At 54.6% G+C, this 57,671-nt stretch carries 52 protein-coding genes, 1 pseudogene and 1 riboswitch (1 of these 54 running past the window's edge); of the genes and pseudogenes, 10 read left to right on the top strand and 43 right to left on the bottom strand.

Translation table 11 applies throughout. From position 1 onward, the window contains the following. Positions 1-659 carry the final stretch of a hypothetical protein gene (locus tag A372_RS0111755; protein ID WP_019421048.1) on the top strand. It extends 751 nt beyond the left edge of the window, so the window shows 659 of its 1,410 coding nt (coding positions 752-1,410); its start codon lies off the left edge, out of view; its stop codon occupies positions 657-659. A 710-nt stretch (positions 660-1,369) separates the two neighbouring features. Here the strand turns inward: A372_RS0111755 and A372_RS0111750 are convergent. Genes A372_RS0111750 through A372_RS0111735 form a run of 3 tightly spaced genes read right to left on the bottom strand, consistent with a single transcriptional unit; the run spans position 1,370 to position 5,367 of the window. Beyond that, complete coding sequence (locus A372_RS0111750) at positions 1,370-2,422, bottom strand: Gfo/Idh/MocA family protein (RefSeq protein WP_036703995.1); 1,053 nt, start codon at positions 2,420-2,422, stop codon at positions 1,370-1,372. After that, a complete protein-coding gene (locus A372_RS39280; RefSeq protein ID WP_019421046.1) occupies positions 2,419-4,125 on the bottom strand; it encodes a TIM barrel protein in 1,707 nt (568 codons plus the stop codon). The genes A372_RS0111750 and A372_RS39280 overlap by 4 nt, the downstream gene beginning before the upstream one ends. 6 nt (positions 4,126-4,131) lie before the next feature. Further along, positions 4,132-5,367: an N-acetylglucosamine-6-phosphate deacetylase gene (locus A372_RS0111735; protein WP_019421045.1), complete on the bottom strand. Its 1,236-nt coding sequence runs from the start codon at positions 5,365-5,367 to the stop codon at positions 4,132-4,134. A gap of 202 nt (positions 5,368-5,569) precedes the next feature. Here A372_RS0111735 and A372_RS0111730 point away from each other — a divergent pair, with 202 nt between their 5' ends. Then, a complete protein-coding gene (locus tag A372_RS0111730; protein WP_019421044.1) occupies positions 5,570-6,580 on the top strand; it encodes a Gfo/Idh/MocA family protein in 1,011 nt (336 codons plus the stop codon). Between the two features lie 80 nt (positions 6,581-6,660). Then, the gene (locus A372_RS0111725) at positions 6,661-7,500 is read left to right on the top strand and encodes an AraC family transcriptional regulator (RefSeq protein WP_019421043.1); all 840 of its coding nucleotides are present in this window, start codon (positions 6,661-6,663) and stop codon (positions 7,498-7,500) included. Between the two features lie 209 nt (positions 7,501-7,709). On the opposite strand, the gene A372_RS0111720 is transcribed toward A372_RS0111725, so the two are convergent. Then, a complete protein-coding gene (locus A372_RS0111720) occupies positions 7,710-8,408 on the bottom strand; it encodes an ArsR/SmtB family transcription factor (protein ID WP_019421042.1) in 699 nt (232 codons plus the stop codon). A 112-nt stretch (positions 8,409-8,520) separates the two neighbouring features. Between A372_RS0111720 and A372_RS0111715 the strand changes: the two genes are divergently transcribed. Continuing rightward, positions 8,521-9,153 carry a flavin reductase family protein gene (locus A372_RS0111715; protein ID WP_019421041.1) on the top strand — a complete coding sequence of 211 codons (633 nt, stop codon included), beginning with the start codon at positions 8,521-8,523 and terminating at the stop codon, positions 9,151-9,153. A 233-nt stretch (positions 9,154-9,386) separates the two neighbouring features. On the opposite strand, the gene thiC is transcribed toward A372_RS0111715, so the two are convergent. From thiC to A372_RS0111565, 29 genes are all read right to left on the bottom strand, one after another. Further along, complete coding sequence (gene thiC / locus A372_RS0111710; RefSeq protein WP_019421040.1) at positions 9,387-11,186, bottom strand: phosphomethylpyrimidine synthase ThiC; 1,800 nt, start codon at positions 11,184-11,186, stop codon at positions 9,387-9,389. A gap of 381 nt (positions 11,187-11,567) precedes the next feature. Then, positions 11,568-11,681, bottom strand: a riboswitch (TPP riboswitch). A 287-nt stretch (positions 11,682-11,968) separates the two neighbouring features. Further along, complete coding sequence (gene paaX / locus A372_RS0111700; protein WP_019421038.1) at positions 11,969-12,805, bottom strand: phenylacetic acid degradation operon negative regulatory protein PaaX; 837 nt, start codon at positions 12,803-12,805, stop codon at positions 11,969-11,971. Positions 12,806-12,964: 159 nt separating this feature from the next. Continuing rightward, on the bottom strand, positions 12,965-13,396 hold the full coding sequence (locus tag A372_RS0111695; RefSeq protein WP_019421037.1) for a thioesterase family protein: 432 nt from the start codon (positions 13,394-13,396) through the stop codon (positions 12,965-12,967). A gap of 66 nt (positions 13,397-13,462) precedes the next feature. Next, on the bottom strand, positions 13,463-14,662 hold the full coding sequence (locus A372_RS0111690) for a thiolase family protein (RefSeq protein ID WP_019421036.1): 1,200 nt from the start codon (positions 14,660-14,662) through the stop codon (positions 13,463-13,465). Beyond that, positions 14,640-15,410: a 3-hydroxyacyl-CoA dehydrogenase family protein gene (locus A372_RS0111685; RefSeq protein WP_019421035.1), complete on the bottom strand. Its 771-nt coding sequence runs from the start codon at positions 15,408-15,410 to the stop codon at positions 14,640-14,642. The genes A372_RS0111690 and A372_RS0111685 overlap by 23 nt, the downstream gene beginning before the upstream one ends. Then, positions 15,400-16,260 (bottom strand): 3-hydroxyacyl-CoA dehydrogenase NAD-binding domain-containing protein, encoded by an 861-nt coding sequence (locus A372_RS0111680; protein WP_019421034.1) that lies wholly within the window; start codon positions 16,258-16,260, stop codon positions 15,400-15,402. Before A372_RS0111680 ends, A372_RS0111685 begins: the two co-directional genes overlap by 11 nt. Before the next feature lie 3 nt (positions 16,261-16,263). Then, positions 16,264-17,055, bottom strand: coding sequence for an enoyl-CoA hydratase-related protein (locus A372_RS0111675; RefSeq protein WP_019421033.1), 792 nt, complete (start codon positions 17,053-17,055; stop codon positions 16,264-16,266). Between the two features lie 12 nt (positions 17,056-17,067). After that, positions 17,068-17,841 carry an enoyl-CoA hydratase-related protein gene (locus A372_RS0111670; protein WP_019421032.1) on the bottom strand — a complete coding sequence of 258 codons (774 nt, stop codon included), beginning with the start codon at positions 17,839-17,841 and terminating at the stop codon, positions 17,068-17,070. Next, positions 17,838-19,193, bottom strand: coding sequence for a phenylacetate--CoA ligase family protein (locus tag A372_RS0111665; RefSeq protein WP_019421031.1), 1,356 nt, complete (start codon positions 19,191-19,193; stop codon positions 17,838-17,840). Before A372_RS0111665 ends, A372_RS0111670 begins: the two co-directional genes overlap by 4 nt. A 12-nt stretch (positions 19,194-19,205) precedes the next feature. Continuing rightward, positions 19,206-19,991, bottom strand: coding sequence for an enoyl-CoA hydratase-related protein (locus tag A372_RS0111660; protein WP_026011022.1), 786 nt, complete (start codon positions 19,989-19,991; stop codon positions 19,206-19,208). A 45-nt stretch (positions 19,992-20,036) separates the two neighbouring features. Next, positions 20,037-20,435: a PaaI family thioesterase gene (locus A372_RS0111655; protein ID WP_019421029.1), complete on the bottom strand. Its 399-nt coding sequence runs from the start codon at positions 20,433-20,435 to the stop codon at positions 20,037-20,039. After that, positions 20,432-20,734: an EthD family reductase gene (locus A372_RS0111650; RefSeq protein ID WP_019421028.1), complete on the bottom strand. Its 303-nt coding sequence runs from the start codon at positions 20,732-20,734 to the stop codon at positions 20,432-20,434. The genes A372_RS0111655 and A372_RS0111650 overlap by 4 nt, the downstream gene beginning before the upstream one ends. 31 nt (positions 20,735-20,765) lie before the next feature. Beyond that, complete coding sequence (locus tag A372_RS0111645; protein WP_019421027.1) at positions 20,766-22,226, bottom strand: NAD-dependent succinate-semialdehyde dehydrogenase; 1,461 nt, start codon at positions 22,224-22,226, stop codon at positions 20,766-20,768. Between the two features lie 41 nt (positions 22,227-22,267). Beyond that, positions 22,268-22,759, bottom strand: coding sequence for a 1,2-phenylacetyl-CoA epoxidase subunit PaaD (gene paaD, locus A372_RS0111640; RefSeq protein WP_019421026.1), 492 nt, complete (start codon positions 22,757-22,759; stop codon positions 22,268-22,270). A gap of 15 nt (positions 22,760-22,774) precedes the next feature. Continuing rightward, the gene (gene paaC / locus A372_RS0111635; RefSeq protein WP_019421025.1) at positions 22,775-23,608 is read right to left on the bottom strand and encodes a 1,2-phenylacetyl-CoA epoxidase subunit PaaC; all 834 of its coding nucleotides are present in this window, start codon (positions 23,606-23,608) and stop codon (positions 22,775-22,777) included. A 1-nt stretch (position 23,609) separates the two neighbouring features. After that, the gene (paaB, locus tag A372_RS0111630) at positions 23,610-23,951 is read right to left on the bottom strand and encodes a 1,2-phenylacetyl-CoA epoxidase subunit PaaB (RefSeq protein ID WP_019421024.1); all 342 of its coding nucleotides are present in this window, start codon (positions 23,949-23,951) and stop codon (positions 23,610-23,612) included. Beyond that, on the bottom strand, positions 23,948-24,934 hold the full coding sequence (gene paaA / locus A372_RS0111625) for a 1,2-phenylacetyl-CoA epoxidase subunit PaaA (protein WP_019421023.1): 987 nt from the start codon (positions 24,932-24,934) through the stop codon (positions 23,948-23,950). Before paaA ends, paaB begins: the two co-directional genes overlap by 4 nt. Next, positions 24,927-26,369 (bottom strand): dihydrolipoyl dehydrogenase, encoded by a 1,443-nt coding sequence (lpdA, locus tag A372_RS0111620; RefSeq protein ID WP_019421022.1) that lies wholly within the window; start codon positions 26,367-26,369, stop codon positions 24,927-24,929. Before lpdA ends, paaA begins: the two co-directional genes overlap by 8 nt. Further along, positions 26,370-27,701, bottom strand: coding sequence for a dihydrolipoamide acetyltransferase family protein (locus A372_RS0111615; protein WP_019421021.1), 1,332 nt, complete (start codon positions 27,699-27,701; stop codon positions 26,370-26,372). Between the two features lie 25 nt (positions 27,702-27,726). Then, positions 27,727-28,710: an alpha-ketoacid dehydrogenase subunit beta gene (locus tag A372_RS0111610; RefSeq protein ID WP_019421020.1), complete on the bottom strand. Its 984-nt coding sequence runs from the start codon at positions 28,708-28,710 to the stop codon at positions 27,727-27,729. After that, positions 28,707-29,810, bottom strand: a complete 1,104-nt coding sequence (gene pdhA, locus A372_RS0111605; RefSeq protein ID WP_443146836.1) for a pyruvate dehydrogenase (acetyl-transferring) E1 component subunit alpha — start codon at positions 29,808-29,810, stop codon at positions 28,707-28,709. Before pdhA ends, A372_RS0111610 begins: the two co-directional genes overlap by 4 nt. A gap of 75 nt (positions 29,811-29,885) precedes the next feature. Beyond that, the gene (locus tag A372_RS0111600; protein ID WP_026011019.1) at positions 29,886-30,674 is read right to left on the bottom strand and encodes an ABC transporter ATP-binding protein; all 789 of its coding nucleotides are present in this window, start codon (positions 30,672-30,674) and stop codon (positions 29,886-29,888) included. Beyond that, on the bottom strand, positions 30,661-31,608 hold the full coding sequence (locus A372_RS0111595) for an ABC transporter permease (protein WP_019421017.1): 948 nt from the start codon (positions 31,606-31,608) through the stop codon (positions 30,661-30,663). The genes A372_RS0111600 and A372_RS0111595 overlap by 14 nt, the downstream gene beginning before the upstream one ends. Positions 31,609-31,649: 41 nt before the next feature. Then, positions 31,650-32,663 (bottom strand): ABC transporter substrate-binding protein, encoded by a 1,014-nt coding sequence (locus tag A372_RS0111590; RefSeq protein ID WP_019421016.1) that lies wholly within the window; start codon positions 32,661-32,663, stop codon positions 31,650-31,652. A gap of 1,326 nt (positions 32,664-33,989) precedes the next feature. Next, complete coding sequence (locus A372_RS0111585) at positions 33,990-35,039, bottom strand: PTS sugar transporter subunit IIC (protein ID WP_019421015.1); 1,050 nt, start codon at positions 35,037-35,039, stop codon at positions 33,990-33,992. 215 nt (positions 35,040-35,254) lie between these two features. Next, on the bottom strand, positions 35,255-36,532 hold the full coding sequence (locus tag A372_RS0111580) for a Gfo/Idh/MocA family protein (protein ID WP_019421014.1): 1,278 nt from the start codon (positions 36,530-36,532) through the stop codon (positions 35,255-35,257). Positions 36,533-36,568: 36 nt separating this feature from the next. After that, positions 36,569-38,068, bottom strand: coding sequence for an extracellular solute-binding protein (locus A372_RS0111575; RefSeq protein WP_019421013.1), 1,500 nt, complete (start codon positions 38,066-38,068; stop codon positions 36,569-36,571). A 99-nt stretch (positions 38,069-38,167) separates the two neighbouring features. Then, complete coding sequence (locus A372_RS0111570) at positions 38,168-39,049, bottom strand: carbohydrate ABC transporter permease (RefSeq protein WP_019421012.1); 882 nt, start codon at positions 39,047-39,049, stop codon at positions 38,168-38,170. A gap of 24 nt (positions 39,050-39,073) precedes the next feature. Continuing rightward, positions 39,074-40,018, bottom strand: coding sequence for an ABC transporter permease (locus A372_RS0111565; protein WP_051004485.1), 945 nt, complete (start codon positions 40,016-40,018; stop codon positions 39,074-39,076). Positions 40,019-40,516: 498 nt separating this feature from the next. On the opposite strand from A372_RS0111565, the gene A372_RS0111555 reads away from it, so the two are divergent. After that, on the top strand, positions 40,517-42,862 hold the full coding sequence (locus A372_RS0111555) for an AraC family transcriptional regulator (RefSeq protein WP_019421010.1): 2,346 nt from the start codon (positions 40,517-40,519) through the stop codon (positions 42,860-42,862). Positions 42,863-43,057: 195 nt separating this feature from the next. On the opposite strand, the gene A372_RS0111550 is transcribed toward A372_RS0111555, so the two are convergent. After that, positions 43,058-43,807, bottom strand: a complete 750-nt coding sequence (locus tag A372_RS0111550; RefSeq protein WP_019421009.1) for an IclR family transcriptional regulator — start codon at positions 43,805-43,807, stop codon at positions 43,058-43,060. 345 nt (positions 43,808-44,152) lie between these two features. On the opposite strand from A372_RS0111550, the gene A372_RS0111545 reads away from it, so the two are divergent. The 4 genes from A372_RS0111545 (at position 44,153) to A372_RS0111530 (ending at position 49,245) form a co-directional block, all read left to right on the top strand. Continuing rightward, positions 44,153-45,175, top strand: coding sequence for an alpha/beta hydrolase (locus tag A372_RS0111545; RefSeq protein ID WP_019421008.1), 1,023 nt, complete (start codon positions 44,153-44,155; stop codon positions 45,173-45,175). A 256-nt stretch (positions 45,176-45,431) separates the two neighbouring features. After that, positions 45,432-46,895, top strand: a complete 1,464-nt coding sequence (locus A372_RS0111540; RefSeq protein ID WP_019421007.1) for a Fe-Mn family superoxide dismutase — start codon at positions 45,432-45,434, stop codon at positions 46,893-46,895. A 186-nt stretch (positions 46,896-47,081) separates the two neighbouring features. After that, positions 47,082-47,918, top strand: coding sequence for a DNA adenine methylase (locus tag A372_RS0111535; RefSeq protein ID WP_019421006.1), 837 nt, complete (start codon positions 47,082-47,084; stop codon positions 47,916-47,918). A gap of 16 nt (positions 47,919-47,934) precedes the next feature. After that, a complete protein-coding gene (locus A372_RS0111530; RefSeq protein ID WP_019421005.1) occupies positions 47,935-49,245 on the top strand; it encodes a type II restriction enzyme in 1,311 nt (436 codons plus the stop codon). Here the strand turns inward: A372_RS0111530 and A372_RS0111525 are convergent. The 8 genes and pseudogenes from A372_RS0111525 to A372_RS0111495 all read right to left on the bottom strand — a co-directional run bounded on the left by A372_RS0111525 (position 49,242) and on the right by A372_RS0111495 (position 55,476). Beyond that, positions 49,242-50,066, bottom strand: a complete 825-nt coding sequence (locus tag A372_RS0111525; protein ID WP_019421004.1) for a PhzF family phenazine biosynthesis protein — start codon at positions 50,064-50,066, stop codon at positions 49,242-49,244. The genes A372_RS0111530 and A372_RS0111525 overlap by 4 nt on opposite strands. A 130-nt stretch (positions 50,067-50,196) precedes the next feature. Continuing rightward, positions 50,197-51,261 (bottom strand): DUF7309 domain-containing protein, encoded by a 1,065-nt coding sequence (locus A372_RS0111520; RefSeq protein WP_019421003.1) that lies wholly within the window; start codon positions 51,259-51,261, stop codon positions 50,197-50,199. A 93-nt stretch (positions 51,262-51,354) separates the two neighbouring features. Further along, positions 51,355-51,945: a GTP cyclohydrolase I FolE gene (gene folE, locus A372_RS0111515; RefSeq protein WP_019421002.1), complete on the bottom strand. Its 591-nt coding sequence runs from the start codon at positions 51,943-51,945 to the stop codon at positions 51,355-51,357. 51 nt (positions 51,946-51,996) lie between these two features. Continuing rightward, entirely contained in the window at positions 51,997-52,209 is a 213-nt protein-coding gene (locus tag A372_RS0111510) for a YneF family protein (protein ID WP_019421001.1), read from the bottom strand. Positions 52,210-52,360: 151 nt separating this feature from the next. Beyond that, positions 52,361-54,085: a tRNA epoxyqueuosine(34) reductase QueG gene (queG, locus tag A372_RS39055; RefSeq protein ID WP_019421000.1), complete on the bottom strand. Its 1,725-nt coding sequence runs from the start codon at positions 54,083-54,085 to the stop codon at positions 52,361-52,363. Between the two features lie 75 nt (positions 54,086-54,160). Beyond that, a pseudogene (locus A372_RS38550) lies at positions 54,161-54,251 on the bottom strand (ribonuclease HI); the annotation flags it as partial. A gap of 81 nt (positions 54,252-54,332) precedes the next feature. Continuing rightward, positions 54,333-54,902 carry a DUF402 domain-containing protein gene (locus tag A372_RS0111500; protein WP_019420999.1) on the bottom strand — a complete coding sequence of 190 codons (570 nt, stop codon included), beginning with the start codon at positions 54,900-54,902 and terminating at the stop codon, positions 54,333-54,335. 136 nt (positions 54,903-55,038) lie between these two features. Continuing rightward, a complete protein-coding gene (locus A372_RS0111495; RefSeq protein WP_019420998.1) occupies positions 55,039-55,476 on the bottom strand; it encodes a GNAT family N-acetyltransferase in 438 nt (145 codons plus the stop codon). Positions 55,477-55,920: 444 nt separating this feature from the next. On the opposite strand from A372_RS0111495, the gene A372_RS0111490 reads away from it, so the two are divergent. After that, positions 55,921-56,538, top strand: coding sequence for a superoxide dismutase (locus A372_RS0111490; RefSeq protein ID WP_019420997.1), 618 nt, complete (start codon positions 55,921-55,923; stop codon positions 56,536-56,538). A gap of 159 nt (positions 56,539-56,697) precedes the next feature. On the opposite strand, the gene A372_RS0111485 is transcribed toward A372_RS0111490, so the two are convergent. Next, positions 56,698-57,330 (bottom strand): TVP38/TMEM64 family protein, encoded by a 633-nt coding sequence (locus A372_RS0111485; RefSeq protein WP_019420996.1) that lies wholly within the window; start codon positions 57,328-57,330, stop codon positions 56,698-56,700. Positions 57,331-57,671 lie beyond the last annotated feature (341 nt).

Raw genomic sequence — 57,671 nt, 5'->3', positions numbered from 1 at the left:
TTCCCGTCTTATTTCTCCTCGACGTCATGATGCTGTTCCGCTTGAACCTGCAAGGCGGCGAAGCGACCGCTCTCATCGGTGGAACGGCCGCCGTCATTCTTATCCTCGTCGTGCTGCTCACCCACCGCAAGCAGGCGCTGGACATCACAACCTCGTATTTGGTCGACGGCTTCCTCTTCGGATTCAAAGTGTTCGGTCCGGTTATTCCGATTGCCGCCTTTTTCTACTTGGGCGACTCCGCCTTCTTCGAAATCTTCGCCAAAGCGCTGCCAGAGAGTTCGCTCGGCATCGTGAACGACCTCGGTCTGGCGTTAGCCCACAGCGTGCCGCTCCACCCAGCGGTGGGAGCAATAACGTTAACGGTCGTAGGCGCCATCACGGGGCTCGACGGCTCCGGCTTCTCCGGCATTTCGCTGGCCGGCTCCATCGCCGCGCTGTTCGGCACCGCCATTGGCGGCGGTACGGATACGCTGACCGCGTTGGGACAGGTAGCCGGAATATGGGTCGGCGGCGGCACGATCATTCCGTGGGCTCTCATACCAGCCGCCGCCATCTGCGGTGTCAGTCCGTTCGAGCTGGCGCGCCGCAATCTCGTGCCCGTCGTCATCGGCCTTGCTGTTACGACATTGGTCGCGATGATTATTTTGCTTGCTGCATGACGCTTTCACGCCATAACTCTGGGACATCGATACCGTTGCGGCACCATAAGGACATAAAGAGCCGGGGAACATATCCCCGGCTCTGGAAATTTCGTTTCGCATGCATACCACATTGGTGTTTATGCCCACTGTTCCAATCACTCAGGAAACCATGGCGAACGATAAATCTTCTTATCCGTTGCATAGTCCCACTCTCCCATTAATTCAGGAGGCGGGATAATTTTATTGTTTCTCATTTTACCAAGATGCGCCCGTAATTCACAAACTCTAGCCTACAGTCCGGCATGCAAATGCTCGACTCTATCTATCTTTATCTCACACATATGTCCATTCTCCCCTTGACTCAGTGAATGCAACAACAGGGAAAATAACAACGAGCACCTGATTAAGTAATCGCGGTCTCTTCTAGCAAAGAGCTATCGAGGTACTGGAGCTTCTAGTCAAGCGCTAGTGTGAGTTCCCAAAAATGAGCTTTTCAAGCATTCATGAGCTATTCAAGCATTCATCAGTTTTTTTGTACCGTTTGGAACCGACCATCAATTGGAATCATCATCTTAATTAACCAACATCTTCTGATAGAAGGGGAGAATGGCGCTAAAAGGAGAACTGAGTAACTCATTTTTTAACCACCGTACTCTGGGACTTCGAAGCATAGCATACTAATCGGCAGCGCCTGAATATGCCACGCCAAGCGAGCCCTCAGCAGGAGGTTATCCCAGGCGGACTTCTTTGCCGGTGCGGGCCGATTCGTAAATGGCCAGAATGAGCGCCACCGCCTTGCGTGCCTCTTCGCCCGGCACCGTCGGTTCGCGGTCTTCGCGAATCGACTCGATGAGGTCACGGACAAGCAGCGTATGCCCGTCGGCGGACAGACTGCGCGGGTCGCTTCCCGGCGATTGCTTCGCTTCCGCGCCGAGCTGCGGCATATCCTCCTCGCTGCCCGGATAGGTCCAGGCCGCAATGCCGCCGTCGCCGAACGCGATGGTCCCCAAGTCTCCGTGCAGCTCGAAGCGCGTGTCCTGCGCCGGATTGACGCTCGTCGCCCCTTGGATGATGCCGAAGGCGCCGCTCTTGTATTTAACCGCGACGACCGCTGTGTCCTCCACCGGAATGTCGCGCACGAGCGGAGCGGCGTAGGCGAAGACAGACTCGATGTCGCCCATCATCCATTGGACGAGGTCGATGCCGTGAATGCCCTGATTCATCAGCGCCCCGCCGCCGTCGAGCTCCCATGTCGCGCGCCAGCCCGCGCTCTTGTAATACTCGGGGGAGCGGAAATATTTCATATAGGCGTCGCCCAGCACCATCCGCCCAAGCTTGCCTGCGGCAATCGCCTCACGTGCCGCGATGGCGGCCGGCATCATGCGGCGCTGATAAACCGCCCCGAGCTTCACTCCATACTGTCTGCTGGCCGCAATCATGCGGTCGATTTTCTCCAACGTGACATCAATCGGCTTTTCGCAGAGAACATGCTTGCCTGCTTGGGCAGCGGCGATTGCCGCCTCTGCATGCAGGCCGCTCGGCAGACAAATGCTGACGACATCGATATCATCCCGCTTGAGCAGCTCATCCATGTCAGCCGCCGCCAGCGGGATGTCGTATTTCTCAGCCGCGTTCCGAGCTTTGTCGATATCAACGTCACAGACGGCCGCTACCTCGGCCTCATCTCCGTTGTTGCGAATGCCCTCGACATGCGAAGACATAATGACGCCCGCGCCGATAATGCCGAAGCGAAGCTTCCGTTCGTTGGAATAAGTCATCATAACACCTCTTCTTCCATTTGAGTGGTATGGACATTGCCTGCCGAATCTAACTCATCTATAGGGCTGGAGGATGAGGAGGCCTCCGCATCAGCGAACAGGATGCAGCATTCATGCGTGCGCAGCGCCGAGGCCGGGCACGCCGACGCAATCGGGCCGTACAGCGTTTGTTCCAGCGCCGCACGCTTGCGCAGCCCGGGAACGGCCCCGTACATATAGCGCGCTGACAGCAGCGCCGGAATGGTGAGCGTCAGCGCATGCGTCGGCACGTCGGCGAATGTGGCGAAGCAGCCGTCATTCACCTGCTGCCGGCGGCACGCCTCATCGAGCGCGACCGGCTTCACGAGCATCGGATCATGGAAGTCGGCAACCGGCGGATCGTTGAAGGCGAGATGCCCGTTCTCCCCGATGCCGAAGCAGACGATGTCGAGCGGCGCCTCACACAGCAGCTCGGCATAGCGCAGACATTCCGCTTCTATCAATGCGGCGTTCTCTGCTCCGATATAGTGGACTCGGCCCGGCTGCACAATATCGAACAGCCTGTCACGCAGATATCGGCTGAAGCGCTGCGGCGCATCGGGGGCAAGCCCGATATATTCGTCCATATGGAACGCTGTCACCCGGCTCCAATCGATGCCGTCCGCCTCGGTCAAGGTGTGCAGCAGTTCATTCTGTGACGGGGCCGCTGCGAACACGATCCGCACCTCGCGCTGCTCGCTCAAGAGGCGGCGCATCTGGTCTGCGACCATGTCGCCCGCAGCTCTGCCCATCTGCCCCCGCTCTTCGTAGACCTGCACTTGCAGCGTATCCTGCCGCCGCGCAGCCAACGGTGCCTCATGGGTGCGCATGGCAATAGCGATCTGCTCCAGCCCTTGCAGGGACAGCTCCACTCCGTCTGCCGCTGTTCCGCCCTCTGGCACAACGTGCGGCTCCATCGTGAAATCCCCCTCATATCCGTCGCGCCGCAGCGCCTGCAGCTGCTGCACATAGTCGACGTTGCCTTGCCCGATCGGAACACACACGCCTTGCCCGTTAATATGGACGGCATCCTTCAGATGCACGTGGGCAAGCACGTCCCGCACATGCCCGTAGCCGGCAGGGAACGCCTCTCTTCCGCCATAAGCTTCATTGCCCGGGTCCCACAGCACCTTCAGTCCCGCTGAATCGACCGCTCTGGCGTATGCAGCCACCTCGGCGGCGAACCCTCCGTTACAGGCCGGCTCATTCTCGAGCAGGAGCAGCATTCCTGCCTGTGCGGCACGTTCGGCAGCCCGCTTCAAATGCCGGACGATTTCATCAAAGTAATCTTCTGGATTGTCTTCCCGCCAGAACGAGAAGATGCGAATTCGGTTCGTGCCGAGCACCTTCGCTAGCCGGAATGCCTGATCCAATTTAGCAAAATGCGCTTCCACCCCCTCCTCCGCTTGCCCGAATGTATCACCCGCCGCAACCTGGCGGGATGGGCTCAGGGCACACTTAAATACAGGAGAAGCAAGGCAAGAAACCGTCAGCCCTAAGCGGCTAATCTGTGCCGCAAGCTCCTCCAATTGGTCCAGCGGCACTTCCATCACGTTCTTCCCGTCCACCGTGCGCAGCTCGACGCGGGCCAATCCCTTGTTTGCGATCCAGGCCAGCGCTGCATCCATATGCGTCGACACTTCGTCCGTCAATATTCCGAGCCTTGGACGGAGATCAACCAATTTCATCAATTCTCACTCCTCCTTCACAAGTCGTCCTGCCTTCCATACCCGATGAATCCGAATCGCTGCATCCTCATTCCAGCTCCATTCCACCGCATCCGCGGGAGCGCCCCGCTCAAGCCCATGCCGATGCGGGAGCCCCATCGCTATGGCAGGGTACAGGGAGGCGGCTCTCCACGCAGCTGCAGGCGATAATCCGCATGCCCGGATCATATGGGCAATGCCGTGCGGGAGCAGCTGTGCCGACCCCGCCAGCATGCGCGGATCGGCCGCCAGCTGGAGCCGCCCTTCCGGTGTCAGCACGACATCGCCACCGATGTGCGTCCGGTATGGACCCGGGGCCAGGCCGCACAGATAGACCGCGTCGCTGACCAGAACGAACCGCTCTGGCTTCGCGCGCTGGAACACCTTCAGGACGGAAGAGGGCAGATGGAACCCGTCCGCGATGACGCACGTCCATATACGTTCGTCCGCCAGCTGCTCCCATATATAGTTCGGATGGCGCGGCAGCATAAGGTGCGCCCCGTTGCCGAGGTGCGTTGACATGCGGGCACCAGCTTGCGCAGCCTGTCGTATCTGCTCCGGCGATGCCGCCGTATGTCCGATCGACACCGTAACGCCGCTTGCCGCAACAGCTGCGATGAATGCGGGCGCTTCCGCCCACTCAGGCGACAGGGTGACGAGACGGATGCGGCCGCCAGCCGCCTGCTGCCAACGTGCGAACTGCGTCATATCCGGCGGGCAAATATACTTTTTATCATGTGCCCCGCGCGCTCCATCTTCTGGCGATAAATACGGGCCTTCCAAGTGAAGGCCGGCAATACTAAGCGCCGTAAGCTCATCCTCCTCGCACGCTGCCGCAATCGTGGAGATTATCTGCGAGATGCTGTCGTCCGCATTCGTAATGACCGTCGGATAATACGTCGTGACGCCATGCTGCCACAGCTTGCGCGTAGCTTCATGAACCTGCTCGACCGTTAAGGAGGCCTGATTGAAGTCAATGCCGAAGCAGCCGTTGATTTGCAGATCGACGAGCCCCGGAGCAATGAAGCTATGCTGTTGCCGTGATCCAGAACCGCAAGCGCCGTGCCATTCGATCGATGCGTCATCGGCAGTCGGCCCCATCGTCTCGGTTGCCGCTGAAGAGGGGGAACAAACCTCTCGAACCTCTGCAACGCACCCATCATCGCCTGCATCCCAACGTCTGAAGCTGCCGCCAAGCAGACAATATCCTTCGATTACAGTCACACAACCTCCCGCCTCTCTATGCAGATGAAGACTTGCCTCTATTCGAAAATATGCTTTTTCTTCCATGCTTAGTCTGATTATAGAAAGGCTTCCACACTTCTACAACGGATCGAGCGCAATACGCCAATATTGTGCGAAAGTGGACCGTACAATGCCAATATGAGGCAAGCAAAGAGGCACTGAACAAGGTAGGATGGTATTGATGATATTTAGATGGATTGCGAGTTGGACGCCAGAAGGAGGAGAGTTAAAAGAAATGAAAGATATGCTGAGCATCGGTATGGTCGGACTCGATACGTCACACGCTATCGCTTTTACGGAGCTGCTGAATGATAGCGGCCACCCCTATCACATATTGGGCGGGAAAGTAACAGCCGCTTATCCCGGCGGTTCCCCGAATTTGCCTATAAGCGCTTCCCGGGTAGATGGATATGCCACTCAACTGCAGGAGCGCTTCGAAATTCAGCTTGTGGAATCATTGGAGGAGCTGGCCGGACAATGCGATGCCATGTTATTGGAATCGGTAGATGGCAGCGTGCATGAGGAGCAGTTCGCCGCCGTTGCTGCCTGCGGCAAGCCTGTCTTTATCGACAAGCCGCTGGCGTTCACGACAGAGGAAGCGATCCGAATCGTCAAGCTGGCACAGCAATATAATGTTCCGTTGATGAGCTCCTCTGCCCTTCGATACGCCGAAGCGTTGACAGCTGCGCTGCAAGCGGCAGACGCCGCGCAGTCGGCTTCCGTGCCGACTGGTCCGTCGCTTGCCGTCGTACAAGGCATCGATGCATACGGGCCAACCCCGCGCGAAGCGGGCTTTCCGGGCTGGTTCTGGTATGGCATACATACCGTGGAGATGGTATACGCCGCCATGGGAGCAGGTTGCGAACAGGTGGAGGCCATGCCTTCAGCAGAAGGAGAGCTGATTATCGGTCGCTGGAAAGATGGCCGGATCGCCACTATTAGGGGCAACCAACATGGCGGTGCATTTGGAGCGGTCCTTCACAGCGCGGCAGGCTCTGTTCATGCAGAAATCGCCTCTCATCCGAAGCCGTTCTATGCCAGCTTGCTAGAACAGATCGTAAATTTCTTCCATACGAAGCAATCACCGCTGCCTATCGCGGAGACGGTGGAGATCATCGCCTTCCTGGAAGCGGTGAATGAAAGCCTGGCAAGCCGCAAGCCCGTTGCCCTGGGACATGCCGGTCTGTCATAACAGCCGCTCTTTCATTTCCTCCGAGCCGTCATTTCGGTTATGATGGAAGTATTAGGATTGCGCCAGAAGGAGGGCTCGCATTGCCGCTTCCCCCTACTCCGATACTTTCGTTGGACTACCGTACGACGAAGCCGATTCATTCGCTATTTCATACGCATTTTGGATATGAAGTATATATGTTTCACAGCGGACGCTGCGCTTATTTGTTGGGGCAAGAACAGCTGCAGCTCGTTCCCGGCGATATTATTATTATGAACGGAATGGCCAGACATGGCCCTATTCCTGATAAGCGCGAGGCATACGTCCGCACGACGATGCTGTTCGATCCTTGTGAAGCAGAAGCATGGTGCAAGCCGCTGTGCGACTTTGATGTGCTGCAGCCCTTTCGCACTCTGCGGAACAAGCATCTGCGGCTGCAGGATGGGCAACGAGCGGAAGCCGAGGAACTGCTCTTTCGTCTGCACCGCTTCTACGATGAAGAGGGCAGAGTCGCGGAGATTCGGCTCCGTGCTGCATTATTGGATTTATTTTTGTTCCTGTACGAACAGTGCGAGTCCACATTCGGCACCGAGCCGCAGGACTCCTCCAAGCCCATCGTATGGGCCGAGCGGATCGTGGAGTATGTGGAGACCCATCTGCATGCGGACGATCTGTCGCTCGATGACATGGAAGCCCGGCTGCACGCGAGCAAATACCACCTCATTAAGTCATTCAAGCAAGTAACGGGCTTGACCATCTTCGAATACGTGACAAGGCGGCGCATCAGTCAGGCGAAGATGCTCCTGCTGACCTTTCCCGACGAGACCGTGACCCATGTCGGACTTCAAGCCGGATTTAAAGATGCATCCCACTTCTCACGCACATTCAAGTCCCTTGTCGGCATGACTCCGAACGAATATCGCCGCAAGGAGCGAAAATAGAACAAGTACCTCACGTCCGTGTTTCAGCTCATAGCGGAGTGGTGCATCCGCATCCTGAATTTCGAATGCCCGTCACAATGATGTGCAGCGGTTTGCGAATCCTTGCTCGTCTTATCAATCACTTGACGACTATGCTGAATGAGCGTTGCCGCACATTGAAAGAGCTCCGGACGAAAACGAGCATTCGCTACTCAAGGCATACGGCCTGTTCAGAGCGGAATATCGAACAGAGCGGATATACACTCCCTGCCTTCCTCCGTAATACGCACCGCACGGCTTGACGAATCATGCTCCAGCCAATTCAACTGCATCATACGTTCAGCCAATGCCTGCCCCAGCGCCCCTGCCACATGATGCTTCCGTTCAGTCCAATCCAGGCAACAGCGGCAAAAGGAACGTCTTTTTTTCCTCAATTCGCCCAATTCAAGTCCGAAATCATTAAAAAATGACTCCCCCGCCTCTGTGACGGCAAACTCCATTCCGTTTTTGTACAGCAGTCCTCTTTCAGTTAGCGAATCCGCAATCGATACCCCTAATTCGCCTGCTACATGATCGTAGCACATGCGCGCATGACGAAGCTTCTCCATTTGCACAGATTGCCTTAGCGATGTAATCTGAACCGGTCCTGACAGGGAGAGCAGCTGTTCAATAATTTCCGCATCCGCAGATTTCTGAATTCGGTAATAGCGGTGGCGCCCGTGCTTCTCGGCGACGACAACGCCAGACTCCATCATCTTGGCAAGATGAAAGCTGGCAGTCTGAGGCGTGATGCCCGCAGCCAGCGCCATCTCTCCTGCAGGATGGAAGCGGCCGTCCAGCAAATGCGTTAGCATGGCGGAACGGGAAGCATCACTGAGCAGCGATGCGATGACAGATACATTAACAGGCACATTGACAGGCACATTCATTCGTCTTACGACCTCCAACTGAAATGTATTTCATATTTCGATGATAGTTGAAATGTTGGCGAATTACAATGAACTTGAACGAGTGAGTACAACGATGTCGGGAGGATATAACATGAACTACGCAGCACCAGAAAACAACGCGCTTTCCCCATCCATTCAGATTGAGCCGAAGATTTTGTATTTTGGCATGCCCGTCATTTTGGTGACGACACTAAATGAAGATGGGACAACGAATATTAGCCCGCTTTCTTCTTCATGGGCGCTTGGGCACAACCTGGTTCTAGGAATGGGATTCGGAGGAAAATGTATAGAAAATGTGCAGCGCACGCCGCAGCTTGTCATTAATGTGCCCGACGCTTCCTTATGGAGGCAGGTGGAGAAGCTCGCCCCGCTGACAGGCAAACACCCTGTGCCAGATTATAAGGCTCAGTCCGGCTTCCGGTACGAACCGGACAAGTTCGCCGCCGCCGGGTTAACGCCTGTTCCTTCCGCTACTATATCGCCAGCGAGAATCGCAGAGTGCCCTCTCCAAATCGAGTGCGAAGTGCGAAACGTGACGATCCCGGAATATGCTCCATTCTTCGCGATTGTCGAGACGCAGGCGATATCCATACACGCGCACCCCGGCATTATGGCCGGCGGCAACCACGTGGATCCGTCCAAATGGAATCCTCTCATTTATAACTTCCGCCATTACTTCGGGCTAAGCTCTGCGCTCGGCCATACGTATCGGGCTGAAGTATAAGGAATAAGACGGCCTCAACAGCCGTCTTTTACTTACCTTTTTTTATTTTATGTCTATCGCCTGTTCAGCATCTCCGTGGCGCACGATAGTCCCGTCCAGCCGCTGGATTGGCTGGGAATGCGCCCATCGCGGCGCTTCGCCGGCTAACTCTAAGCTTCCGCCAACCGAGATCTCCTGCCCAACATTCGATTCGCTAATTCTAGGCTGCTTCCTCAGCGCCCCCTGCTCCTCCGCTAGCTTGGAACTTCTGCCGAACGCGTCCGATACTCTTCCGCTTTTTCCTTCAAGCCCGCTGCAATGGCCGCCTCATTCTCGAGTCCATGCTCGCGCGCATACTCGCGAATATCCTGCGTAATGCGCATGCTGCAAAATTTCGGTCCGCACATGGAGCAAAAATGAGCCGATTTCGCCCCTTCCGCCGGAAGCGTCTCGTCGTGATATTCCATAGCCCGCTCCGGATCGAGCGACAGATTGAACTGGTCGCGCCAGCGGAACTCGAATCTCGCTTTGGACAGCGCATCATCACGCTTCTGCGCGCGCGGATGCCCCTTGGCCAGATCTGCGGCATGCGCCGCTATCTTATATGTGACGACACCTTCGCGCACATCGTTCTTATTTGGCAGCCCAAGGTGCTCCTTCGGCGTGACATAACAGAGCATCGACGTGCCGAACCAACCGATCATGGCCGCGCCGATAGCCGACGTAATATGATCATATCCCGGTGCAATATCCGTCGTTAGCGGTCCAAGCGTATAGAACGGCGCCTCTTTGCAAATTTCCATTTGAATGTCGACGTTCTCCTTAATCTTGTGCATCGGCACGTGGCCTGGCCCTTCAATCATCACCTGCACATCGTGCTTCCAGGCGATATTCGTCAGCTCGCCCAGCGTGCGCAGCTCGGCGAATTGCGCTTCATCGTTCGCATCGTATATACTGCCCGGCCGCAGGCCATCGCCCAAAGAGAACGACACATCGTACGCCTTCATAATTTCGCATATTTCCTCAAAGTGCGTGTACAAGAAATTCTCCTGATGGTGTGCCAAGCACCAGGCCGCCATAATCGAGCCGCCACGGGAAACGATGCCGGTCATACGCTTGGCCGTCAGCGGAATATAACGCAGCAGCACGCCCGCATGAATCGTGAAGTAATCGACGCCCTGCTCCGCCTGCTCAATGAGCGTATCGCGATATATGTCCCATGACAGCTCCTCCGCTTGACCGCCCACCTTCTCCAACGCCTGATAAATCGGCACTGTTCCTACTGGCACCGGACTGTTGCGAATAATCCATTCCCGCGTCGTATGAATGTTTTTGCCGGTAGACAAATCCATTATCGTGTCGGCTCCCCAACGAATGGCCCACGTCATTTTCTCCACTTCCTCGTCAATGGAAGAAGCGACGGCGGAGTTGCCGATATTGGCGTTAATCTTCACGTGGAACTTACTGCCGATGAGCATCGGCTCGCATTCTGGATGATTGATGTTTGCGGGCAAAATCGCCCGCCCGCGCGCAATCTCATCCCGCACAAGTTCCGGCGACACGCCTTCGCGGATAGCGGCGAACTCCATCTCAGGGGTGATGATGCCGCGCCTTGCGTAATGCATCTGCGTCACGTTGCCGCCGGAGTGCGCCTGCAGCGGCTGACGTCCTGCCTGCGGAAAGATTTCGGCTCCTGCCACGTGAACCGCTTCAGGTGTCCGAAAGCCGTTATCTTCCGGTTGCACATGACGTCCGCTGTACGCATCGACATCGCCTCGTTCAAGCACCCAGGCATTGCGCAGCGGCGGCAAACCGCGGCGAATGTCTACCGAATACGCGGCGTCCGTGTACGGACCGCTCGTATCGTAGACGCGCAGCGGATCATGATGCTCTATACCGGTCGGCGTTTCTGTCGAAGCCAGCGTAATCTCCCGTTCCGGAACGAGCATATCGGGACGCGATCCTTGTGTGTACACTTTCCGGCTATTCGGAAACGGCGCGCATAACACGCGCGGCTCAGCTTGCGCTGAATGGGGATGTAACGTATGAGACATGACATGATTCCTCCTTGGAATGAACTGCTTACACCGTTCAAGCGCTGCCGGGAGTCCTTGCTAGTCATTTTCCAGCGGGCGTTAGTAGGCTGAGAAGCGGCTGGACAACAGCTTTGTCGTGAAGCCACGTCCCCTTGTCTGCACATTGCAGCAGAATTGCATCCTGTCAGGTCATAGTCGAAAGCGTAAAAAGGAACCACGCATGAAGAGATTGCTTATGATGAAGGGATCAGCTCCTATACAAAGGGGCAGGTTGTACGTCATTGATAACATGAATTCCGTCATGCAGACGCAAAACAAGCCGGTCCCGAAAGGAACCGGCTTTCCTGTAGAATGAGTGTTGCGCAGGCAAGCTTTATATTAAAGCAAGCCCAAGCATCTCTGCTGTGCCGATTACTTCCCTACGCTGGTATAATCCAGATCAGGTGCAAAGGGTTTAAAGTCTTAATCGCGACCTTGTCTCAGCCCACGCTCAGGGCTCCCCTAGTAACGCTTATGTAAGTCATAATTGGCAATATTTCACTGCCACACCCTTACAATACAGGATTGCGTAAATTTTGGCAACGTATAATTCACTCCCCTGAGTAAAAGGGACTTTCGTAACAGCCTCTAAAACAGGCTTAATCCGATCGCCTGCCTCACAACGCAAGCTCACTTTAAAGCACGGAAGTAAGACGTTACAAAAGCCCACGAAAAAGTGCACAGCACACCGCGCGCTTAAGCTTACTTCGATACCTGTCTCCTGTAACGGGGAGTTCCTCCACCGAAGCCTACTTGCTGGATCAACCTGGCAGCGCATCGGGAGAGCATTCGTACACTTGTTCAAAGAAACGACTAGAACCCGGATGCAGCAAATCGTAGTAGTCCTGGAACAGTTGATCCGCTTCCTTGCCGAGCCAGACATCCGGCAGCAGCTCCTCAGGAAAATCGGGATCGATAAACAGGAACTTCCGGTACCTGTGGACCAGCTTGGTCTTCTCCACGAAGCAATAACCGTCCTGAACATCCTGCCCCTTCTCCGCCATGCTCAGCAATCTTTCATACCCCGGCATGTACTCGTTGATAAACTCCGCATAAGCGGCATTGATATCCTCGATGTTCCAGCATTTCTGCACCAACTGTCTGGGCGTGCTCCACGCGACATGGTCCGCTAGGAAAATTTCCACATGGTCGGTAATGTGGTGCGATTCCGAGATCTCCCTGACTTTGTCGGCAAGGTCGTTCGGGCTAATCCACGTGCTCGTCGTCAACATGCCGAATCCGAGCCACGCCAGCTCTTTACGCAGCTGATCCCGCACGCCCCGCTGCTTTTCGGGAATGTTGTAGCTGGCAATGCACCACTTGCCGTTCCACTTGTCGGTCTCCTGCTTGTAAATGCGCGCAGCGGCCTCGTCCAGACGTCTCTTTCCGCGAGGAGACATCGAGTAATAGCTGCGGTTCCCTACTTTGCGCGATTCCAGCCACCCCTGGCGAAGCATGCGCGAGATGGCAGCCCGAACCGCCTGTTCGGTCAAGCCGAATTCCCCCATTAAACAAGTCAGGCTCCCGACCCAAATTTCACTGCCGTAATGCCGGACGTACTCCCCGTAAATGGTAAACAGCATGGATTGCGGCCTCACGTTCACCCACTCCTAGTTCGATTCATTCTATAATTGGCAAATGTTGCATCTTGTCAAATTGTATCACATAAGCCTGTGGAGTAAAACGCTTTGTGCCAGCGGTTTTGATAACCGAACGCCTCAAGGCCGCACCTCTGTCGACCGTGACGCACTTGCTCACTAGCTGGTTTGATGTTTCCCCTGCTTCTCCTCCACTTTGCCCCGCAATTCCATGAAGCGCCTCGCCATTACCTTTTTATCAAAAATTGCTTGGGTAAACGACCCTTTCCCCACCAGATTGAATTCCGTCTCCGCTGTCACGTCGCAAATAACGCGCTTCGGCGCAACCTCGGTACAGACGGCGCGGAACGTCACGACTTGCCCCACCAAGGCTGGACCGACGTGCTTGATGTCGAGGGCATACCCTGAGCCTTCTTCCCCCTCTTCCAGAAAAGGCACAATCATCTCGCGCCCCGCCTTCTCCATATAGTAGATCATCATGACCGTGGACATCACGTCATGCACTACTTTTCCATCAAAAGCAGGACGCATGTCCGAAGTCACAGTCATGGCAAACGATACGGCGGTACCCGGGTGCAAACCTGGCTTCATGTCGACTCCTCCTTATAGAGGTTGTTAAAAAGGCTCCTTTTTAACATACACTTATAGACGTACCCGCTATACCCGCTCAATGATCGTGGCGATGCCTTGCCCTACGCCAATGCACATCGCGGCCAGCCCGTAGCGGGCATCTCTGCGTTCCATCTCGTACAGCAGGGTCGTCAGTATCCGGGCACCGCTGCAGCCGAGCGGATGGCCGAGCGCGATCGCCCCTCCGTTAACGTTCACCCGCTCGGGATCGATATTCAATTCGCGGACACTGGCAACGGCCTGTGCGGCAAACGCTTCATTGATTTCGAACAAGTCGATCTCCCCGATCGACAGCCCGGCCATCTTCAGCACCTTGCGTGCAGCCGGGACGGGACCGATTCCCATCACGGCCGGATCGACACCCGCAGCCGCCGAAGCGACCACCCGCGCGCGCGGCCTCAGCCCGAGCGATCGGGCGGCCTCCTGCTCCATAATGAGCAGCGCCGCGGCGCCGTCGTTAAGGCCGGATGAATTACCCGCCGTGACGGTCCCCCCTTGTTTGAAGGCCGGTTTCAGCTTCTGCAGCTGCTCCAGCGACGTCTCTGGGCGCGGGTGCTCATCCTGCTCGAACAACGAGACCTCGCCCTTGCGCCCGACGATTTCCACCGGAACGATTTCATCGGCAAATTTGCCTGCCGCATGGGCTCTGGCGTACTTCCGCTGACTGGCCAGTGCAAATTCGTCCTGCGCCTCCCTGCTGACACCGTACTGCTCCGCGACGTTTTCCGCCGTTTCGCCCAAGCTGATCGGCGGGTAGACGGCTGCCAGCTTGTCGTTGGTCAGCCTCCACCCCAAGGTGGTGTCGTATATATGCTGATTGCCCCGTTGGAAAGCCGCTTCTGGCTTCATCATCACCAACGGGGCGCGCGTCATGCTCTCCGTTCCGCCGGCCACATAAGCGTGGCCGGCTCCCGCCATAATCGCGTAGGCGCTCTGATTGACCGCCTCCATGCCGGAACCGCAGAGGCGGTTCACCGTTACACCGGGCACCTCCACCGGCAGCCCGGCCAACAGCACCGACATCCGGGCGACGTTGCGGCAATCCTCCCCGGCTTGGTTGGCGCAGCCGAAGATAACGCCGCTAATCTGCTCGGGATCTATCGGATTCCGCTCCATCAATCGGCGAATGACCACGGCGCCCAAGTCGTCGGCACGCACGTCTTTCAGCGCTCCCCCGTACCGGCCGATCGGCGTCCGCACAGCATCAATAATTACGGGCGTTCCCATATCGTTCCCCTCCATTATCGTAAGAATAGAAGCCTTGGCCGCTGCGGCGGCCGACCCGGCCCGCCAGCACCAGCTTGCGGAGCAGCGGAGCAGGCCGATAGCGTTCCTCCCCCAGATCGCGGTGCAGCCCGCGAATTACCGCCAGCACGTCATCCAGTCCGATGCGGTCGGCCCATTCGAGCGGACCATACGGATAGCTGGTTCCCAGCTTCATGGCGGTGTCGATATCCCCAGCGGTCGCAGTCCCTTCCATCAAGGCAAAGGCCGCTTCGTTCACGATTAAGGAGAGGATGCGAGGAAATACCAGCCCCACCTCGTCCTGAACGATTTCGACGTTTTTGCCGAGAGAACGGAACAAGACCTCGCTCTGGCGCAGCACATGATCTGCCGTCTGCAGAGCGGGCGCCACCTCGATGAGGTCCCGTTCGGCCAGCGGAGCAAGCGTGCCGAAGCCGCATACTCGCTCTGGCCGCTGGGTCCATGCGGCAATCTCGGTAGCCGTTATGGCAAGCGAGGTGGCAAAAATCGGAACCTCTGGGGCCAGCAGCCGTTCGAATTGCCGGATGTTGGCCTGTTTCTCCTCCAAATCATAATTGGTCGCTTCCACAGCACACCAAAACTGCTTTGGGGAGCCGCTGTCCTCTGCTTCCGCCAAGGAGACGGCCAAATAGCCGCTTTGCTCCAGCAGCGCGCGCAGTTCCGCGTTCAAGGGGCTCGCGCCAGCCAACAACACCGCTTTAGTTGTCATATGGATAGAATCCCTCCCCTGTCTTTCTGCCCAAGCTCCCCGCCTGGACCATCCGCTGCTGGATGCGGCTCGGCTTGAAGCGGTTTTCGTGGAAAAAATGGGTGTAGACGGATTCCGTCGTGGCATAGTTGATATCGATTCCGATTAGATCCTGCAGTTCGAACGGACCCATCTTAAAGCCGCCAGCCTGCTTCATAATGCGGTCGATTTGCTCCACGTCGGCCGTCCGGTCGCCCAAGATGCGCAACGCCTCGTTATAGTAGGGGCGAGCCACGCGGTTCACGATGAAGCCGGGCGAATCTGCAGCCAGCACGGGCACCTTGCCGAGCTCCTTGGCGAACCGATAAGCGGCCGCCGTTGCCTCTCCCCCCGACCGGTGCCCACGGATCACTTCAACTAGAGGCATGACGGGCGCAGGGTTAAAAAAGTGAAAGCCAATGATGCGCTCGGGATGGGGCAAGCCCCCAGCAATCTCGGTAATCGAGAGGGATGACGTGTTGCTTAACAGCAGGACGTCGCTTCGGCACAAATCCGTCAAACGGGCAAAAATCGTCCGCTTTAGCTCCAACTTCTCAGGAACCGCCTCGATGACGATACTGCACGCGCCGAGCATAGTGATATCCTGAACAGGCTCGACGAGTTCGTACGTCTCCTGCTTCTGCTGCTCCGATATATTCCCCTTCGCAACATCTTTGGTTAGTATGGAAGCGATATACGATTGCGCTTTATCCAGAACATCCTGCTTGATATCGTGCAAATAAACGCGGTGGCCCTGACGCGCACAGACGAGTGCAATGCCCGCTCCCATCGTGCCTGCGCCAACTACGCCAACTGGACAAGTAACAGCCATGAACTATACCCCCTTGAACTCGGGAGGCCGCTTCTCCAAAAAAGCTTGCATTCCTTCCCTGTGATCTTCCGTATTTCCTGCGATTTCCTGAGCGTACGCTTCATGCTCCAATGTCTGCGCCAGATTCATATCCAGCCCTTTGTACATCGTCCGCTTGATGAGCCCGATGGCGCGCGTCGGCAGAGCTGCCAGCTTAACCGCCAACCGCTCGGCTTCATCAGCGAACTGTTCCGCGGCGCATACGCGATTGGCCAGACCGATGCGATACGCTTCTTCCGCTGATACGCGGTCTCCGGTCATGGCCAGCTCCAACGCCTTGCCCAAGCCGACGAGACGAGGCAGAAAATAACAGCCGCCAGAGTCGGGAACGAGTCCGATGTTGACGAACGCATTCACAAAATATGCCTTCTCCGACACGATGCGAAGGTCGCAAGCCAGCGCGACGCTCACTCCCGCGCCTGCTGCCACGCCGTTGACAGCGGCGATAATCGGCTTTTCCGTGTTGCGGAGCTGCATAATCAGCGGATTGTAACGTTCACGCAGCACATCCCCATGGTTCGGCTCTGCGCCTTGCGCATCCGCGCCCTGCACGTCGCCCAAGTCCTGTCCTGCGTTGAACGCCTTGCCGGCCCCCGTAAGGACGATACAGCGGATCTCCTCATCTTTTCCTGCTTTCTTCAGCGCAGCAGTCATCTCCGCAATCATCTGCCCGGTGAACGCATTGTACTTATCTGGCCGGTTCATCGTCATGCGGGCCACGCCGCCAGATACTTCGTACAGAATCGTCTCGTACATCGTTCTAACCTCCTACTTGCCTCTGAATTGGGGAGTTCGTTTTTCCAGAAAAGCATTCATGCCTTCCTTCTGATCGTCGCTGGCGAACAGCAGATGGAAACAATGGCGCTCATAATCCAGCCCTTCGGCCAGCGGGTGGTCCTGCGCCTTGCGCACCGCCTGCTTAATCAAGCGGACGGAGAGCGGCGGCTGGACGGCAATGCGCTGAGCCAGCTTCAACGCTTCCCGGAAGTACATTTCGACCGGCGCCACCTTGTTGATCAAGCCGCAGCGAAGCGCTTCTTCCGCTGTCATCGTGTCCCCGGTCAAGAGCAGCTCCATCGCCTTGCGCAAGCCTATCGCCTTGGTCAACCGCTGCGTCCCGCCAGCGCCGGGCATCACGCCCAGCTTAATCTCCGGCTGGCCGATTCGCGCCGTATCCGAAGCGACGACCAGATCGCAGCTCATCATCAGCTCGCAGCCGCCGCCGAGCACGTACCCGCTCACTGCAGCGATGATCGGCTTCGTAATGCCGTCGATGCGATCCCAGACGGCAAATTGCCGCTTCAGCAGCATCGAAATGGCCGACTCGTCGGCCATTTCCTTAATGTCGGCCCCGGCGGCAAAAGCTTGCTCGCTGCCGGTAAGCACAATCGCCTTGATGGCATCGTCTTGCTCCATCCGCTCCAGCTCGGTGACGAGTTCAAGCATGAGCTCACGATTCAACGCATTGAGCACATGCGGACGGTTTAGAGTGAGAATCCCTACCTCACCTTCGGACGACAGATTGATATAACGGCTTGTCATCCCGCTTCCACTCCTTTACCTTCTTGGACGGCCGCCGTCTGGTTGCGATTGTCTACGATACGGACCGCTTTTCCCTCGCTGCGGGCGATAGTGTTCGGCTCGTTCACATGCAGCACGACCGAGACGCCGAGCGAGCATTTAATCGCCTTCCCCATCTCTTTTACCAGTTCGGCCACATCGCTGCTTTCCTGAATTCCGCCGATCCGGTTCTGGAATTCGGGCGTAATTTCACAATGAACTTCAAAGCGGTCAAGGGCATTGTCGCGTTCAATGACCACTTGATAATGGGGAGCAAGCTGATTGAAGGTCAGCAGCACCGCTTCCAGCTCGGTCGGAAAGACGTTGACCCCGCGAATGATCAGCATGTCGTCCACTCTGCCTTTAATTCGCGACATCCGCATTGTCGTGCGGCCGCACTTGCAATTGCCGGGGTTGAGCGACGCAATGTCGCCCGTGCGGTAACGGATGACCGGAAACGCCTCTTTCGTCAGCGAAGTGAACACCAGTTCTCCTTCTTGCCCGAACGGCAGCGCTTCGCCCGTCTCCCGGTCGATGACCTCCGCCAAAAAGTGATCTTCGGCGATATGCAAGCCGTCCTGCGCCTCACAGCATTCGATTGCGACGCCTGGGCCGAGCACTTCGCTCAAGCCATAGATGTCGAGCGCCTTGATGCCGAGCGCTTCCTCTAAATGGCCGCGCATCTCCTCCGACCATGGCTCCGCTCCGAAAATCCCATACTCTACGCTCGTAGCGCGCGTATTGATGCCTTGCTTCTTCATTTCTTCGACGAGGTTCAAGACATAAGACGGCGTGCCCGACAGTCCGCGCGGTTTGAAATCCTGGATGAGCGTAATTTGCCGGGGCGTATTCCCTCCGGACACGGGCACTGCCACCGCGCCCAGATGCTCAATGCCATAGTGCAGGCCAAGTCCCCCCGTAAACAAGCCATAGCCATAAGCGTTATGAAAGATGTCCCCGGGTCTGCCGCCCGCGCAGCAAATCGCGCGCGCGACAATTTCGGCCCAGGCTTCAATGTCCCGTTTCGTATAACCCACGACAACCGGCTTGCCTTTCGTACCGGATGATCCGTGTATCCGCACCAAGTCCTTCATCTCTGCCGCGAACAAACCGAACGGATAATGTTCGTGCAGATCGGGCTTCCGCATGAACGGCAGACGCCGGAGGTCCTCCAGAGACTGAATGTCCTCCGGTGCAAGGCCAGCATGATCCAACGCCGCACGATGAAAGGGCACATTGTCATACGCCCGCTTGATTGTACGCCGGAGTCTTTCCAATTGAAGCGCTTGCATCCGCTCACGCGGCATCGTTTCCATTTCGACATTGAATATCAAACGCTTTCCCTCCTACTCCCCACGGAAGACAGGCTTTCGCTTCTCCGCAAAAGCAGACAGGGCCTCCGCCCGATCCTTCGTTGGGATCATCAATTCATATGCCTGTGCCTCAAGCTCCAAGCCGGTATGCAGATCAACGCTGCCACCCCGATCAATCGCATATTTCGCCTGATAGACGGCAAGCGGCGCGTTAGCGATAATTTCGTCCGCCAATGCCAGCGCCATCTTACGCAGCCGTTCCGTATCCTCCGCCACCCCGCCCAGAAGCCCAAGCTGAAGCGCTTCCGGGGCGGTAATTTTGCGGGCGGTCAGAATCAGCTCCTTCGCTCTCGCCGGGCCGATGAGCCGCGGCAGCCGCTGCGTTCCGCCCGCACCGGGAATGATGCCCAGGCTCACCTCGGTGAGGCCCATGCGTGCATCCTGGACGGCATAGCGAAAGTCGCACGCAAGCGCCAGCTCAAAGCCGCCGCCGAAGGCATACCCGTTCACTGCCGCGATCGTCGGCTGGGGAAGCTGCTCCACGGCGGTGAACACGTTGCGGATCGCGCGCACGTTGCGACGCACCTGCTGGTCATTCAGCGTGCGCCGCTCCTTCAGATCGGCCCCCGCGCTGAACGCGCGGCCTGCTCCCGTGACGATGACGGCGCGAATGTGTTGCGGGTTCTGCCGGATTTCCTCAACGACCTCGCCCAGACGTACCAACGCCGCATAATTGAACGCGTTCAGCTCATCAGGCCGGTTCAGCGTAATGATCGCCACCTGGCCGTGTTGTTCCAATTTGATTATTGATTGCTCCATATGCTCCATGCCTAATTGTCCTTCCGCTATCCGTATTGTCGCCGCTTACTCCCGCCCGTTCGGCCGAACGCGCGCATAAGTCCCAGAGGCAAACGCGACGAGCTTGCCGTCACAGGTAATTCGGGCATCCGTCACAATCAGCTTGCCTCCGCGCTTCAACACCTTGGACTCCGCGACGAGCAGTTCCCCTGTTGCCGGGGACAAATAATTGATTTTGCTTTCCACGGTCACACACTGCTGCACCCCGTCTACCGGGGGTGCAGCAGCATGACCCATGGCGGCGTCAGCCAATGCGTTGGTGACGCCGCCATGAACGACGCCTTCGATACTGTTATGGAACTCGGGCCGAATTTTCAGCTGTAAAATGCAACCATCGTCATGCAGCTGCATGACTACTATCCCGAGTAGATCATTAAATCGGTTGCGATTAGGCGAACGGCTCACTCATGAACCTCCGCCATATGCATCGACACAACCTTGCCGGCAAATCCCATCAGATCCTTCCCCGATGCCCGGCCTTCTGCGGACGACAGCGCCGCCTTCAAGGCTTCCTTCGATTCAAAATACATCTCCGCAACCAGGTGCAGATCGCTTTCGCCTCCGGGCGAACCGTAGATTTTACCCACTTCCATTTTCACAAGGCCGGGCATCTTGGCCGCGAGCGGCGCATGTGTGTTGAAATAATGTTGATCAAAAGCCTCCATATCTTCCGGCTTGCGATAAATAGCTATCAATTTGACCATTGTCATTTCCTCCCTCATAATTCGAAATATTTTAAATGCCGAACGAAACGAACTTCGTCTCCAAGAACGCTTCCAGCCCATGGCGGCCGCCCTCGCGTCCAATTCCGCTTTCTTTCCATCCGCCGAACGGCGCTTGGGTCTGGGTCGGGGAACCGTCGTTAATCCCGACGATGCCGTATTCCAGCTCTTCGGCCATCCGGAAGCAGCGGCTATTATTCTGCGTATACACATATGCTGCCAATCCATATGTCGTATCGTTGGCCATGCCAATGACGGCGGCTTCGTCTGTAAACGGCATGATTGGCACGACCGGACCGAACGTTTCTTCGTTGGCAATATCCATCTCCTTGGTTACATCTGCGATAACGGTCGGTTCGCAGTAGAAGCCTTTGCCGTATTCGCCCTCGGTCAGCCGCTGGCCGCCGAACACGACCCGCCCGCCTTTGTCTTCGGCGTCCCGGATGTGGCGCAGCACCTTATCGAGCGCACGTTGGTTGATAAGCGGCCCGATTTCCGTATCCTTGCTGCGTCCGTCGCCTACCTTCGCCTTTTTCAGCCGCTCGATCAGCTTCCCGCTGAAGGCCTCCGCTACCGACTCGTGCACGTACAGGCGGTTCGTGCAGATGCACATCTGTCCGGAGTTGCGGAATTTGCTCTCGAATAATCCCGCGACGGCCGCGTCCAGATCCGCATCATCGAACACGATGAACGGCGCGTGCCCGCCCAATTCAAGGCTGACCCGCTGGACGTGCTTGGCCGCTCCCTCCATCAACAGCTTGCCGACGCGCGTTGAGCCGGTAAAGGCGATTTTGCGCACTTTGGGGTTGTCGGTCATTTCCTGCCCGACAGACTCCGGATTGCCGATAACCAGATTGGCGACTCCCTTCGGGAAGCCGGCTTGCTCAATCAATTCGAACAGCCGAATCGCGCTGAGCGGCGTGCTTTCCGCAGGCTTCAAGACGACGGTGCAGCCCGCTGCCAACGCTGGCGCAATCTTCCGGGCCACCATGTTGACCGGGAAATTCCACGGGGTGATGGCACCCACGACGCCGACAGGCTGACGGTTGACCATGATACGCTTGTTGGGCACCGATGACGGGATCGTTTCGCCATATACGCGCTTCGCTTCTTCCGCATACCACATGAAGTTGTCGGCTGCCCCAAGCACCTCGCCCTTGGCTTCCCGCAGCGGCTTGCCCATTTCGGCCGAAATGATGCCCGCCAGTTCATCGCGGTGGCTGCGAACCAACTCGTACAGATTGTACAGATATTTCGAGCGCTCGCGTGCGGTCAAGCGCGACCAGTCTTTGAATGCTTGATGCGCCGCTTCAATGGCGTTCTTGGCATCTCTCGCGTCGCCGTAGCTGACGGTCCCTGCTTCCTCGCCCGTTGCCGGGTTGATGACGCGCAGCGTGTCGCCGCCCTCCGCCTGCACCCACTCTCCGTTGACGAACATCGACTTCACTTGCACTGTTTGCATGCTTTTTTCCATGATACCCTTCCCTCCCGATTATCCCTGGCGTACATAGACGCTTAGATTGATTTCAACGCTTCAAACGGATTTTTGCATTGCTTGCAATATAAGATGCTGCGGCAAGCCGCAGGCCCGAATAAATTGTCCAGCCGCGTGTAAGGGGAATCGCAGTAAGGACAGCGCACTTCCCAAGGATCGCCCGGCTGGCATCCGCGCGGCGGCGGAACGATGCCGAATGAACGCAGCTTCTCCCTGCCTTCGTCGCTAATCCGGTCGGATGTCCATGCAGGCTGCAGCACGAAGCTGACCTGCACCTCGCGCACGCCCGCGACCGGACGCAGCTTCTCGTTAATGCTGTTCTTCATGATGTCCAAGGCCGGACAGCCGACGAACGTAGGCAGCACTTCGACGGCAACGACGCCGTTCTGGGCGGTCGCCTTGTGGATCATCCCCATCTCGATCATGCTGATGACGGGAATCTCCGGATCTTTGACCTCCTGCAGCAGCTGCCAGATCAGCTCCTCCTGCAGCACCGGCGTATCATGCACCAATGGAACTCCCCCCCTTTACCAGCTGGCAGCCGGGTCCAGCCGGTATACCTCCGACAAGGTGCTGACGGCCTGTGCCAGATCGTCCGTATGCTGCCCTTCGCGCCCCTTCTGCACGGGAACGCCCCAATCCCCCGGCCAATCGATCCCATTCGCCGCGAACATGTTCCGCGTCGCATTCATCCACCGCTGTGATATATCGTCCTCGCCCGCGATCAGACCGAAGCCAACGATTGACGCCGACGCTCTGCCGAGCAAGAACAACTCGCCGATGTCGCTCCATACCTGCTCCAATGCCGCATTCAGCCTGTCACGCGCATCGTCCGTGCTGCTCGCCAGCCGCTTGAACCACATGTGCCAATACCGCACATGATAGTGATGCTCGCGCTGCATTTTCCCCGCAGCCTGCGCCAACGGAACATAAGTAGAATACGCCAATGCCTCCAGCCGGATCTGCTTGAAAACACCATACAGACTGTAGCGGGCAATCGCATACGCCCAGTCATAATGCGGCTGGTCCGCATAATCGCCCGTTCCGTTGGGACGCTCGATGAGAATCGCGTTGCGGAACGCATCCGGGCTCCTCATGTGCGCCAGATCATCCGCCTTGCCGGCTCCAAGTTCCTCCAGCATCTCGTACAGCATCGCCGCATGCCCCATCATGTCCTGTGACATCGACGAGAATGCGACATCCTCTTCGATGTGGGGGGCCAGCCCTAACCACTCCGCCCCCCGGTAGGCCAAAATATAATCGTCATCTGCCGCCTGAAACAACAATTCCTGCAAAGCCCGCACATATTCCGGGTTCCGCCTGGCCTCTTCAGCCGTCTCCACATATGAATGTTCGGACATGTCAGCCCCCTTTCTGCGTGAAAGCCGCTTTGCTCTCATACGCTTCTTTGTGGCGGCGCCACTTGGCCTGCACATCGCCGTAGCCCTTGGTCTCGCGATAGCTCTTGTTGTCCAGACGCTCCAGGCTTGTGCGCTCTTCCGGGGTCAGTCCATGAATATCTTCACGGTTCACGACCCAAATATTGATGCAGGGCTCGCGGCGCATAAAGTTCTCCCGCGCCATCAGCAGCGCCGCCTCATGGTTGGGCGCCAGCAAGCTGAACTGGTGCACGAAGCCGGAAGCCGGATTTTTCTGGCTGAACACCTCGTAGACGGTAAACTGGTCCTCGTGTGCGCTGTTCATAACCTTCCTCCTGCCATATGTTCTGCGCGCGGTGCCGCCAACATCGCGTCACGCACCCATTTTGCCTCTTCGTATGACGTCTTCCGCAGCCGCAGCCGCTGCGCCGAGCACGGTCCGTTGCCCCGCACAATCTGCACGAACCGATCCCAATCGGGCTGCTGGTAATGCCAGACGCCCTCTGCTTCGTCATAACGGATCGTGTCATCCGGAAGAGTCAAGCCAAGGTGGTAAATACGATGCACATATTTATGGAAAAATACCTGCCGCAGCTCTTCATTCGTCTGCGATCGAATCTTGTAGCGCATGTTCAGAAGCTGATTGCTTGATACGGTGCCGCCTTCCGGCGGGCCGAAAAACATCAGCAAGGACGGCCACCAGCGGGTCACGGCGTCCTGCAGCATTTGCCGCTGTGCCGGAGTCCCTTCGGCCAGTTCCAGCACAATGCTCTCTCCGTGCTGGGCATGGAACTTCTCCTCCGCGCAGATGCGCTGGAGCGCGCGGGCATACGGCGCGTAGGACGTTTCCAGCGACATCGTCTGGGTGATGATCGCCGCTCCGTCCACGAGCCAGGCAATGACGCCGGCATCCGCCCACGTAGGAGCCTCCATATGGAAAACGTTGTGGAATTTCAACCTTCCCGAGAACAGATCCTGCAGCAGATCGTCGCGGTTTTTGCCAAGCGGCGCGAGCAGGTCCTCCACGACACGCAGCAGCAGCTGCCCGTGCCCCATTTCATCCTGCACCTTGGCCATAATCGCCAGCTTGCGGCGCAGGGTCGGCGCCTTTGGCACCCATTCCTTCTCGGGGAGCGCCCCCATAATTTCGCTCACGCCGTGCATCGATATGAGCTTGATCAACTGGTTGCGGTAATCGTCAGGCATCCAATCGTCAGCCTCAATTTTGTCACCCCGATCAATCCGCTCCAGAAATTTCGCCAATCGCTCGTTGTCCAGCGCTCTATCCGGGTCCGTTCGATTACTCATGCTCCAGCCTCCTTTCATTAACGATGTGTATGGCATGCCCCAAGGCGGCAGCCGCCGCTTCCAGCCAGCCTTCGCTAAGCGTCGGGTGCGGATGCACTGTAAGGGCCACGTCTTCCGCCTTGGCTGCCAATTCGAGCGCCAACGCGCCTTGGCTGATTAGGCTGGCGGCATCCGCCCCTACCGCATGCATTCCCAGCAGCAGGTGGGAGTCCGCATCGACGACCACTTCGGCGAAGCCGTCCGTCTTCCCGGCAGCAAGCGCATATCCGTTGGCGCGGAACGGGAATCGCCCTGTCTTCACCTTCATCCCCTGCCGTTCGGCCTCCTCGCGTGTGAGCCCGACCCCGGCAATCTGGGGATCAGAGAAGATGACGTACGGAATATACGGCGAATCCACAGCGCTCGGCAGCCCGCCGATAACCTCTGCGGCGACCGTGCCCTGCTTCGCGGCGCGATGGGCCAGAGCGGGACCAGGCGTAATGTCGCCAATCGCAAAAATATGGCTCACATTGGTACGGCACTCCGCATCTACCTCCACATAGCCGCGTTCATCCACGGTGACTCCCGCCTGGCTTAGGCCGATCGCCTCCGTATTCGGAACACGCCCGATCGTCACCAGCACCTTATCGCTGACGATGACTTCCTCCCCATGCCGCTGCGAGTCCACGTGCAGCTCGACGCGGTCGTCATGCGCGACGGCAGTCCGCACCGTCGCCGACGTCTTGATGGTCATGCCCAGCTTACGGGCGCGCCTCTTCACCTCCTCGACGAGGCTGACGTCTACGAGCGGTAGAATTCGTTCCTCTCGCTCGATGAGCGTAACCTTGCAGCCCAGTTTGGCGAAGGCCATGCCCAATTCAATGCCGATGTATCCGCTGCCGACAATCGCCAGACTGCCGGGCAGTTGGGCCTCATCCAACGCATCCGTCGAGGTCAGGATGCGCGGCTCACCCGCTTTCGCGAACGAAGGGATGTGCGGCCGCGAACCGGTTGCGACGATTGCCTGCCGGAACTTGTAAGTTTCAAAGCCAGATTCCGATTCCACCCCGATGCGATCGGCAGACAGGAAGATTGCGCTGCCCTTCACGACCGTTACGCCGTTGGCGGCGCACAATTGCTCGACCCCGCCGCGCAGCCGGCGGACTATGCCGGATTTCCAATCCTGCCAGACTGTTAAATCGAAGGTGAGCGCATCCGCTTCCGTCCGAATCCCCATCTTGGCAGCTGATTTCGCGTCATAGAGCAGACCGGCCGCATGAATCAACGCTTTGGACGGAATGCATCCCGAGTTGAGGCAGACACCGCCCAACTCCTCTTTTTCCACCAACACGACGGATTTCCCCAGCTGTCCCAGCCTAATGGCCGCTGAATAGCCGCCCGGTCCTCCGCCAATGACGACGACATCCGTTTCTACTGCAATTTCGCCGACTACCATCTATATCATCTCCGCCCATAGCAAGTCTGGATGCTCAAGCAGCCGCTTCATGCGATTGGTAAAACGGATCGCGTCCGCGCCGTCGATCAGTCGGTGGTCGAACGACAGCGCCATATTCATCATCAGCCGAATGACGCCTTCCCCGTTGCGCACGACCATGCGCGGCTCCATCTTGTGCAGCGCCAGAATGGCCGCTTCCGGATGGTTGATAATCGGGGTGGCCAGTAAGCTCCCGATCGGCCCGACGTTGCTAATCGTAAAGGTGCCGCCCGTAATCTGCTCAAGCGTCAGCTTTCCTTCCCGTGCCTGCAACGTCAAGCGGGCGATTTCTTCCGCCAATTGAAAGATCGTCTTCCGGTCGGCATGCCGAATAACGGGGACGAACAGACCGTCTGGCGTATCGGTCGCAATTCCGATATGGTAGTAGCGCTTCAATACGATTTCCTTGCTCCCGTCGTCAAGCGAAGCGTTGAAGGCCGGGAATTCCTTGAGGGCGATGACCAGCGCCTTGATAAAAAACGGCAAGTACGTCAATTTCACCTGCCGCTCGGCCGCAATTCCTTGCAGTCGTTCCCGTAGCGCTTGCAGCGCATCGGCTTCCAGCTCATCCACCTGTGTGACGTGGGGGATGATTGTCACTGCTTTGACCAGCCGTTCTGCGATTTTCAGGCGCACACCCCGCAGCGGAATTCGCTCTTCGGCACAGAGCGGCGGCGCTTCGCTCTCGATCCTGGAGGCGGATACCGATTTCACTTGTGGCCGGGATAGCTGGAGCGCTTGTAGAGCGACGTCTCCGACAGAGCCGTCTTGGCCCGCAACAGTTGCTTCAGATGCCACGAACGTCAATTCGTCCTCTTCCCGGGTGTCTATATAACGCTTCAGATCCTCTTCGGTTATGCGGCCATCCGCTCCAGCAGCCGACACCTGTTCAATGTCGATCTTGAGTTGCCGCGCGAGCTGGCGGACATAAGGCGCAGCCCGCGCCCGCCTTGACGGGTGGACGGGAGCAATGTGTGATTCAGCTGCCGGTGGCGCAGCAGGCGGCGACGTAGCGGCAGCTTGCTCCGCTTCCCCTATCCTGCCGAGGGTCACTCTCCCTTCTTCGTCAAGGAGAAATAAGATATCGCCCACTTCGACCTTATCCCCTTCGGCAAACATCAGCTTACGTACCACTCCCCCTGCCGGAGCGGTCAATTCGGCGTTCACTTTATCCGTCAGCACCTCGACAATCGGCTGGTCGCAGTTGACCCGCTCTCCTTCCTTAATCAACCATTTGCCGATTTCCCCTTCGTGAATGCCTTCTCCCACATCAGGGAGCTTAAACTCCATCATTCGCGTTCTTCCTCCTCTACAACGGTCAGAACTGGATCGTATCTGCGATTCCATGCCTCACCCGCTCTACCGTCGGAACGTAGAAGTCTTCGAGCGAAAACTGCGGAACCGGCACGTCGAATCCGGTAATTCGCTTTACCGGAGCCCGTAGATACATGAGTGCCTCGTCATTGATTAGCGAAATAATTTCTGCGCCGACACCGGCCGTCTTGTGCGCTTCATGGACAATGAGGGCGCGGCCCGTCTTCTTGACGGATTCGGCAATCGTGTCCCGATCCAGCGGATAAAGCGAGCGGAGGTCGAGCACTTCGCATGACCAGCCCTTCTCCTGCTCCATCTGCTGGGCGGCCGCGAGCGCCACACGCATCATGGCTCCCCACGAAATAATCGTCACATCGCTGCCTTCCTGAACGATGCTGGCTTTGCCCAATGGAACGCGGTACATCTCCTCCGGCACCTCTGCTTTGAATGCGCGGTAGATCTGGGCCGGCTCGAGGAAAATGACCGGGTCGGGATCCTCAATCGCGCTGATTAACAAGCCTTTGGCATCATAGGGATTGCTCGGCACGACCACCTTGAGCCCGGGCGTATGGACAAAAAACGCTTCAACGCTCTCCGAATGCAGCTCTGGACCGCGGATCCCCGCTCCGTAAGGCGTGCGTATGACCATGGGGACGTTGAACTGCCCCCGGGTTCGATAGCGCATCCGCGCCGCATGGGAAATAATTTGTTCAAAGCCGGGATAAATGAAGGCCAAAAATTGAATTTCGACTACAGGGACCAAGCCGTTCAGCGCAAACCCGATAGCCGAACCGATAATTCCGGCTTCAGCCAGCGGCGTATCGACAACCCGATCTTCGCCGTACTTGCCGAACAGTCCGTCGGTCGCCCGGAATACGCCGCCGTTGACGCCGATGTCTTCCCCCATCAGGATGACGCGCCCATCATCGGCCAGCTTCTGGTCCAGCGCTTCGGTTACCGCTTGCAATATCGTCAAACTGCGACTCATGATTCACCTTGCCTTTCCGCACGGAGCCCGCTCTGTTCTTGCTGCTCGGCAACGGGCCAAGGCGTCTCGGCGCACACGTGCTTGAACATATCTGCAGGCTTGGATTTGGGATAGCTCTCCGCTTCGGCGACCGCATCCTCGATCAGGCCGGTGACCCGCTCCAGCAGTTGTTCCTCGTCCTTCTCGCTCCATAACCCCCGCTTCTGAAGATACAGCTGCAGCCGCTGCACAGGATCTCGCAGTTCCCGCCATTCCGCGGCAAGCCGCGCCTGATCGCGATATTTCCTCGGATCATCGCTCGTCGTATGCGCCCCGTAGCGGAACGTAACCGCCTCGATCAGTGTCGGACCGCCCCCGCTCAAGCCTCGCTCAATCGCTTCCCGGACCGTCTGCCATACGGCAAATATATCGTTGCCATCTACCCGAACCCCTGCCATATCGTAAGCGGCCGCGCGTTGGGCAATCGTCCGCGAAGCGGACTGGGCGCGGAACGGCACGCTGATCGCATATCCGTTATTCTGGCAGAAGAAGACGGTTGCCGCTTGGTATACTCCGGCAAAATTCAAGGCCTCATGGAAGTCTCCTTCCGAGGTCGCTCCTTCGCCAAAATAAGCGATGCTTGCCTGCTTCTCCCCTTTCAGCTTGGCGGCCCAAGACGTTCCTACAGCATGCGTCAGCTGGGTGGCAATCGGGACGCACGGCGGCATAATTTTTCGGCCTTCCGGACTGACGGATCCTTCCATATGCCCCATCCAATACAGGAGGACACGGCTGAGCGACTGCCCATGCGTAATCGCGGCGGCGTGATCGCGGTAGCTGGGGAACAGCCAATCTTCAGGAGACAGCGCCATCGCGCTGCCCACTTGCGAAGCCTCCTGCCCTTCATATGGAGCATAGGTGCCCATCCTGCCTTGTCTTTGCAGGTTGACTGCCTTCCGATCGAACATCCGCACCAGCACCATGTTTTCGTACATTTTCACCATCAGAGCCTCGTCAATTTCCCCCTCGATTCCATGGCGAAGCTCCCCATCCGGCGTCAGCACCTGGTACGGCTCAAGCAGCCCGCGCGGCTTGTCATGCTTCATCGCCATTTCTTCCATTTCCTCGATAAGCGGGGTCAACGAATGCCCCTGACTATGAATCATTCCCATCGCTCCTTTCAGCTTTCCGTTCATCTAACCCAAGAGTAAGCGGTCATCCGCTACACCTTTCAACAGTGCAAACTTCTTCAGCAAATCTTCAATCGTCAAATGCTTCTTCTCCTCTTCCGGCACATCCAGAATAATCTGGCCGGCGTCCATCATAATTAAGCGGTTGCCCAGTTCGATGGCCTGCTGCATGTTGTGGGTGACCATTAGCGTGGTAAACTTGGAGCGCTCCACCACTTCCCTGGTCAGCGCCGTAATCAGCTGCGCCCGCGCCGGATCAAGCGCTGCCGTATGTTCATCCAGCAGCAGTACTTTCGGCTGCGTGAACGTCGCCATCAGCAGGCTGAGCGCCTGCCGTTCGCCGCCGGACAGCAGGCCCGCCTTCGCCGTCAGCCGGTGTTCCAGCCCAAGATGAAGCGATGCCAAATATTCACGGAACAGCTCCTTGCGCTTCTTGTCCACGCCTCTGTGCAAGGTGCGTCTTCTATCGCGGGAGAACGCCACCGCCAAATTCTCTTCGATCGTCATCGTCGGCGCCGTTCCAGCCATCGGGTCTTGAAACACCCGTCCGATCTTCCGCGCACGCTCGTATTCGGACAGGCCGGTCACCATTTCGCCGTCGATTTCGATCGTTCCGCAGTCTGGCGCCATTCCCCCGGAGATGATGTTCATCAGCGTGGACTTGCCAGCTCCGTTGGAGCCGATGATCGTGACGAAGTCGCCGGGATGAAGTGTCAGATTGATCTCTTGCAGAGCTATTTTTTCGCTCGCCGTCCTGCGGTTGAACACTTTGCGGATCCCGTTAAGTTTCAGCATGGCTCTCCCCCCTTGCTCCTTGGCCGGCCGCCGCAAGCGGCTCCTCCTTCGGCGCCCGCACCCGTCTGTCTTTCCACGTATCGATCATCCGTGACGACACGAGCGCAATCACCACTATAATGGCGGTCAGCAGCTTTAAATCATTCGGATCGAGCCCGATGCGGAGCGCGAACATAATAATTAAGCGATAGACGATTGCGCCGCCGATAACGGCGAAGGTCGCCCGTCGAATCGAGGAATGACCAAAGATTGCTTCGCCCATAATGACTGAAGCCAATCCGATAATGATGATACCGATTCCCATCGAGATGTCCGCAAATTCTTGATACTGCGCAATCAAGGCGCCTGACAACGCTACCAAACCGTTGGAGAGGCTCAGCCCGATAATCTTCATGTTGTCGGTGTTCGCGGAGAAGCTGCGGATCATCTTCGTATTGTCGCCGGTCGCACGGATGGCCAAGCCGATTTCCGTATCGAGAAACCAGTCGATTGCCCATTTGATTAATAGAACGGACACCCCTACGGCCGCCAGAATCGAGAGCGGTTGCAGACTGGAGAGGAAGGATGAAATTTCCGTAAACAACGTGTCCGCGCCCAATAGCGGCGTGTTGGCCTTACCCATAATCCGCAAGTTGATCGAATACAAAGCAATCATCGAAATAATCCCGGACAGCAGCGTATTGATTTTGCCCTTCGTATGAAGCAGCCCGGTTACGCTGCCTGCCACGCATCCCGCCAGCATCGCGCCCAACGTCGCGAGCAGAGGGGAATATCCATTGGTAATCATGACCGCCGCTACAGCCCCGCCGGTGGCAAAGCTGCCGTCGACGGTCAGGTCGGGAAAATCGAGAATTCGAAACGTCAAGTAAACGCCCAGAGCCATCAACGCGTAAATGACCCCTGCTTCAACAGAACCCGTCAGCGCATACAGCACGATAGCATCCTCCTAAAAATGGAACGATTTATTGCTCCGATTTATTTCTCTATCAGGATTGCGCCTTGCTTCATGTCCTCCGTCAACGTAATTCCTTGTTCTTCCGCTGCTTTGGGATTAATCATGAGATCGAGCTGTTCCGAGAAACGGACAGGGATTTGGGCTGGTGATGCGCCCTTCAGCACCTCTACCGCCATCTTGCCCGTCGTATATCCCAAATCGTAGTACTGGAATCCCACTGATGCGAAAGCGCCCTGTCCGACGGATTCGCTGCTCTCGCAGAACAACGGGATATCCTTGTCGTTCGCCACCGACACGACCGAGCTCAAAGCCGAAATCACGGTATTGTCCGAAGGCAGATAGATGATATCCGCGCGACCCACCAACGAATCGGCAGCCTGCTTCACCTCCGAGCTGTTCGTAACCGTTGCTTCAACGGTTTCCAGCCCTCCGCCTTGCAGCACTTGCTTGACATTGGCGATGTTGACGACGGAATTCTGTTCCCCGGAGTTGTATATCACCCCTACTTTTTTAGCATCGGGGAAAAATCTCTTCATCGTTTCCATCGTCTTCTTAATCGCTTCCGGGTTCGTGTCCCGCGTGCCCGTCACATTCCCTCCTGGCTCTTCCAGACTCTTGACCAATTTTGATGCGACCGGATCGGTAACGGCCGTGAATAGGACCGGAATGTCTTTCGTCGCTTTTGCAGCCGCCAGCGCAGTTGGCGTGGCAATCGCCAGAATGAGATCGTTCTTGTCTCCGACGAGCTTCTGTGCAATGGTCATGTTGTTGTTCATGTCTCCCTGAGCATTGTGCATATCCACTTGCAAATTGTCGTTTTCTTTGTACCCGGCATCTTTCAGCGCCTGCAGAAAGCCCGTTCTCGCCGCATCCAGCGAAGGATGCTCCGCAAACTGCGCGATACCGATTTTGACTACTTTCTTCCCGTCGTTTTCGTCGTTTTGCTTGCCTGTTGCCGCAGGCTCGTTAGAGGCCCCGCATGCAGCCAACAGCAGCAAAGAACAGACGGCGAGAATAGAAAAAAGTTGTTTCATCCAAGCTCGCTCCTTTACCATTTAAATTGTAATTGTTTGCGCTTTCAAAGTAATTAATTAACAAAAGCGTATCGGCGAGTTGTCTGAGTGGAAAGAAAATCTTGCAGTCGTCTGGGCAGGAAGTTCCGCTTGCTCGAGCTCAAATGATTGTCGGAATGAAGACAGGATCGCTCTGGCTGATTTGTTCATTTGAACAATGGTTCATAATTGTATACGCTTTCTTTGCTGTGAAAGCTGTACCCTTTGCAGGTTGTAGACATGATGTGGGTAGGTTGCATAAAAGATTTGGAAATCGTGCAGATTTCGTGATGGAGTGCGTAACACGGATTCGGTGTTTGTCATGAGGATGGTCAGTGAAATTATAATACGTTTTTTTGATAGTGCGTTATTTTAACGTTATAATATCACGGAGTCATAAACAGTGTCAATATTTAGACACATTTTAAATTTAAAATGTGATGAAAGTTATAGACATTAACTCCCACCCGATCGTTTCACGGCATTTCGAGCTTTCACGCAAATGATTCTCTGCCCTTACGCCCTCCTAAAAAAGGCTCTTTGTTACCACTTCTCATTATCAGAAAAGATAGTTATAAAATGTTCAAGTTCTTGTTCACTAGGCCTTCTCCATCTACCATCTTGAATTCTCATATTAGTATTTCTACTTGGGCTTTTATACGATGTTACAACTTGACTTCCATCAGGTTCAACAATATGAAATCTGCCGTTATCTACTCTAATAACCCATCTTCCGTCTTCTTGTGTTAGAACATGGGCCTGTCAGACTGGAAGAGATGCATTGCATCCGAGCCTTTTCTTCATTCTCCCCTTCCTTCAGAAGGCGGCACACCAATGTTCGACTCTGGGTTCACTTCCATCAGGAGGCGTCACGCCCATGAACCGACTCTATATTCACTGCAATCAGGATCGAATCATCAGGAAATAATATCTTTCACGGATCGGCATGTACCCTTATCCCCGCCCCCCTCCTGACAGTATGGGAGAGTGTTGCTAAAGGCCATTGTACGAAAGACTGTCAACCTGTTCTCGTTTGAAAGGAAGAGGTTGCTGCTGCTATTCTGAATAAAGGGGAGAGTGAAGCAAGGGATGGAACTGTCATACTTATCCTTTCCGAGAGCATCACCTATCCCGATTTTTTATAAATTCCACATGACCGTACTACCAGACTCTTAAGTAGAGTAGTGATGACCGATTACAATAAAACGCCCCCGCGCAGCTTCTCTGCCGCACGGGGGCGTTCGCGTGACTGCGGCCGACACAGTCGTCGCCGGGCCACAAGCAATCTATCCTTTTTCCCTACTCTTGCTACACTGTGCCATTGCTGCTTCCTTGAGTCGACGGCACGCCCCTGACATCCAAAACGGTACGAATCGGGTAATTGCGGAACACGATGGATCCAAGCCATCCCGCAGCTGCTCCAGCAAGGGCGCACAAGGCAGCCGCGATCGTCACCGGGAGCGGATCGTTGAAGCCGTACATGACCATCAAGCCGGCAATCGGCGTCGCTGTGCCTGTCGCGTTGTTGATCAGTCCGAATAGAGACACGACGACTCCTGCCGCGGCCCCGCCTATAAAGTTGGTGATATATACGGGGATCGGGTTGGCGGAAATGATATCCGCCTGCGTAAGCGGCTCAATCGCTACCGCTATCGTCGTTCGGCGGTCACCGAACTTCATCCGGTGAAAGAAGACAAGGTTCATGAAGGACGAGCCCATCACTGCCAGTGCCCCAATCGCCATCGGCAGCCCCGTCAAGCCGAGCATTGCCGTCAGCGCCATCGAGCTGAGCGGAGCCGTAGCGACAACCGTAATGACCCCTCCCAATATAACGCCCATCACTATCGGGTTGTCCGTTGCCGTGGCCGCAATAATGCTGCCGATATTCAATAGGGTCATATCAACGAGCGGACTTATCAGCACCGCAACTCCTCTTGCGAGCGGAGCCGCAATGACAATGCAGGCAATCAAATCGAGGCCGGCTGGCACCTTTTTCTCGAACCGCGTCACAAGGAATGAGACAAGATAGCCTGCGATGAAGCCCGGCAGCAAGCCAAGTCCGGCGCACGCCACTCCCAGCATCATGGCATATACCGGAGATACGCCCATCGCAAGCGCGACAAGAGCCGCGGCAGCAACGCCGCCCATGCCGCCTGCTGCGACGCCCACATCTTTCAAAAATCCGATCTGCAGCATATCGCCGCCAACATAACTGTGAAACGCTTCGACGAGAAAGCTCGCCACGGCTGCATTGGCCAATGCCCCCATCGCTTTCATACCGTTCGGAGCCTTGAAGCTGAACAAACTGAACAAGGATAATACAAGCAACAACAGTGCCGTTCCCTGAATAATCTGCATGAAATCTCTCCCCCGTTCGTTCTCAATGCGGCCAATGTTTATTTTATACATAAGTTGAAAACGTTACAATTCTATTGTATCAAGGCCCTTTCTTTTATTTCATCCGCTAATTTCTTGTATTTTATCTGTTATATAATGGTATACGCAAAAAAAGAAGCAGACACGCATCCCATTGCTAGGGCATGTTTGCTTCTTATACTTATACATATAAACGATTATGCGGTCGGCTGCCCCGCAAGATCGTCATACATCGCTTGCAAATCGATCGCTTGCCCGCCGTTCTGGCGGGACTTCTCCGCTGCGAATGCCATCAGGTGGCTGCGCACGGAAACGGTTGCCGACGACAAGCTCTCATCCGCACTGTGTCCGAAGCTGCGCACTTCCTGGAGGAACGCACGCACGATGCCGGAGTCGCCACCGCCATGTCCCGTCTCCGGCGTGTGCACCTTAATCGTCCGCTCTTCTTTCGTTACGAAGTCATGAATGACGAAGCCGTCATCCTCCATATTGCCGCGGATGTCTCCCTTGGTGCCCATCACCTGTACGATGCGCGTGTTGTCGTGCGTGAAGCCGCACATGCTGAACATCGCCGTCGCCCCGCTCGCGAACTCCATATTGACGACCTGATGGTCGACGACGTTGTTATCGGTCTGATAGACGCATTTGCCGTAAGGACCTTCCCATAGCGCCTTCACAATACCTTCCTTCGTATAGTTATCCGTAATTTTGCGTGCCCAGCCGATTCCTTCGCCCAAATAATAGCGCGGCGCGTGATATTGGCAGCTTGCCTCCGCCGGACACCCTTCGATGCAGCGCGCAGGCGCTCCTTCCGGCTTGTTGCCTTCATGGAAATGCATCAAGGAACCGAAGGAGTTGAGGCGCACGCACGGTTCATTCATCAAGTAAGCCAGGATGTCCATATCATGGCACGATTTCTGCAAAATCATCGGGCTCGACTGATCGCTGTTGCGCCAGTTGCCGCGGACGAAGCTGTGCGACATGTGCATGTTCCCGACGTTCTCATTGAGTTGGATGGAGATGATATCCCCAATCGCGCCACGATCGATCTCACGCTTCATTGCCGTCCAGAACGGTGTATACCGCAGCACATGGCATATCGTGAGCAGCCGGTTATGACGCTTGGCGGCTAGCTCCATCTCAACGCATTCCTTCGGCTCCGGCGACATTGGCTTCTCGAGCAGCACGTGGTAGCCAAGCTCGAGTGCGCGCAACGTCGGCTCATAGTGCATCCGGTCCTGTGTGCAGACGATAGCTGCATCAGCCAGCTTGTTCTCCCCAAGAATCAATTCCCACGAATCGTACTGCTGCGACTCCGGCAGCTCGAACGCTTCCGCAAAGCTGCGCCGCCGCTCTAAGTTCGGATCGGCCACGCCCACAATCTTGAACTCATGCATATTGTCCAATGCATAAGGGGCATATGCTCGGGCTCCCCGATCCCCTGCTCCAATCACGATCGCTGTAACTTGTTGCACGTGTCCTCATCTCCCTATTGTAGGTGCTTCGATCGTCTACAGCTCTGCTTGGCGCTTCGCATAGTATTCGTTCATCTCATCTGTAATTTCCTTTAATTGCGCATCGTTGCGAAGCTGCTCAATCAGCTTATCATACGCTTCGATCGTTTCCTTCCCGATAATGACCTTCGTGCGCATGTCGTCGACCTTCTTCTGAATATCAGGGAAATACCGATTGAATTTCTCAGAGAACAGGCCGCGGTCCGGCTGCGGTACATCGACTTTCTTCCGCTCCGTTACAATGTCAACGTTGCGCTTGTAGAAATCATCCGGCATTCCGATAGCGCTAATCGCCATATCGTCGCTGACCAAGTGGAAGATGGAGGCCATGTTGCCATCCCCGACCATATCCTTCTTCGCTTGATCCGTCGGAATTTTATTTCCATTCTCTTCCTTATAGTGTACGTCCTTCACACCGTAGAAGGCAAGCGTGTTTCCTTCCGGCCCGTATCCGTAATCCAGGAAGGAGAGAATCTTCTTCACCTTGTCTTCCGGCACTTTTTTCGGTATCAGAAATACACCGTAATATGGGACACCAGAAGGCGTATATTTCACTCCCGCTTTGTTCTCAATCGAAGCGAGCGGAATCAAGTCTGCATTCGGATCGGTCTTGCGGATGAATTCCGTATGAATCCACGCCTGATTCATCGAATACCCGACGCCCCCTGCCTTGCCGCTGCGAATTAAGTCGGTCACTTGTGAAAATTTCATAATGGCGAAATCCGGAGGAAGCAACCCATCATCAAACAACTGTTTAATGTAAAGCAATGCGTCACGAGAAGCGTCTTCTGTAATTATAGGCACGAGCTTGCCGTCCTTCAGCTTCCAGCTGCCTTGCGTCTCATTGAATACGTTGTACAGAAAGCCCAATGAAGCAGGCGTCGTTGCATATGGCACCTCATCCGCCTGTCCGTTGCCGTTCGGATCCTTCGTCTTGAACGCCTTCAGCACTTCCCGGAATTCATCTACGTTCGCAGGCACTTGCAGCTGTAATTTATCAAGCCAGTCCTTGCGGAACATCGGGAATATTCCTCCGCCGTATGCCGGGTAATAACGTGGAACGCCGTAATTTTTGCCGTTGATTTTGGAATCCCGCCACATCACCTCGAATTCCTCGCGGTTTAAGTTCGGATATTCCTTCAGCAGCTCTGTCAAATCCCAGAACACGCCTTGATCAATCATTTTGCGCAGCTGTGAATTGTCGAGCGTCTCGACGTAGGTCAAATCAGGCAAGTCCCCCGATGCGAGCATTACGTTAATTTTGTCCTCTGCCGTTGTCGGACTGAGCCATGTAATGTTCAGCTTCGTGTTCGTCCGCTTCTCGAATTCCTGCCAGAGCGGGTTGTCCGGACCGATAAACTCCGGCGCATAGTTAATTACCTGAGTTTTAATGTTGGTCACACCGCCGTTGTCGCTGGCGTTGTTGTTTCCGCATGCGGTCAGCAGCAATGAGCCTGCCAGCGTGAGCAGAAACGTCGTTTTTAGCCATTTTTTCATAATAGCGACCTCCCTTTTATACTTAATTCCACTTGCACCTTCATGTATAGGTTAGACTGACGTCGAACCATCTTCCGGTAAGGGCACTGCTTTCAGGAGCTACTCCTTCAAGGAGCCGACCATGGCGCCTTTCGCAAAATGCTTCTGTAAAAACGGATATACAAGCATAATCGGAATCGTCGCAATGACAACGGCAGCCATTTTGAGCGTCTCGGTCGGCATTTGCCGATTGGCACGGAAGCTCTCGACCCCCGCTCCTCCGCCCATCGTCGACGGATCTACCAGCATATTTTGCAGCAGAACCTGCAGCGGCCATCTGTTCTGATCGTTGATGTACATCAAGGCATTGAAGTAGGTGTTCCAATAACCTACCGCAAAAAACAAACCGAAAGCGACAAGCGCAGGCAGCGACAACGGCAGCATGATGCGCCAGAAGACGCCGATTTCGTTACAGCCGTCAATTCGTCCCGCCTCCTCCAGACTGTCCGGTATGCTGTCGAAGAAGCCTTTCATTAGCAAGGCATACCAGCCGCTCGTCAAGCTGGGCAGGATTAACGACCAGATGCTGTCGATTAGACCTAAGTTGCGGACGATGAGATAAGCTGGCACCAAGCCTGGCTGGAACAGAAACGTCAGCAAGATAAGGAACATCATTGCACGCCGGAACCGAAGCCGCTTGCGCGACAACGCATAGGCAAGCCCTGCCGTCACGATTAGACTGAGCGCTGTTCCAACCGTAGCCAGAAATGTGCTGACCCCGAGCGCGCTGACGAACAACCCGTTGGAGAGCAGGTATCGGTATGCATCCAATGTCCATTTTTCCGGAAACAGAATAAGCGGCTTGCTGTAATATTCCGTCGGGTCTGTAAAGGACAGAACAATCGTATAATAAATCGGAAATACGGTCGCCAAAGCAATCAGAATGAGCACCGTAATATTCGTAATGTTGAAGACGCGGTCGCGCCAGCCTTTGTCCGCCATTATCGTTCGTCTCCTCCCAGCTTGTTAATATAGTCCATCTTGACCGAATCTCTTGGCGATCTTATTGGCAGATACGACGAGTATGACACCCACAATCGACTTGAATAGACCGATGGCGGTGCTATAACTGAACTCGCCTTGCTTAATTCCGATGCGGTACACATACGTGTCGAACACTTCTGCCACATTGGAAACCGCCGCGTTCATCATCAGATAGATTTGCTCGAAGCCCGTGTCCATAATGGCGCCGAGCCGCAGGATGAACAAGATGATAATGACGTTGCGCATGCCTGGCAGCGTAATGTGCCAGATGCGGCGCATGCGGCCTGCCCCGTCCATGACAGCCGCTTCATGCAGCTGCGGATCAATACCCGCGATGGCGGCGAGAAAAATAATCGTCCCCCACCCGATTTCCTTCCAAATCGATTGCGCAGTCAGCAGGCCCCAGAAATAATCCGGGTTGGTCAGCAGGTCGAACGTGTCTTTTCCCATACTGACGAGCGCTTTGTTCACCAGACCTTCCGATTGCGAGAACATAAGGAAGGTCAGACCTGAAATGAGCACCCACGACAGGAAATGCGGGATGTAAATAAGCGACTGCACGGTCCGCTTCACGATGGCATTGCGCACTTCATTTAACATGAGCGATAAAATAATCGGCGCCGGAAAAAAGAACACCAAATTCATCAAACTGATGCCAAGCGTATTGCGCAATAAGATGTAAAAGTCATCATGCGCGAAAAACCTTGCAAAATGCTCTAACCCTACCCAAGGACTGTCTAATACCCCGAAGTAAGGCGAATAATCCTGGAATGCGATGACCAGATTCGTAATCGGAATATATTTGAATATAATAAAAAACAAAATACCCGGCAGCGCCAGAAAGTATAAGTATTTATCGCGCCGGACGTCCTTCCATAATAGCGAATACTTGCCTTCTGGTTTGCTTTGCGGTTTGTCTGGTTCCATTGCTGCGCCCGGTCGTTCCATAGCTCTATCCTGTGGCAAGTTGCTTGTGGTCATATGCCATCCCTCTCTTCTGCTGCTTGTTTGTCCTCTGCGCCATTTCATTGCATGTTAATTTCATTGCATCCATGTCAGTAAATTGAATGTAAACGCTATCATCATTGCCTGCAATTTGAATTTTTTGCCGTATCGTTTAAGACTGCGCTGCAACAGAGTAAAATCATCCAGCTTTACGCGCTATTATGCGGTTTCCAGATAGATCTTGATCGCTGCGCACGCTACCTCCGGAACAACGATTTCCTCCGATTGCACTTTTTTGACCAAGCGAGATCCAAGCTTCCTTAGGCTTATAAACCTGCCTCTACACGCGGTTGCCCCTCTTCGAAAGGCTTCGATACAGGTGTTCTCACAACGGTTTTATTTCATGATGAAAGCCTTTTCAATGCTAAAGGATTGTTTTACAATAGTAAAAAGCTCATAACGTCCAAGGATGTGTGATATGTGAAAGCAAGCTTGATCGACCGTCTACAATCCAAAGGAATGCTATATTGGCGAAGCCTCATGCTCGCCATTGTGCTGACCTGCGTCCCCATTGCCGTCATCTGTTCGGCTTTTTTGTATGCCGGCAATGCGCATCTCGTGAAGCAGTTTCACAACAAGCATCAGTTGGAGCTCAATGATGTGGCCAATCAAGTGGACGAGCAATTCTCCCAATTGGTTACGTTCGTATCACATATGGCGGTGAAGCCCCAATTCCGCTCAACCATTGCCGACATGAACTTCGTCGATCGATTTGAGGAGACAGAGCAGATCTTGTCGACCTTGTCCGTGCTTGAAAATGCGGTGCCGCTCATCGATCAAGTGTATTTGTATGTAAAAAAACAAAATAAATTGCTGCATCCGAGTCTCGGTGTCCGGCAGCTGGAGCAGCCGGAAGTCACCCGACAATGGTCCGGGCTGCTTGATCCGTCTCCCGATATGTATTGGACTCACGGCCTTGCCCGCCCTTTCGGTCAAGCAGGAACCAAGCATGCCATCGTCATGAAATTGCCTTACAACAGCAGCGCCGACGCCTACGGCGCGATCGTCATTTTTATTAACCCGGCAAAGCTGCACGTCTTCTCCCTTGCCGATCGGCAATCTTTTATTTTGGACGGAAACGGCAATATCGCTGCCCGCTCCACTACTAACATAATGGATGAGAGACTGATGCAAGTGATTCGAAAGGAGCGGCCTCATGCCAACACTCCGCAGCAGGACGGGGATGTTGAGGTGAAGCTGGACGGAGAAACATATCTGGTCAAGACCGCTTCGTTCAACACGCTCGGGGAAACGTGGGCTTACGTATCCGCAACCCCTCTGTCGGTCGTTACCTCTCCGACGCAGCCGTACACACAATTAATGATACTGCTCTCTTGCATTGCACTGGCCGCGGCATTGTTCGTCAGTTGGTTCGCTTCGCGCCGCATTTACAATCCGATTCGCCGCGTCATGGAGATGGTCAGCTCTTGGCGCACGCCGGAGAGCGGCATTCGCAACGAATTGGATTATATTGAACAGGAGTGGAAGGAGTACCATTTCGCCAATGAATCACTGCAGGAGCAGTGGAATTTAGCGATACCATCCATGCGTGAAGCTTACATTAATCAATTCGTGCAAGGACAAGCCATTACGTTGGAAGAAGCAGAAATTAAGGAGAAGCTTCGTTCTCTTGAACTGGACATCGAAGGCCGGCGCTTCGCAGCTGTCGTCGTCCAATTGCACAATGCGGAGGAAGCGCGTACGCCGATGTCTGATAAAGACGTGCATCTCCTGACCTACGCCTCGATCAATGTAGTGCAGGAGCTGTCCATGGAGGAGGCAGAGTGCGAGCATGTGCACGTCATGAACTTTTTGGACGGTTCCTTCGGGCTCATCTTGTTTATGGCGAAGGAGGGTGGGCTTGAGGAGTCGCATCGTCGGATATTGTCCTTGGGCGACCGCCTGATGCGGGCGCTCCACCATACGCTGCGCGTCTATGTTACGATTGTGGCGAGTCGGGTCACGGATAGATGGATCGATCTCCCGCACGGTATGGAGCAAGCGCGGCGCGCCATCAGCTACCGGAACTTCGGGCTGAACAACCAACTGCTCGAAGCGGAGCACGTATTGGCGCACTCTCCTAATCCGATCGAGTCTCCTGTAGATTTAGAGCTTGGAATCATTCATGCACTGAATATGGGGCTTGAAGAGGAAGCAATGGAGAGTCTGGAGCGATTCGTTACCGCGTTGCAAGCAAGTGGCGGCGCAGAATGGATGGTTCACGAAGGCTTGATGAGGCTCATCGGCAGCATTCACCGTTCCCTGCTTCAGCTCGGGCACAACCCTTATGCCGTATTTGGCTTAAGCTGGCAGGAAGAATTGGGTGGACTGCGCGATACGAAAGCGTCGCTCAGCTGGTTCCGCACCAAAATCATTCAGCCCTATAGCGCCTCGATCAAACGCAGCTACAACGCGCCGATGAAGCACGCAGTGGAAGAACTGCTTGAACGCATTGAACAGGACTATATGTGTGACCTTTCGCTGGAAACGTGCGCAGCAGAGGCAGGAATTAGCACCTCTCAATTAAGCAGAGCCTTTAAACAGATGACAGGACAAAATTTCATCGATTATTTGACTGCGATCAAGATGAACAAATGCAAGGAACTGCTGCTGACCACCGATATGAAAATTAACGAAATTGCCGAATCGGCCGGATACCAGCCCCCATACTTCAACCGCTTGTTCAAGAAGCAGGAAGGGATGACACCGGGACAGTACCGGCAGCAGCACTCACAGTCGCAACAGCAAACAAGGACACATGCCTGAATATGGCTGTGTCCTTGAGCTTGTCGAGAAACTCGAAAACAGGTGAAAAGGTAACAAGAATGGCGGGCGTATCCACTTCCGTCGCTGTTGAATCCAAGTCATTGGGATGAGAATAAGCGGTGATGACTCGGATTCAAAGGCAATCGTCAGGTCTCTCCAGTGGATATCCTTGACCCCAATTTGTTTCTATCCTAGCTACATCACCGTGCGCAGCATCGTCTCCATTCGCCGTGCCGCCTCCATCAGCTGCGGCGCACAGGCACGCAGCGTCTCCATCGACATACGGCTCACTGGTCCAGATACGGACAGAGCGGCGGCAAGCTGATGACTGCGGTCGAATATCGGCACGGACACCGCCGCTGCACCCGGCTCCCGTTCTTCTACGCTAATCGCGTACCCTAAGCGGCGAACTTCCTCCAGCTGGCTCATGTACGTCTCCCGATCCATGCTCGGTGGCCAGCCCGAATCCTGCAGCGCAGCATCACGCTCATACGGCTCGGCGAACGCAAGCAGCACCTTGCTTGACGCTCCGACAAAGAGGGGCAGCTTGGCGCCTACCGGCGCGACCCGCCGAATCGCCTGATTGCTCTGTACGGCTTGAATGCGGATACGGTCTTTGCCGTCCCTTACATACAAACTCACCGTTTCGCCAATCTGATCACGCAGGTGCTCCATGTCCGGCAGCAGCAGCTGTGCCGGGTCGTCTACCTGCGTCAAATTCGCGGCAAGCTCCCATATCCGGTAGCCCAGGCGATACTTGTCGCCATTGCGGATTACAAATCCCCGCTCCTCCAGCGTCGCCATCAGCCGATGGACCGTGCTCTTATTCAAGCCCACCTGCGATGCAATTTCCGTTAAGCTCAAATCGCGCTCATTTGCGAAGCACATCAATATATCAAGTGCGCGTTCCACCGCGCGAACAGTCAACTTCCCGCGTTCCTCCACGTGAATCTCCCTCTTTCGTTCCACAGAATGAAACTTTGTTACATCTAGTATAACGTCCTTTTCCTGCGTCGTAAAGAGACTACAATCAATTTGCCATCTCCGACTAACGTCCCTGATTTCGACATTTTTTACAATGATGTTTCAATGTTACGGCAACGTTACATTCACCTTACAAATCGAGCAGATTCGTTGACCCTAAGCGGTTTACCGCATACGATGGTAGTACAGCTTAAAACGTTTGCAAGGTCGAGCCCCTTTGCGGGACTTTAGTTCTATATTCATCAAATTTTGTCGAAAATCAACACAATCATCGTTGCCCAACACATCCTGGAGGAGGTCATGCATATGAACACACCTGTCGTAACATCTCCATCGCTTCACCCCGAATGGCTTGCTCCTTCCGGATCTGCTCCTGCTGTCGCCCGGCGCATTCGATTGAAGCATGTGGCGATCGCGCTCTCTTTGTCGACGGTGGTTGCCGCACTTCTTATTTTTCTGGCATTGCATGGCTTTATTGCATGGATGTTCGCCAATCCGCAGGTTCCTCCGCTCTTCTCGAACCCGATGGAGGCGAAGGGCATGCGTTATGAAACGGTTGCGTTCCCTGCCAGAGATGGTCATACCTTAGTAGACGGTTGGTACATCCCTTCCGATAAAACGTCCAAACGGACGATAATATTCAGCCATGGCTATGGAGCCAACCGGGAAGAATATTGGGTGCCGATGTATGACTTAGCGCAATTTGCGCATCGGCTTGATTATAATGTGGTCATGTTCGATTACGGATTTGCTTCCGAACAGCATAAGACGAAGGCGACCGGCGGCCGTCTCGAGAAGGAGCAATTGCTCGGTGCCGTACAGCTTGCCAAGGAACGCGGAGCGGAGCATATCGTCGTCTGGGGCTTCTCCATGGGGGCGGGTACCGCCCTGCAAGCATCGCTTCTCTCTCAAGATATCGATGCCATGATACTGGACAGCACGTTCTTGCTCGAACCGGATACGCTGTATCATAACTTAACGCAGTACATTTCATTGCCGAAGCATCCGTCACTCGATTTACTGCGGGCCTTCTTCCCCGCTCTGAACGGCACGAGCCTGCAGCAAATTCCGTACAATGAAGTGAAGGCGACTAACTACGCTATTCCGACCTTCTTCATTCACGGTACTGCGGACACAAAAGCGCCCTACGAAATATCGGAGCAGCTTTCCGCCCGCCAGTCGAATAAACTTTCGGAGTCATGGATTGTGCCGGATGTGCAGCATGAACTTATTTATCGCACACACCGCAAGGAATATTTGGGCAAAGCGGCCGCTTTTCTTAACGCAGCCTATCATACCGATGAAGGATATATGATCGCAAAGCCGTAAGCCTCCGAGCTTACGGTTTTTTTGTGCTCTTTCTCATAGTCCAACCTCTGCCGCTAATACACTAGTAGAGGTTTTTCAAAAAGCCCTCTTTTGATCACGAAGTATCTCAAGATAGAATTCGGTATCAAATCTTTTTTGCGGAGATAAACTCGCTTCGGAATCATACGCTTCGGGTTCTTGCAACCTTCTTGGCGCTGAAAAGTGGTCTTTTTGAACACGCAATAGTAAGGAGCTTAGGGCGAAAGGAGGGAGTGCATTGCTGCATGTTTACGGGCCGCTGATGCCGGTTCGCTTGCTAGAAGAAATCGTATTCTGGAAGAGACAGGAGAAGGAACATACCGAGGTGATTCGGGCCATCGTGCCCCAGCTAGAGGAAGTATATGTTCAACTGCTGCTGGAATGGGAGCAGGTCTTTGCCAAGACCGAATCAACCGCCGCCGCATGGCTGGACAGCGTCGTGAATCATCCGCATGCAATGGATGCCTCGCTTCAGCACCAGCTTGAGCTGCTGCTGAAGGCATCTGTGTATCAATCGGAGCAGTTCCTACAGCAGCTTGAGCAAGTGAAGCGGCATAGCCAGGCGGTGCAGAGCATCCCGCTTGCTCCGATTGTAATCGATCATATTGCAAGCGAGTCCCAATATTTCCTGAACGTCGTGCAGGAGCTTACGCAAGCACCGTTCACTTTGGTAAGTCATGGCGCATCTAATGCGGCAGAGGGCGTCGCCCAGCCAATGACGCACATTCACGCGGCAATCGACAGGGGCAATGCTTCCCCATACCAAGTGAGCCCATCAAATAGCGGAATGCCGAACTGGACTACATCGGCATTCGACGCCAAGGAGGAATTGTACGAATCCGTGAATACGTCACATCAGCAACCGGGCGTACGCGCCTATATCGGTAACTCGCAGGCTTGGCATCCCGGCGGAGGACGGCAAAATTCAACACCCGCAGGAGCGTTCAATGCTTCGTCTGTACGCAGCAATAGCGTCGAACCTATATACAGCTCCGCGTCCCGATCCGCGAACCAGCCACTCCCAGATTCCACATCGGCATCTAGCTACGAATCCTCGGAGCGAGCGGATGAAGCCTTTGTCCCTATCGGCGGACATCGTCTGCCTCCGCTGCCTTACGCCTACAATGCGCTCGAGCCTTATATCGATGAGACGACGATGCGCATCCACCATGACAAGCATCATCAGAGCTACGTGGATGGCTTGAACAAGGCCGAACTCGCGCTTGCCGAATCACGTCGTACCGGCAACTTCGATCTGATTAAATACTGGGAGAATGAACTCGCCTTTAACGGTGCCGGCCATTATTTGCACACGATCTTCTGGGACATTATGAATCCTCGCGGCGGCGGGCAACCTGCAGGCGCTTTGCGTAAGCAGATTGAACATGATTTCGGAAGCGTCGACGCCTTTAAGCAGCAATTTTCCAAAGCGGCTGAGAAAGTGGAAGGCAGCGGATGGACCATCCTTGTCTGGAGTCCACGCAGCCGCAGGCTTGAAATCCTTCAGGCAGAGAAGCATCAAAATCTGTCCCAATGGGATGTTATTCCGCTGCTGCCGCTTGACGTGTGGGAGCATGCTTACTATTTGAAGCATCAAAATGAGCGCGCCAAATATATCGATGACTGGTGGCATATCGTCTATTGGCCAGCCGTAGCCGAACGCTTCAGCCAAGCCCGCAAGGTGAAGTGGACGCCTTATTGAAGATCCCTGTTTTCGTTGTTGCGCCTCTCCCCCTTCGTTCTGTACAATAGAAGACAAACGCGAACTCATGTGCGGCTTCCATTGCCTCACACGACTATCCGCAGTCTAAGCGGCTCCACCGCCGCTTTTTTCTTTTGTTTCGGTGCATACTAAAGAGTACATTACAATAGAAAGGGGTGAGGTGATTTGCTGAAACCGGTCGTAAAATGGGCAGGCGGCAAGCGCCAACTGCTCCCCGAAATCCACAGCCGCCTACCGCAAATAAATTGGAACCAAGCTTCGTATTTCGAGCCGTTCATCGGCGGTGCGGCGCTCTTGTTCAACATCGCGCCTGAGCGGGCTGTTATTAACGACGTCAATCCGGAGCTCATCAACCTCTACCGTACGATAAAGCAGCAGCCGGATCAGCTTATTGGAGCGCTCCGCATCCATCGGAATGAAGAGAGCTATTACTATGAAGTGCGGGCATGGGATCGCGATGCGGAAGCTTATGCGCGACTATCTCCCGTTGAGCGGGCCGCGCGCCTGATTTTTTTAAATCGGACATGCTATAACGGTTTATATCGTGTCAATGCGTCGGGGCAGTTCAACGTCCCGTTCGGCAAATACAAGCAGCCGGATATCGTACAGGAAGAGACAATCCGGGATATATCCGCTTATTTTAACCGTACGGACATCCGCATTACAGAAGGGGACTTCAACGCAGCCGTCAACGGAGCTCAAGCCGGGGACTTCGTCTATTTCGATCCGCCCTATGACGTGCTGACGAAGACCGCCGCCTTTACTTCGTATGCCAAGGAAGGATTCGGCCGTGAGGAGCAGCGGCGCTTAGCCGAAGTGTTCCGGGATTTGAGTGATCGCGGAGTATATGTCATGCTGTCCAATCATGCGACAGACTTTATTTTGGAGCTGTATGCCGATTTTCATATCCATATCGTGCAAGCCCGGCGCAACATCAATTCCAAGGCAAGCGCGCGTGGCAACGTGGACGAGGTGCTGGTATTGAATTACGAACTTCACTGAAGGCGGGGAAACGGAAGTGACGACAAGCAGGCTAAGACAGAAGGACCTGATCTGGAACGAGCTGTTCGAGCAATATCGGATTTTGGAGCACATTGAAGCGCAGGGCTTCTTCACGATCACGAGCGAACAAATCAATGGACTTCGTCCCGGTGTGCAGGCACGCCTGCAGTGCAAATTCGACTCCTCCGGCGAGCTGTCGCCCTGCTTTGCCGATCATCAACTCGGCATCCTGCCGGTATCGAACGGCGTGTACATTATCGCTCCGTTTCCGATTTTTCATCCGCTTGATCCCATTGAGAACATTGCGGTAGAGAAAGCGTATCTTCGCTTTCCTGCCTTTCAGACGATTCAAGCCGACGGGACAAGCTCCACCAGTGAGGCGAACGCGCTTCATACCGCCCATATGACCGACATGCTGCATCGATTTCGCGGCATCGAAAGCTCCGAACCGCTGGAATTAACGTTCAGCGGGCGGATGCGATCACCGGAATTTTCTTTCTATGTAGGCTCATATTTGGAACCGCTTCAGGTGGAACGCAGTCAACAGATGGAGATCGACGCCGGATTTGAAACGATGCGGGAAATTCTCATTTTGGAAGCGAAAAATAAAATTCCGCAGGACTTCTGCGTCCGTCAGCTCTACTACCCTTACCGGGCGCTTAACCAGCGCCCGCAGCTGACGAAGCCGGTCATTCCAATCTATTTTCTCTATTCGGACGGAATCTATTATTTGTTTGAATATCAGTTTACTGAACCACTCCGCTACGATTCCATATCGCTTGTTCGCAGCTGCGCATACCGGATTGAGGGCGGGATGACGAAAGAGCGTATTTTGGCCATTGCCGCAGAAACGCCAGTGGAAGTTGAGCCAGATGCAGCCCCCTTCCCGCAAGCGAACTCGTTCGAACGCTTTATGAACGTCATGGAGCTGTTGACGGAGGAGGACTTGTTGAAGGCGGATATTCACCGGATATACCGGTTCGCTCCACGGCAGACCGACTACTACGTCAATGTCGGCGTCTATTACGGGCTGATCGAGACCTACCGCTCTACTGACGGCATGGCCGTCCGGCTGACCGCTGTAGGAAGAGACTTGATGCAGCTGCCGATGCAGGGTCGGCATGAAGCTATCGTTCGTAAGCTTTTCTCCAAGCCGGCCATCCGCGACATCCTGTTGCAATGCATGTATCGTGACGGTCAAATATCCGATGAGGAAGCGGTGCAACTAATGCGCCAGCATGGCATTGAGCTGCAGCCTTCGACCGAGCGGCGGCGGGCGCAGTCCATTATTGCATGGTATTCATGGATGAAGCATTTGATGGTCTAGTCTATCGTTAATTTCCCTTCCATCACAGTGACGGCCTGACCTGTCAGCAATGCCCGCTCCCCCTGCAACTCTACCTGCACCATGCCTCCGCGGGCAGAGCACTGTTCTCCGATGAACGAGGTCCGTCCCCATTTCTGCGCCCAATAAGGAGCCATCGTACAGTGCGCGGATCCTGTTACCGGATCTTCATTTACACCGAGACTTGGAAAGAAGCAGCGAGAGACAAAGTCCGCCCCATCCGTTCGTCCCGGAGCGGAAGGAGCGGTCACGAGTACGCCAATCACTTCCTCATCGCAGCGCAGGAGCTTCTCCCAATCCGGCTTTAATTCACGCACCGTCTGCTCTGAGTCTGCCTCGACCAGCAATTCGATGCGGCTGCGCGCCATCCCCTGTATGGAGCAGCCCAGCGCTTCTTCCAACCGTCCCTGCAGGCCCTCATCACTGACCATCACGATAGATGACGCCGGAAAGTCGAGCGTGATTTGTCCATTCTCCCCATAGAGAGCGTAGAGCGTGCCGCTCATCGTCTCAAAAGCGATCCGTTCTCCCTCCGCTAGCCCCTGCTCACGCAACACATGCGCGCTCGCCAGCGTAGCGTGCCCGCACAGGTCTACTTCCACCTGCGGCGTGAACCAACGCAGGCGATAGCGGGAGCGGTCTCCTTCTTCCAATGGGATGATGAACGCCGTTTCCGACAAATTCATCTCCATCGCGATCTGCTGCATCTGTTCGCTGTCCATCTCATGTTCCAGCAGACAAACCGCTGCGGGATTACCGCGAAACGGCTTATCCGTAAATGCATCCACAGTGAACAATTTCATATGTATCCCTCCTTAATTCCCTATCATACATGATCTCATAAAAAATAGGCACCTCCTGCCAATTACGACAAAGAGATGCCTAATATCTGCTTCATATCGTTAATGATAGCGGTCGCCTACCTATTCCGCATTACCCTTCCTGCTTGGTGAAATATTCGAACAAATCGCCACGCGCTTCTTCCAAGTAGACGAGACGCGGTTCGCGCTCAATGCGAATCTTCAAGCGCTGCGCCGTCTTCTCGAACAAGTCCACCCCATCGTTCGTGCGGATGATGAGCTTCTGCGGACGAGCTCCCTTCTCCTCGATGAGCTGTAAGAAATGCTCCAAGAACTCCTGCTCGAAATTGCTGTCATAGGCAACATGGAAACCGACCGCTGCTCGCGTCAGCCGATCCACCCACAGACAAAGACGCGGATAATATGGACGTTCGCCTTCTCCCTTAACTGCTACCGGCGCATAGAAAAATTCCGTCTCCCAGTGACCTTTCTTGTTCGGGAAGCGCCGCATGATATCGTTCAGACGGTCCTGATTCTCGAACTCGACTTTCACCGGACGATTCAACACAAAGTCTGGATCGAGCCAACGGTCAATCCACTCGCCATTCTCCTGCGCGCGAACGAGCACCTGCCCTGAAGTCGGCGGCGTCAGAAGCTCTTCATCCTTCTTTACCCGAGCCGCAAGATCTACAGCCTGCTCCAACGCAGTCGTCAAGAACCGAACCTGGTTCTCATCAAGCGTCCATGGAACAAGCCCCGGATCATACGCTCGGAACATTGGCCACGCGTTGCGGCCGCGGAAGCGGAATCCAAGTTCCTTAATTTGCGCCAGATCATGCTTCTCCAAATCCGTACGGTCCTCATACGTAGCCATCATGCATTTTTGACGGTGAAGCCAAGCATAACGCTCGTCGCGCTCCAACAGCATATCATTCAAGCTTTCCAAGCCTTCTCCGCCGCGGAACACGGCAAGGCCGAACAAAGTTTCACTTGCTCCCATAATACTGCAATAGCCAACCTTGCCGTCCTCCGGGTTCAATACGCCGAAGATGCAGTTATCGGACATCCAATTCCAGCTTCCTTGTTTCTTGAATGCCGTGGCTGCTTCATACAGCCTCGCCCAAGCGGCCTCCTGTTCCGTCATTTCCGTCCCCTGACCTGCATTTGCTTCCAATTGCTCTATGTTTGCCTGTGTCATGAGCTCTTGTCATTCCTCCTGTCTGAATTCAAAAAAACCCGTTCCATTGCCCGGAACGGGTTCCATTTGTTCTGTTAACCCACTTGCACCTAATTACTTAATTAGAGACAAAAATTCCGCGCGCTGTGCCGCGTCACTTCGGAAGCTGCCCCGCACCGCCGATGTGACGGTTTTGCTGCCAGGCTTCTTCACTCCGCGTGCGCACATGCACAAATGCTCGCCTTCGACGACGACCATCACACCGTGAGGCTGCAACACCTCATCCATTATATCAGCAATTTGCGAGGTAATGCGTTCTTGTACCTGCAAACGCCGTGACACCGCTTCAACCAGACGGGCCAACTTGCTTAAGCCGGCAATCTTACCGCTTGGAATGTAACCGATATGCACCTTGCCGAAGAAAGGCGCCATGTGATGCTCGCATTGGCTATAATACGTAATATCTTTTACGATGACAAGTTCTTCGTGCCGTTCGTCAAAAGTTACCCCTAGCACATCCCGAGGATCGACTTCGTAGCCCGCGAAGATCTCTTCATACATACGGGTCACACGCGCCGGAGTTTCTAGCAATCCTTCCCGCTCGACATCCTCTCCGACAAGCTTCAGAATTTCCTTCACGTGGTACTCGATCTGTTCGCGATTCGTACCAACCTTCATGTTAACATAATCTTTCAAGCCAGCCACGACCGTTCCTCCTTTCACCGTGCCGTGCGAGTCAAGTGCCGCACCGTACGATTACTTCTTTTTATTGTTGTTCTTCATCATTTGCTGTGCTTTCTGCATCTGTTTCGAATTCAAATTATACCCCATCTGCTTCGCCATCTTCTGCAGCATCTGAGGGTCGGACTGCATCTTCTCCATCTGTTTACGCAAATAAAATACACCGACGGCAAAGCCGATAATAACGCCCACGATAAGCATTACGATTCCTGTTATCCAATACCACATCTGCCCCTGGTCACCCCAACATCATCTAGTTTGAAAGCTGTACATTCATACGTAAAAAAGCACGATTTTGTGCAACTCTACCGCAATTATGATAGCATGTCCCTCTCCGTATGACAAATATCCCCTATTAAAATCGGTAAGACACGCAATTTCAATATGAAATTCCTTCCAATTGCAACAATATTTCTTTTTTGTTCATGCCTCCGCCGTAACCTACCAGTTGCCCATTCGCTCCGATAACACGGTGGCACGGCACAACGATAGAAATCGGATTGCGGTTGTTGGCTCCGCCTACGGCGCGAACAGCTTTCGGGTTGCCTATAGCTTCCGCAATTTGCTTATAGGATCGCGTCTCCCCATAAGGGATATCCATCAATGCCCGCCATACCTCTTTTTGAAAAGTTGTTCCTTGCAAATCAAGTGTCAGTTCGAACGTCTGCCGTTCTCCTGCGAAATATTCCTCCAACTGTCGGCACGTCTCCTGTAGACGCTCAGGGTGGCGCTGCAGTGCTACCTTGCCGTAATCGCGCGCCGCGCGCGCTTGCAGCGCCTCTGCCATCTCAAGTACGCCTCCGAACTCGATGGCGAACAATCCGGTCGCTGTCGCGGCAAGTGTCAATGGACCGACGGGTGAGTCCATTTCCTGCACGTATAGCGGTTCTACATGCGTGGCGAATTGTTGCTCCGCCTCTTGAATTGCCTGCTGCACGGTTTCATCCTCCTCGCGTTTCTGAGCTTGCTGTAAAGTCTGCCACGCCTCCGGGCCTCCAATCTGACCGAGCGCCCAAGCCGCGGTTGCCCGAATTTCCGGGCGTGTGTCGCTCACCAGCAGTGTCCGCAGGGCAGGCACTGCGCTCCGATCGCGGAAGTTGCCGAGCGCCACGATGGCATTGCGTTGAATCGGCTTTTTCCCCCGCCAAGAAGCTGCACTTGTACCGAACTGCTCCTTAAATTGCCGATTCGACAACTCCAGCATCGGCACAAGCAAGGGCTTGGCCTGTTCAGGGTCTGGCTGCATTTCCTCATGGTGCGTCCAATTCATCCCCTTATTTTTCGGGCAGACGATCTGGCAGGTATCGCATCCATAAAGCCGATTGCCCATCTTCACCATCATTTCGTGGCTCAGCGTATCCTTCGATTGAGTCTGGAATGAAATGCAGAGCTGCGCATTCAGCTGTCCCGGCCCAACCAAGGCACTTGTCGGACACGCATCGAGACAGCGCGTGCAATCGCCGCAATCCTCCGTCACTGGGTGATCGGGGGGAAATGGAATGTTCGTAATCATCTCCCCCAAATAAATCCACGATCCCCACTGTGGCGAAATGATCGAGCAATTCTTGCCGCTGAAGCCGATGCCAGCGCGCTCTGCCACCGCCCGGTCGCTTAGTTCGCCCGTATCCACCATGCTCTTCATTCGCAGCTCCGTATCCGCCACACGCTCACGGATGAAAGCCTCGAGCCGTTGCAGACGGTCCCGCAGCACATGATGGTAATCCATTCCCCATGCGGTGCGCGCGAACAAGCCTCGGTAAGCGCCGTGCTTCGACTTCGGGGCACCCTCCAGCTTCGACGGATAGGCGACTGCTATGGCTATAATGGAGCGCGCCTCTTCAAGCAACAATTCAGGCCGTGTCCGCTTCTCCAAGTCAGGCTCCTCAAAGCCCGAGGCATAGCCTTGATCCACTGAATGCTGAAGCCGCGCCTTCAGTTCGATGAACGGGTCTGCCGTCGTAAAGCCTACTTGATCAATGCCGAGTGAAGGCGCCGCTTCGATAATTTCCTGCTTCAACTGGTGCCATCTGAATGATTGTGCCGCATACGGCTGCCTGTCGGCCGACTTCGCTTGCGCATCTTGTGACTTCATCGATTCGAGCATCCCATTCACCTCCTTATTGCTAGCATTCCCACAACATTCTTCATTCGTTACTCGTCATATACACATCGCTACCCAGTGACCGCCGTAAAACAGAACGGCCCTAACTCCCGGGACCCGGATTCCCTGAGCAGGCGCCGTTCGTGTAAATTTCCAGTTCTTTCGCCATTGTGCTTCCACTCTGACAGCACGGTTCAGCCATACCGAGAAAGTCAAACACACGCATCTTCATACCATCTGCATCATTGTCTTACTGGTTATCTTTACCGCTTGTGGCTGCAACAGCCCGCTTCCAATCTTCATAATACGAGCATACCGATTCCTCATGAAAGGGAGCCGTGCCGTGCCGTATACGGTTCAGAAGACATTCCAATCCCGCACTTACTTTACGTTCCACCAGCTCGGGGTAATGGTAAATGTAGCGATTCTGTTCGTATTCATCTTGGTCGACGATCTGCACCTGTCCGTCCGTCATGCGAATGACATCCAAGTCGTAATCAATATAGGTAAACGTCTGCCCACATCGGTACGGCGGAGAAGCAATATTGCAATAATACCGTACTCCTGTATCCTCAATTAACGCGACGACATTGAACCACTGCTTCGGGATAAAAAATGTAACAGCTGGAATTCTGCTTACCCACTGCTTGCCGTCAGACTCTTGAATCGGAGTTTGGCAGTTAATCAGCACATGCATATCTTCCTTCGCATGATCCGGGTGCCGCTTAGAAGAGGGCACAAGCCAGTTCTCCAGCCACATACGGTGCAGGTGACCATCGTGTTTGAAACTTTTCACAAGCGCTTTCTCATAATGATCCATGCTTATTCCTCGGCTTTTGCGTTCTTTTTAACTTTATTAATAGAAAAGCATATCTTCTCCCCGATTGCAACGGTTGAAAAGATATGCCTTAAGATACAATCATTGGTTGTCTATTTCTGTGGATGCAACAGCCATTTTAACCGGCTACAATCCGAAGCTGCTGCAAAGAGCGCAAGACATCTTTAGCTCCATACCCTAATGCCTCGAACCAAGGCAACACGACTTCCGTATGCTCATCAGCGGCAATCATAATGTTCTTGACGCGGCGTTGCTGGAACTTCTGCTCCAATCCCGCTACCAGCGCTTTGCCTACCCCTTGATTTCGGTAATCCGGTTGGACGGCAAGGCGGTAATAGTACCCGTTATTGCGATCAATGGTACCGATAGCCAGTCCGACAATGGCCTGCTCTCCGTTACTCTGTTCCTGCTCGGCGACGAGCACAAGCTCACCATCCAAGGATAACTGACGCGCGAATGCTTCCAACGTCTTTTCACAACATTCCTCTGACAACGATGCCATCAATAACTGGGTAGCCGGAAGATAATCCGACAAACGAAAGGATCGAACGTTCATGTCTTACTCTCCCTCATCCTGAGCTTGGTTTATGTTCGGTTATCTCTCTGTCTCACACCTGTCTACGCCTGGTCACATCAATCTCTATGTCATTATTATTGTATAGTACATTTACAAATACGACAAAAAACGCGAAATTCCTCCTTTATCACTCAATTTCCACATAAAACACAGAAAAATCTCCTTTTTTCTCTTGTAAACGCTTTATATAAAGCGTTTACATACCTTAATCGATCCAAAGGTTTAATTTTATGGTAAATGTGGAATTTTAGTTAAAGCTGTTTCGTTCTTGTCATCAGGTTTGAATGGATGAAATTGGGGGTAATGATATAAAGTCGGAAGAAAAATGAATAACAGACTTTTGCAACATTTATGTTGATTTATTCCGCAGCTTCATGTTTAATTAGAAGGAGAACACTTACATATTATTGGGAGGTATGAATGATGGCACATCAATTACCACCGCTTCCATATGCAAACAATGCATTGGAACCACACATTGACGAAACGACGATGATGATTCACCACGATCGTCACCACAATACGTACGTAACGAACTTGAATGCAGCATTGGAGTCCGCTCCTGAACTGCAAGGTAAGGACGTACACGAACTGGTTGCCAACTTGGACAGTGTTCCTGAAAGCATCCGCACAGCTGTTCGCAACAACGGCGGCGGACATGCGAATCACTCCTTGTTCTGGGAAACAATCGGCCCGAACGCAGGTGGACAGCCTTCCGGCAAGCTGGCAGAAGCGATCGAGCAAGAACTCGGCGGCCTCGACAAGTTCAAAGAAGACTTCGCAAAAGCAGCTACAACGCGCTTTGGCAGCGGCTGGGCGTTCTTAGCAGTTGACAGCAATGGCAAATTGTCCGTATTCAGCATGGCGAACCAAGACAATCCATTGATGGAAGGCAAGACTGCTGTCCTCGGTTTGGACGTATGGGAGCATGCTTACTACTTGAAATATCAGAACAAGCGCCCTGACTACATTGCTGCGTTCTGGAACGTAGTAAATTGGTCTGCAGTTGAGAAGCGTTACGAAGAAGCATTGAACAAGTAATTGTTGAATCGGTTTCTTCACAATAAGAAACTTTTACTAATGAAAGAGTGCCACATTGGCACTCTTTCTTTTATTGCATATGGAGGTTTCACCGGTTTGTACGTCAATCCTCCGGGCTCCCCTAGCTCATTGATACAACCGCTTTGATTGACACGGAGCTTACACCTTCCGAACGCGCATTGCGAGGCGGTGCACCGCATACACGCCTGCCAAGTATACAGCATAGATAAGCAGCACCACTGGCACCCGAGTCCAATCCCCAAGCAACTGCTCTCCTACAAAGGCGAACACCAGCATGACAGGCAACTTGCCTAGCGCCGTAGCTACAAGGAAGGAAATGAACGGCACGGACATCAGAGCTGCATAAATGTTGATAGCCGCGGCAGGCAGTATCGGAATGGTGCGGGCAATCAGAACAGTCATCACCGGGTTCTTCTCCATCATTCCGTTCAACTTCTGAAGCGGAGCAATGCGCTCCATATATCGTCTACCTCGTTCCGCACAGCCATACCGCGCAGCGAGGAACATGACAGCCGCCCCTAACGTCGAAGCGGCCATATTCAACAATCCTCCCGTCCATAGGCCATACGTCGCTCCAATCATTCCTCCGACAATACCGAATGGTATGACAGGGAATAACGAAATGAGCGCAGCCGCCAGAAACATTTCCAGCATCATAGCTACATCCCCGGCTGACTGCACCCCCGCTACCCATGCCAGAACCTCTTCCCGGTAATTGAAAACTCCGGCTGCTACCAATAAATACATCGCCACGGTCATCCATTTCCCCATGTTCTCACCTCTTTTCAGCATCCCGAAATTAGCCTTCTTTGGCATCTTCAATATCTGTATCTCTCCGGCATAGCGGTATCTGCGACACTTTTCTTACACCGACCTACTACAGTTCAGCTAGTGCCATCTTAATACAACCCTGCTTTTTCCGGCAAACGCATTCCATTGTACGCTCAGACATCCTCCTCTTACACCCTGCCTTAATGCTGCATTCCCATACGTTAAATTAGTGTAGCTCCCATCCGTTTTTTCCTCCGATAATAATGTTCAAATCCTTAACCGCTCCGACCCGACTATATTTTGTAGACATCTTAGCAATACTCTCCCACTCATTCAGGATG

Source organism: Paenibacillus sp. OSY-SE, from assembly GCF_000283315.1.
Classification (GTDB): Bacteria; Bacillota; Bacilli; order Paenibacillales; family Paenibacillaceae; genus Paenibacillus_B; species Paenibacillus_B profundus.
Note: the sequence above shows the minus strand (reverse complement) of the source record. Positions and strands in the feature narration are given on the sequence as shown.

Bases quoted from the DNA above. Each gene is read 5' to 3' on its own strand.
- A372_RS0111750 (WP_036703995.1), bottom strand. From the start codon at position 2,422: ATGATGACTTATTCCAACGAACGGAAGCTTCGCTTCGGCATTATCGGC.
- A372_RS39280 (WP_019421046.1), bottom strand. From the start codon at position 4,125: ATGAAATTGGTTGATCTCCGTCCAAGGCTCGGAATATTGACGGACGAA.
- A372_RS0111730 (WP_019421044.1), top strand. From the start codon at position 5,570: ATGATATTTAGATGGATTGCGAGTTGGACGCCAGAAGGAGGAGAGTTA.
- A372_RS0111720 (WP_019421042.1), bottom strand. From the start codon at position 8,408: ATGAATGTGCCTGTCAATGTGCCTGTTAATGTATCTGTCATCGCATCG.
- A372_RS0111715 (WP_019421041.1), top strand. From the start codon at position 8,521: ATGAACTACGCAGCACCAGAAAACAACGCGCTTTCCCCATCCATTCAG.
- thiC (WP_019421040.1), bottom strand. From the start codon at position 11,186: ATGTCTCATACGTTACATCCCCATTCAGCGCAAGCTGAGCCGCGCGTG.
- A372_RS0111695 (WP_019421037.1), bottom strand. From the start codon at position 13,396: ATGAAGCCAGGTTTGCACCCGGGTACCGCCGTATCGTTTGCCATGACT.
- A372_RS0111690 (WP_019421036.1), bottom strand. From the start codon at position 14,662: ATGGGAACGCCCGTAATTATTGATGCTGTGCGGACGCCGATCGGCCGG.
- A372_RS0111685 (WP_019421035.1), bottom strand. From the start codon at position 15,410: ATGACAACTAAAGCGGTGTTGTTGGCTGGCGCGAGCCCCTTGAACGCG.
- A372_RS0111680 (WP_019421034.1), bottom strand. From the start codon at position 16,260: ATGGCTGTTACTTGTCCAGTTGGCGTAGTTGGCGCAGGCACGATGGGA.
- A372_RS0111675 (WP_019421033.1), bottom strand. From the start codon at position 17,055: ATGTACGAGACGATTCTGTACGAAGTATCTGGCGGCGTGGCCCGCATG.
- A372_RS0111670 (WP_019421032.1), bottom strand. From the start codon at position 17,841: ATGACAAGCCGTTATATCAATCTGTCGTCCGAAGGTGAGGTAGGGATT.
- A372_RS0111660 (WP_026011022.1), bottom strand. From the start codon at position 19,991: ATGGAGCAATCAATAATCAAATTGGAACAACACGGCCAGGTGGCGATC.
- A372_RS0111650 (WP_019421028.1), bottom strand. From the start codon at position 20,734: ATGGTCAAATTGATAGCTATTTATCGCAAGCCGGAAGATATGGAGGCT.
- A372_RS0111645 (WP_019421027.1), bottom strand. From the start codon at position 22,226: ATGGAAAAAAGCATGCAAACAGTGCAAGTGAAGTCGATGTTCGTCAAC.
- paaC (WP_019421025.1), bottom strand. From the start codon at position 23,608: ATGTCCGAACATTCATATGTGGAGACGGCTGAAGAGGCCAGGCGGAAC.
- paaB (WP_019421024.1), bottom strand. From the start codon at position 23,951: ATGAACAGCGCACACGAGGACCAGTTTACCGTCTACGAGGTGTTCAGC.
- paaA (WP_019421023.1), bottom strand. From the start codon at position 24,934: ATGAGTAATCGAACGGACCCGGATAGAGCGCTGGACAACGAGCGATTG.
- lpdA (WP_019421022.1), bottom strand. From the start codon at position 26,369: ATGGTAGTCGGCGAAATTGCAGTAGAAACGGATGTCGTCGTCATTGGC.
- A372_RS0111615 (WP_019421021.1), bottom strand. From the start codon at position 27,701: ATGATGGAGTTTAAGCTCCCTGATGTGGGAGAAGGCATTCACGAAGGG.
- A372_RS0111610 (WP_019421020.1), bottom strand. From the start codon at position 28,710: ATGAGTCGCAGTTTGACGATATTGCAAGCGGTAACCGAAGCGCTGGAC.
- pdhA (WP_443146836.1), bottom strand. From the start codon at position 29,810: ATGGAAGAAATGGCGATGAAGCATGACAAGCCGCGCGGGCTGCTTGAG.
- A372_RS0111600 (WP_026011019.1), bottom strand. From the start codon at position 30,674: ATGCTGAAACTTAACGGGATCCGCAAAGTGTTCAACCGCAGGACGGCG.
- A372_RS0111590 (WP_019421016.1), bottom strand. From the start codon at position 32,663: ATGAAACAACTTTTTTCTATTCTCGCCGTCTGTTCTTTGCTGCTGTTG.
- A372_RS0111585 (WP_019421015.1), bottom strand. From the start codon at position 35,039: ATGCAGATTATTCAGGGAACGGCACTGTTGTTGCTTGTATTATCCTTG.
- A372_RS0111575 (WP_019421013.1), bottom strand. From the start codon at position 38,068: ATGAAAAAATGGCTAAAAACGACGTTTCTGCTCACGCTGGCAGGCTCA.
- A372_RS0111570 (WP_019421012.1), bottom strand. From the start codon at position 39,049: ATGGCGGACAAAGGCTGGCGCGACCGCGTCTTCAACATTACGAATATT.
- A372_RS0111565 (WP_051004485.1), bottom strand. From the start codon at position 40,018: ATGGAACCAGACAAACCGCAAAGCAAACCAGAAGGCAAGTATTCGCTA.
- A372_RS0111545 (WP_019421008.1), top strand. From the start codon at position 44,153: ATGAACACACCTGTCGTAACATCTCCATCGCTTCACCCCGAATGGCTT.
- A372_RS0111525 (WP_019421004.1), bottom strand. From the start codon at position 50,066: ATGAAATTGTTCACTGTGGATGCATTTACGGATAAGCCGTTTCGCGGT.
- A372_RS0111520 (WP_019421003.1), bottom strand. From the start codon at position 51,261: ATGACACAGGCAAACATAGAGCAATTGGAAGCAAATGCAGGTCAGGGG.
- A372_RS0111510 (WP_019421001.1), bottom strand. From the start codon at position 52,209: ATGTGGTATTGGATAACAGGAATCGTAATGCTTATCGTGGGCGTTATT.
- queG (WP_019421000.1), bottom strand. From the start codon at position 54,085: ATGCTCGAATCGATGAAGTCACAAGATGCGCAAGCGAAGTCGGCCGAC.
- A372_RS0111500 (WP_019420999.1), bottom strand. From the start codon at position 54,902: ATGGATCATTATGAGAAAGCGCTTGTGAAAAGTTTCAAACACGATGGT.
- A372_RS0111495 (WP_019420998.1), bottom strand. From the start codon at position 55,476: ATGAACGTTCGATCCTTTCGTTTGTCGGATTATCTTCCGGCTACCCAG.
- A372_RS0111490 (WP_019420997.1), top strand. From the start codon at position 55,921: ATGGCACATCAATTACCACCGCTTCCATATGCAAACAATGCATTGGAA.
- A372_RS0111485 (WP_019420996.1), bottom strand. From the start codon at position 57,330: ATGGGGAAATGGATGACCGTGGCGATGTATTTATTGGTAGCAGCCGGA.